This is a genomic window from Methanosarcina flavescens, from assembly GCF_001304615.2.
GTDB classification, from domain to species: domain Archaea; phylum Halobacteriota; class Methanosarcinia; order Methanosarcinales; family Methanosarcinaceae; genus Methanosarcina; species Methanosarcina flavescens.
The window spans coordinates 2,364,530-2,422,200 of the sequence record NZ_CP032683.1; the positions used below are offsets into that span (position 1 = coordinate 2,364,530).

Consider the following 57,671-nt stretch of genomic DNA (forward strand, 5'->3'; position numbering starts at 1 on the left):
CCATTAGTTAAAACTATGCTCTAGAAAATTTAACAGCCTAATGCTAATATTTTTTCAATTCAAGCATCTCACACATAATTTTATTTAAATTATAGATAAACACTTTAGTTTTGAAAAAATTTAATATGTTGCGGTGGGCATTTTGAACAAGAATTTATTGCGCTCGACTATTCTTGCTTTTTCCACTTTTCTATCTGTCCTATGGATATTTTTTATGCACATTAACTGGGACTACATACAAGAGATCAGGCATTCAGACCCTATCTGGCTTGTTAACGGCGTTTGGCCCTGGATACATATTATAATTATAATGTACGTATTACTTTTCCTTATAATAGTGAAGTACGATCTAAAGGGAAAAATATTCCATCTTATTTTTATCGCTTATTTAGTATTAGTCATAGATGCAACGCCATATTTTTTGTCTACTTTATATCGTTTCCCAGACACTATTAACGTAGTACACGCGTCTGTTTTGCTCCCAGAAGTATTATCTGACTCGATTGATTTGTCCTATCCTGAAAGTTTCCCTGGCTCTTACATGTTGTTTCATATAGTTCATTTACTGGCAGGTATAGATTTATTTGCGTTTTCTCGGTTTATTTTCACACCTTTAGTTTTAATATCCATGTTTGTCTTCTGGTATTTATTAACAGAACATCTTTTTGATTCAAGAGTTGCCTTTATTTCAACTGTGGTTGCAATTCCAACACAAATTATCGAAATATCACTTACTCCCAATTCTTTAGCTATAATATTAACATTAATTTGCTTATTCTCATGTGTCTCAGATAAATGGAACACAAAAATTCTATTTTACATAGTTGCGATTGTACTTGTATCAACCCATGCAATACATCCGATTGTATTGCTAGTGATTCTTGCGTTTTTTTATTCTTATATTCGTATAACCAAGTTAAACATACTGGATATAACTTGGAAAAAAATTTGTTTCGTATTTCTCTCTTGGATCACATGGATATTCTCACCATCCTGCGTTATGGGTGCCGGAATAATTGAAACTCTTCATCGTATGCTGTCTTTGGAAAGCAGAAATTGGAGTCATGCCTCCACGTATACAGTTGGTACTGGAAATCTAGCAGCGGATTATGTATGGATACAAAATCTTACTATGTTTAAATATGAGCTGTATGCACTGGTTTTGGCAGTTATAATCGTATGCGATCTTTACTTTATAGGTTTTTATGCCTTCACTACTAACAATATAAATATGTTAAAAGAGCCCAAACTTATTATGAAATATTTTATGCTGCTACTAGGTGTGATTTTCTCAACCATTACTTTAGGTAATTTGATTTTAGGGGGATCAGATACTCAGAATATTATTAGTCGAACATTAAATTATTCACTACTGTTTGTTTCAATATTTATAGCTTCATCATTCAACTCTTTAAATATTCCATCCAAGCCTTTACGTAGAACTATTAAAGGTTTCTTTATTGTTTTTCTATTGATCGCCTTTGCAACATATCCATTTTATTCGTACGGCAGAGATTCCTATATCAATTATCCTACGTCTCAGGAAGTCGGATCTAATTTTTTCAGGGATCACGCGCCTGATGATAATCTAAATGCAGTTTCATCCTACACTAAAGCGGCATATTTCTATCAAATGATTGAAGGTAGAGATGATGAAGAGAGTAATGTGAGGAGATCTACTGTGTATGTTAACGGGTGGTATTCTATGAATTATCAGACTGTAGCCAGTCATGATGTTAGTAATGAGGTGACATCAAGTTTTGGATGAGTTGTAAACTTTTAATCAGTTATTTAAATAAAAGTTTTAATCAGCTATTTAAATAACTTTTAAAATTTTTACCAGAGAGTTAATCCAAAAAGTATTATATTTCAATTCATTATCATTTGAGTAATGATAAAACTGAAAATAGAGCACATCTATGAAATTTTCTCAAGATTTCTGGATAATATAGAGTTTTATTATCATTGCCAGAAGAGTGGATCGACAAACATAGAAAGATAAGCTAATCTAAAACCAATTTATTTCCATAACAATAAAGTTCTCGAAATTTCCCCTAATTAGAAAATTAATCGATTATCCCAAATTCGAGATTTAAAACTTGAGACTTAAAACTCAACTCTGAGTTTTGGGATGTCTTCAATGTTAGTCTCAGATAGACTCATAGAGGATAAATTCTTGTTGATATTCAGAAGTTCCTTATACCGGGAAAGAAAAATGAGAACTAACTTATATGCTCTACTTTGCATGTTTATGGATAAGCTTTGGAATAGTGGGACATTTTAGGTAGGATCTAAGATTTAGGTTGAGATAGAAAGTAAAAGTAAAAAGGTTAGGTAAAAGGTGCTTTGAGTGAACTCATCCATTTTTAATTATTGTTGGCTCGTTATTAATTTCGTCTATAGTAAAGTATTACATGAGAGAATGAGTGATGAGGCCACCCACTTTCTTAAAAATTTATCATATGTAGGATTTGGAACATTAATTGGAATGGTTTTTTTATTTACTTTTAACGTGCTTGTTGGCAGACTTCTTGGTCCATTAGAATATGGAAAGTTCAGTCTAATTCAATCTATCTCAATGTTTTTGTATATTCCAATGCTTATGGGTTATCATAATGCAATGGTAAAATACAACGCTGAAGTAGAAAACTATGATAGACAGAAAACTGTGATCTCAACAACTTATATTTTAGTAATCATTTTTACAATAGTATTTGTGTTTATATATTTAATTACTCCGCAAAAAGTATTAGAATATTTTTCTGTGCCTAGCGAAATGTTCCATCTATCTATTGTTTTTGCTGTACTGTATGTAATTTATACTCTTCTAATAAGTACATTGAATGGATTACATAAGATGAAAATCTTTGCAATGGTTGCCCCAATCCATAGTTCAATACTGCTATTTACATTATTATGCGTAGTTTATACAAACGCACTAACATATAAATCTGCAATATTTTCAATGTTTGTTGCATATCTAATAACAAGTAGCTTTATGTTGATTTATATTAGCAGGTATCTCGTACCTATATTTGATACCTCTTGGGCAAACACATTGACAAAATTTGCCATATACTCAATAATTGGAAGCCTAATATTTATATTATATACTAATATAAATCAAATATTTATCAATATGTATATGAATACTGAAGCCCTGGGGATATACAATGCCTACAGTTTTGCTTCGATAAATACTGCAGCCATATTTTTTAATATTTTTAATAGTGTATTTTTTCCAACTGCATCAAAATGTAATGATATGACTATCATTTTAAAAAGAATTAATAAGATTACACCCTATTTAATTGGATTTGGAATTCCTATTATGGTTTTTATCCAATTTGTTATTTTAAATATATATGGCAGTTCATATACCATAGATATTCTATTAATGATTTCATTTGCTATTTTTAGTATTTTGATCGTTTATTATGGAATATATAATTGGACTTTCTGCTCAAGAGGTATAAATGGTGTTAAATCAGTAAATAAATCCTCAATCCTGATAGCAATCATCAATATAATTTTGGCTATGTATCTTATACCACGTATGGGAATAATTGGAGCCCCAATATCAACTGCTATTGCGTTAATTATAGGAATATATTTTTTATTAAACAAAGGAAAATTTTAAACTATGATAAAATCGAATCCCGTGCTTGAATAATCAATAAAAATCTGTAAAGAGTATGCATTCCATTATGAAAATCTAAACAAACTATGTTTATATCAGTATATCGATAGGAGTGATACTTCCATAGTTAAGTTCTATTTAGCAAGTAATTTCCCATGCTGAAACAGCTTTATCAGACCAATATAAAAATTAATTAACTGAATAATTGAGCAAGGAAAAAAATTAAAGATCTATTGCAAAATATTGTCTGAGTTTTTCATATATGTACTATGTATAAAAATAAATTAATCGATTTCTAATGTGCATTAAAAAGAAGTGAAGTTATGAAATTAATATATTTTTATCCTAAAACAGACAATGCACCTGCAAATTTAGCACGTGAGTTATACTCAGCTATTAAAATTCAAAAAGATTTAGATTTATGTATCAGTCTTTATCCTTGCAACGATCTATATCCAATGGGATCATGCAGCTTAATTGATTTACTTTTTCATTCTAATGATTTTATTGGTGTTCATATGACTACAAGTCCTTTTTTTGCTCCAATAAAACGATTTTTATTGCATCTAATAGCTGTATTAAAAGGAACACCTATTATTTTAAATTATCATGGTGATATTCGAATAGAAACTATGAATCAGCTTAAAAATAAAAACTGGGTCAACTTCCTTAAATATATTCCAAGCTATCTTTTTGTTTCCCGATTCCTGAAAAATGCAGAAAAGGTAATTGTAAATTCATATAATATGAAATCTCTTGTTGAGAGAAAATATAATGTATCAAATGTTTGCGTTATACCCAATGCAATAGATGATTTTTGGTTTTCTAAAAGCAAATCAAAAATACATCTGGAAGGTTGTCCTTCTATTTTCTATCATGGCAGACTTTCTTATGAAAAAGGGGTTGATCTTCTTATTAAAGGTCTTGCAAAGAGTAAAAGATCAGATGCAATTTTATATATTTCAGGCATTGGTGATCAATTAGATTACTTGAAGTCTATTGCTGCAGAAGAAGGAATTAGTGATAACGTAAAGTTTTTAGGTAAAACTACAAACGATGAACTGAAGATGTATCTATCAAGTGTTGATCTGGCAATATATCCTTCTAGATATGAACCTTTTTCCCTTGCTATTTTAGAGGCTTTTGCTACACTAAACGGTATTGTATTCTATTCTAATAAGGCAGGGATAAATGACTTTGTAAATAATATGAATTTTGAGCTGAAATCTTTTGAACCCACTGTTGACGAAATTGCGAATATTATTCGGAGTCACTATTCTGCCGAAGAAGTGGATCACATTGTATCAATGCAAAAGAAATTTGCAAAATTTTTTACATGGGATTCAGTTTCTACTCAATATCTTCAAATATACAATGAGTTGAAAATGAAGTATGAAATTGCAAAAAGAGCATGATCTGCTGCAACAGGGAATAAAATCGGGAATATGTAAATATTATACATTTAATTGTTAATGATATGAGATCTTAATTTGCCAAACAAAGCCTAATTCGGTTTACTTATTTTCAAGTTATAACTACCAGTTTTATATTAAACTTTTATTTGATATCTAAATGAGGCATACTACAATATCCTGCAAATAGTCTCCATTTAATTCAGTAATTAATTTCATTCTAAAACTAATTTTGTTTATTATATGATAAAAATCATAACTAATTTTTCATACCAGTTAGTCAATTGATTATTTAAAATTCATGGCTTAAAGACCTAATTCTACATTTTAGAGTCCTCAGTATTAGTTTTTGGCTAACAATCCAAAAAAAATAATACAGATACAATTAAATATTTTGGAATCTGTTTATTCTGTATGAAAAATATTCAAAACTGTCGATTTTAAACAGTTACGAATATTTTAATTCATAAGGGGGGTTTAGTATAAATTGTACTAGGATACTTTTGTTTTTCCTTACATTGTGTTTGTTGACGCCATTAACAGTGAGCGCTCAAACGTTTCCTGTTAATAACAATCTGGACTGGTGTGGGATTACTTGGTATGTACCTGCAGCAAACTCAAACACATGGGTAGATGACCAGAACAATCTGCACATGAGATTAGAAAAGATCAATGGCAGATGGTGTGGTGCTATTCTTGAAAGCCGTAATACCGTTAAATATGGAAAATTTACATGGGTTATTAGCTCTTCTTCCTTAAATTTGGAGAGAAATACAACTATTGGTTTATTTATATATCACGATGATAGAAACGAGCTTGACATAGAGATAAACCAATGGCCTGGGACTGACCAACATTTATACTTCGTGAATCAACCTGGATCAGTTGAGGATCATCCTGAAAACATTTCTTATGGTGTTTTCTCGTCTAATCCTCATCTGAATGATAAAAACATAGCATATTCGATAGAGTGGACTCCTGATTATGTGTACTATTCTGCCACTGCAGAAGATGGAACCATAATTCTAGACTGGACTTATTCAGATCCTGAAGGTATCCCAGCAATAAACTCTACCATCTGTATGTGTCTGTTACCCCTGGCAGGAAGTTATTATCCTGCAAGTGGGAATGCAGCAGAGATAGTATTGAGTAGTTTTACCTATACTCCATATGATCCTTCCTGGAAAGAGCCTAAACAAAAACCCGTAGCTTCGTTTTCGGCATCTCCAGTCTCAGGAAGTGTACCTTTGAAAGTTGCTTTTACTGATAAAAGTACAGGGACTCCAACCTCCTGGAACTGGAATTTTGGAGATGGGACAAGTTCAACCGAGAAAAATCCAATGCATACATATTCGAAAGCAGGAACTTACACAGTAACGCTTACAGCAACCAATGCTGCAGGCAGTAATACGGCAACGAAATCAAATTACATAACAGTAGCAGGAACAGCCGTGGAAAAACCAGTTATAAACTGCTGGGGCTCACCAAGGATGGGAACTGCGCCTCTGACTGTGTACTTTAAAGACCGTAGCACAGGTTCGCCTACTTCATGGTACTGGGATTTTGGGGATGGAGCTTACTCAACACTCCAGAATCCGAAACACACATATTCAACACCAGGAAAGTATACGGTAAAGTTGACAGTAACCAATGAAGCAGGTAGCACTTCAACAACGAAATACCACTATATAGTGTCAAAGGCACCAAAGGTCTGTAAAGCCAGTTAAAGGGAGAAAATAGCAACAAAAGTGAAAATAAGAAAAAATCGGAAAGACAGGAATCAATGAAAAATATCTCAGGATTTATTCATTTGCCTGCTTTGCAGGCAATTTTTAACTTTCCCAATTTTTAAACGAAGGATTTTATTTTTAAAAATCAATTAACAGCATTTCTTGTAGTATTCTATTTTGTTTTAAAACCTGTACTCTTTGTTTCTATTCTTTACATATCAAACCTTAGAAAACTCTTGCTACCATCATAATATTGCCCTCTGGAAACCATATCTCCTTGCCTGACAGCTTTCCATCCCACATAAACGTTCAATACTTTATAATAATCTTCAATTTTCTATTGTATTGACAGCAGAAGAATTTCTTGGATTTATATTTTAAATTTAGTAAAGTCATTTTTATAAAATCTCATAGAGAATTTATGATTGAAATTGAGGAAAAAAGATGAGAAGATATTTAATTTTGACGAATAAATAATTAAACTTATTAGGGTGATGGGAGAAAGTACAATAAAATTATTTATGAGGAAAAATAGTTCGGAAAGTGAAATTAATTTAAGAAAGCTTAAGTAATCTATCATAATAATTGTTTTAAGAAGGGCTTCTAGAAATATAAAAGAAAAGTAGTATCACTTTATAAAGGGAAAGAGACATGAAACTTAAAAAAGGACTTCTGATCTGTTTAATTTCTTTTATAGCAGCTATAGGTATTGCATCTGCAACTCCAGCAGAATGTCTTAATAATAGTAAACATATAGCTGTATATCTAGAAAACGCACAGACAGTCAGTCATGATCCTTTCTGTACTTCGATGTTTTATGAGTATAACCTGACATATTTGTTTAATGATACGATTTTGTCTCAAGATTTATCAGGTATTGATTTGCTTATAGTCCCTGAAAATCAGATGTCAAATTCAACGGCTGCAATAATAAATGATTATCTGAATAGTGGTGGGAAAGTTTGGTTTCTAAATGATCCAATATTTGATGAGAATGGTAACTTACAAACTGCTAATCGGATAAACATTCTGGGAAATTGGAGTCAATATCCTATTAATCATGCTCAGCGAGTATATTTCAATAATACCGATCCACTTTTATCGGGCTTTCCCTCATCACTCCCGATTCAATCATCGATTGAAAGTTATACCTGGATGAGAGCTTATAGCCCTCGCTCAGGAACAATATCGGGATTTAACTATAATGTTTTAATGCACCTGGGGCATTGGGATGGAAATATGCTTGTTAAATTTGAAAATACAACAACTGGGGCTAAAGCAATTTATTCAAACCCTAATATGTTTATCTCTGGAGGAAAAAATAGCTACTTTGACTCAAATACTGCCTCAGCACTTTTTTACTCATTGAGAGACTGGATTTTGGGTTTCGAATCAAATACATATAGTGTAGCTGTAACATATCCAAAAACAGATAAAATACTCACATTAACTATAGACGATATTCATGGTTCTGATAATGAGATACAAACAACGTCTAATTATTTCAGAATGAAGAAAAATCTTGCATATTCTATTCCAGACACATTTTTTATTATCCCTGATAGTGATACTACAAAGAAAGGACTCAATTATTTTTCTCAGTTTGGAGATACTCATACTATTCATCCACATGGGGTGGATTGGACTGATGTAAACACGGCAAGTAATAGTAATGTTACAATGTTTGAAGATATCATAAATGATGCCACAGGAAAAGAGGATTATGGGTTTTATAGTTTTAGATTTCCAGGAACTACAGGTACAATCCCAGCTTTTCAGATATTTGCAGATCTTGGGTATTCAATAAGCTCAAATTATGGACCTTTTACAGGAATGGGCTCTATTGGAGATGAACTAAGTAACAATATGTTCTTCCCAAAGCAAAAGATACTTTATAACAAAAAAACAAATTTAATAGAACTGGAGACTCCTACTAGATACGATATCAATACTGATACCCCAGCTGATATTTATACAGATAATATTAACAGTTTACAATATTTTAAAAATATTAACTTCCCAGCTAATTATATCATAGGAGGACATATTCAGGGGGTTATGGAAAACCCCGATATGGTTTCCAATATATCCAAAGTTTTTGTCTATATAACTCAAAATTTAGATGATGTATCTTATGAGAGTCTGGAAACCATTGCTAAGTATAATTCGGGAATAAAAAACTCTACAATAATAGCAACTCGTAATGATAATAACACTTCTATTGAAATTACTACTCAACAACCAATCAGTAATTTCACAATAAAATTGATTAACAATAGAAATTTAATAACTGCTGATTATGATGGTGCAGAAATTTATGAAGACAAAATAAGATATAAAAATGGATTTTACTATATTTATCATGATGTTGATCCGGGCACTCATACAATAAACATTACAGACACCGGAGTTCCTGTACATTCATTCTCAATGTCTTCAGATTCTGGGGTAGCTCCATTAACAGTAGCTTTTAATGACACATCTATAATTAAATCAGAAAATTTGAGCTGGGATTTTGAAAACGATGGTATAGTCGACTCTACAGAGAAAAACCCTGTTCATGTTTTTGAAAAGGTAGGAGTATATTCTATAAATATGACTGTTAGTAGTTCCGATGGAAGCTTCAGCTGCATAAAAACTGTTACAGTAAACCCATTCACGTCAGATGTCTTAAATAAACTGTACTGGTTCCTATACAAACATCTTAGTAAATTTCTCCCAACATCAATTTTTACCTGAAATCAATGAGGATATCAAAACTATTTCACATTAGGTGAATCAATTGACTATCTTCAATGCTGGATTTGTGGATGTAATTTAATTTTGGGATCTGCTTATGATTGCGAATAGATAGTGATCTAATTTCCAATATCATGCAACTGGTCAAACTATGGTAGTTCCCATATCCAGATACACAAGGGGAAAATATAGAAAAAAAAATAAATGTTTATAATATGAATGCAGGTTGTAAAATGATATATTTATGTTTTAATAAATCTTAAATTAGTGCATGCAGTATTAAAAAGTAAGTTTGGATTACTCCTATAATCATTAGCCCATATGATATATTTCAGAGCAATGAGGTTTTAAAAATATTCTTATGAAAAATGGGAGAGTGATCTCCAAGCTTATTTGGCCATGATTTCCACTTAGTACCTTGGATGTTTAACGATGAAAAAGCTGGTAGTCGTATTTGGCTTCATATTACTGAATCTTGTTATGCTAATAATTGTCATATTGGTTAATAATTTTAGTTTTACCTGGTTACTACCGGAAGCTCAAGACCCTGTTACAGATGTAAAGACTGGACATCCGAGTAATGTGAGTCATGGCCGCCTGTTGTGGAGTGGAATTAACTGGAGGGTGATATCTCAGTTGGAAAATAACACATGGGTGGACGATCAAGGGCGCTTACATATGAGGTTACAAAAAATTGGTGATACATGGTGTTGTACTACACTTGAAAGCCCTTATACCGTCAAGTATGGGAAATTTATATGGAACATAAGTTCTCCATCCCTGAATTTAGAACGTAATACATCAATAGGGATGTTTACTTATGCGAATGATACTAATGAGATTGATATAGAAATAAATCAATGGCCTGGGCATGATGAACACTTGTGGTTCACCAATCAGCCTGGATCAGTTGAAGATTATCCTTCAAATATATATTATGATGTATATTCTGATTCGCCATATTTAAATGAAACAAATATAACTTATATTATTGAGTGGGAACCTACTTATATAAATTTTTCCGTAGTTAGTAGTGATGGATCAATTATCAGTAACTGGAATTATACAAACGAGAGTGAGATTCCGCATGTAGAATCAACAATTTGTCAATATTTTGGTACTGTAGCTAATTTTACTCCTCAGAATGAGCAACCCAAAGAGATCGTCTTCAACAGTTTCCAGTATATAAGCAGTAAACAATCTTCTAACTATGAATCAGCTGATGATCTCAATCCTGAAAATGAAACGAAATTCTATAAAGGAGTTATTGATAAACTTAATGAATTATAAGCAAATGGAAAAAGTATATACCTGTAGGTTCAATCGTAGAAAATATGTTTATATTAGCAAAGAAAAGTACTTCAGGAGATATTTGAATATAAATTAGGATACTCATTCAAAGTCTCTTTATCTTTTTTCTCAAATTCTACGCTATTTGGGTCTAATGAATAAGGAAAAGACTGCAATTTTTATTTTTTTCTCTGGATATTCTTGTATATTTTTATCCATATGATATTACTTTAAATTTTTAGGATAAGTTTATTTTCCCCTAGGACTTATTGAAATTCCTCCCTAACTCTATATGTAAAATCTGGAATTAGGGCAGAAGAACTGTCTTGGTTCTATATTAATGTAATTATGATTTTCTTAAAAAATTCAATTTCCTTATTTCTCTGATATGCTTTGATCTATCACTTACTACAAGTGAATTAGGCTTTACATCTGTATCTATTATAGATCCTGCACCTATAACCGATCCTGCACCAATTGTTACTCCGCCTAATACTATGACGTTTGCTCCGATCCAGCATCCATCTTCAACAACTATTTTCTTAATCCTATGTTTTCCAACTCTTTTTTTTTCATTTCCTAAGTCGTGAGTGTCAGTCATGAAGAGCGTATTTGGACCTATGCCAACATTATTACCAATAAAGGTTTGTGGCCTTAACTGTACATTATAATTTATATCTACGTTATCTCCGATTTCTATTGGACCAAAAAGCTTACAAAAATTTGAAATACCTACATTTTTTCCAAAAACATATTTTCGAGTTAGCAATTCCGAGAAGTAAACATCTTTCCCGATAGATGGAATTGATTTACATTTTATAAAAGGTAATAATATAAGTCCTCTTAGCTTCCCAAGCGAGACAATAACTGGTGAGTCTACAATTATTATTTTTGTCAGTAATAAAATTAGAGGTGTTATTATCCCATCAATCCCTTTTATAATATAGTATAACATCTCTCTTAATGAAATCATGTTATTTCAACCCTTTTTTAGTCATCATCTTTCTCCGACTATTTCAGATCTGAAAATGGAATATGAGCAACTATTGATATTATTCTGGCAACTTTACATTATATAAACTAACTCTTTTATCTCGCTGGTGTGCTAGTTTTGTTATTGACTAACTATATTATGACCAAAAAAATTATTATTTTTCAGTCCATAAATTTCTTTAATTATGTTTTTCTATCCTTAAACTTATACAACTTTCAAACTTAGAAAATTATAGATTGCAGATAAATATACAAGGTTGAAAAAAGTGTAGCTTCTGATCAAAGAAATCATGGTGAAGACTGGATATCCCATTTATCAATATTTTAATTGATAAACTTCCATCCCAAGCTTCACCTGTTATTACTCTTCGATTTAAGCTATTTACTTACTCAATGTACGTTCTAATTGCTCAGTATTGAGCCTAAAATATTTTTAAGTAATTCGATATCTAGGAATGATGAAGTGCGAATTAATTTTTTAACAAATTGATCTGAACTTCTAACTTTCCATCCTCTGGCAGTTAGGTTATTCGCATGTGCGGCTCCTTTACTTGAAGGCTCAGCATTCCCAGTTATATCTAAATAACCATTTTCGGTATTATACGAATCCATTGTTTGAAGTATTTTATCTACTTCTGTTTGGTTTAGTGAGTTTTGACTAACGTTTAAGTTAATCAAACCAGGATTATTAGATATATCTAAACTTATCAGGTTATTATTATACATATTCACGGTACCTTCTCTACCAGCAGGGAAGCAACCAGAAAGATTAGCAGCAGTATAATTGTTATCAGACGATAGAACACTTTTCAAATTCGTTGAAGTCAGGTGCAGAGTGCCGCTCTGGTTACTGTTCCAGGTGAAAAAGTCTTCTAAAAGTGGGAGCTGATTGTACGGTAATGTGCCGGTCATATGTGGATTATCTCTGATGCATACATGCCATATATTAGCTCCTGTATTGCCCCAATTTATTGTATATGTTGGGCTTTGCTGAACTGCTGCACGAAGATCTTCCAGAGAAGGAGCTTCGGATATATCAAGATATGAAAGATTACAACATTCGAGGCAAAGCCTTTTCAGAGATGGAACGTTATGGAGCGTAATGGTATTCAACGATGTACAATAATAACATTCAATAGTATGCAGCGCCGTGAAGTTACTGAAATCCAGCTCAGTTATCGGATTATAGCTTGAAGCCCATACCTGGAGGTAAGGGGCAACATTTTCTAAACCACTGACAGCTATTACATTCTGTTGTTCTAAATTTTCTATTGTATTGGGACCTGGAGTTACTCCCCCATCTGAACCGTCATAACCAATATTGATCTTAGTTACTGCACTCCAGGGCGTTACTACCAGAGTGTTTACTCTTGTCTCTTTTGAGCCAAATTTTACAGTAGGAGATGCAGAATTGGATGTTGAGCCATCACCAAATACCCACTTAATCTCAGGATTACCTGTGACCGTAATAATCGGTGAAAATGACGAACCAGTAGTAATAAACGTAATATTTGCTTCAGGTGTTGGAGGCTCTTTCTTCATATCTTGATTATAGTTTGAATTGTCTTTGTCTGTGTTTAAACTTATACATCCTAGAGTCGAAGCAACTAGAGCAATAATTAATAAAGTTAAAATTAATGAAGTTAAAAATTTAATTTGAGAAGTTCTGCTGAAGAATCTCATAACAGATTCCCTAACAATATTTGTTGAATTTTTTTCCTAAAACTCTATATTATTTTTGAATTTAAATTAAGTTTTAAAGTATATAAGTTTAATTAATTTGAATTATGGGCTTAAAATTAAAATCTATGTGCTTAAAATTAAGACTTATGTATTCAAAATTAAGACTTATACAATTAAAATTAAGACATTACCAAGGATTCTAATTTCAAAATCACATTCTTTTAACCTATTTCATTGTCTTTCTGGTAAGAAACCTTTTATCAAATAATTACCCATTGACACTTCATTCTTTCTATCCTTTACCGGAGTAAAGCCGATTTTGGATGTACTTTTCGAAAAAAGACCTTCTGAGGAAATAAAGGTAAAAATCGTTTTAATTTATTGTTAAATCTCGTTCTAGCTCTTAATAACAGTAGGATTTAAATATAAGGATTGTATGTTTGATTGTCAAGATCTATAGGACGATAATCAATGTGGGTATATTTTTCCTGATCATTCCACGATTCAAAAACTCCCAACCCTAATTCAGCTGCATAAAACTCAACTAGACCTGTAGCCTGTGAACCAACTTCTCTTCTTATATAATCTATCATAACTGAATCTGTTGCTACAGGATCAACTCCAAAGAAAAGAGTTTCTGGGGGTTTGTTACCAAATGATTTCCATAGCGTGGGCGGAGCGGTATTTACATTGGGGTTCCCCATAATACCGTCACCTATAATTAACCTGGTTTTATTTCGGAAAACCGGGTTATTATTAATGTCTGCCAGGAGTTTTGCAAATGAATCGGCATTGTGTGCTGGAGAGCGCCCGTGTGCATCAGCAGTATAGGAAACACTCCCAAAATTATTCTTCAAACTTAATGTTACTCTTCCAACGGTTTTAAATCCATGTCCTTTTAACTGAGGCATGTTGATTATGTAGGTTGCGTTAACAAATATTTTAGCAGGTTTTATTTTTTCAGCGTAAGCTGTGCTTGTTGATGCATATTCCGAGTTATCCGAAACATAACCCGATAGAAAAATATTAGGTCTTCCCTCAATATATGGTCCGGAATTTTCATTTACATAGTACTTTATTTCTTTATCATAGATTCTCTCTCTAAACTGATCATGAACTGGTCTTGAGGGATCGGTTATCCATATATTTTCGGATGGGACACCAATAGATCTCAATCCTTTTATTACCGAATTTACAATTGCTGCGTAATTAAGCATGCTCGTATCTGAATCATCATCAAAATAAAACCCGTTTGTATAATGCCAGTTATTATTGAAATTCACTTTTATTGCAACCGTTTCTCCACTTTTGTATGGGATTATTTTTCTCCATCCATCTTGAGGGGAAGTTGTCCCAGTCAATTCCATTATTCCGATCTCTACCATCTTGTCTATTTCAGATTGATTCATGTAGTTATTCGGATTTCCCACTCCTTTCCATGTAGTGGAATTTGAATTATGAACCGCTACAACTCTATGAGGAGAAGGGAGATCATAAGCAGCTGGAATTGTTGCATATTGAGTATTAATTCCCAGTTCTTCTTGCTCAGATTCGGATAAAACTTTTCCATGCACTCCAGGCTCAATTGGAGGAATAATCGGGTTATTATAACGCGCAAGTAAAAATAATCCAGCTATTGAAGCTGCGACCAGTACACCTAAAAGTAGTTTACTTAATTTAATATCTTGATTTAAAAAAAGTTTAATCTTCTCGCTGTATAATAGGAGTATCGCAAAGGTACTTATATTTGCAATGGCAGCTTTCTGACAGGGGTAAACAATTCTAGAAGGTTTTGTTCCGGATCTGCACACCAGCCAGAATAAGTTTGCAAAAATTACAAATAATAAACTATTTTTAAATTTATGACTCAAATAACTTATCTTATATTTAAAGGATGTTTTTTTGTGGTTAGTGAATGTGTGAGACTGAGTTTCATTATGAGAATGACAATGATGCTCTTTATCTTCTTCCATCAGTACCTACCTTTACGCCTCAGTTCCAAAATCTTGTGTTAAAACAAATGTGATGTCACTATATAAAGTTTATAATTTTTAATTAAATAATGATGTAACCATACAATAATGCAGATTTATTAACTGGTTCTACTTCTCAAGAGTCCTTTATATTCAGGTTTTACTATGGGACTGAAGCACCTTGAACTGAAAACCAGATAACGAAAATATTCAATGGGAGGTCTTCCTTCCAGTCTTAGCTGTTAGGTATAGAAAATTAGAGGGTAACAGCTCGCTTAAAGCCCTAATCAAAACTTTTTTATATTTTAGCGTATTGTTATTACAGTAGTATATTATCATAGTAGTGATATAACATTACTTCAATGAGTTTACAATACAGCCTGACAGACACTTAAATACTTGGAAGGTATTCTTATGTTGTTGAGCACCATCACGTCTAGCATTATTTCTTCAAGCGCTATTTCATCGAGTGCAATTTCAATGCTTACGACCCCTGGACTTCCTCAGTATGGGGCTACAGTGACTATCGGGCTTATAGTTCTCCTTTCTCTAAAAGAAGTGTTATCTGCTTCTGAAAAATGGAATAAATATCTCAATAATTCTTTTAATCTGGCAATTGTTCCTTTGCTTTTCAGTTTTGTAGCAATTGTATTTTTCAAAGTTTTACAGATCATCTGATCATCTCAAAGGTCATCTGATCGTCTCATAGGTATTTGACTGTTTCACAGGTCAGGTGATTCATAGCTTCTCTAGCTAGAATTCTCTTTTTTATTATGCTTTTTCATACTTTTCATATGTTTTTATATACTTTTTATGCTTTTTATGAGAATAAATATTGAGACACGGCTGCTAATACATGGATCAGAATAAAAAAATTGTAATTAGCATAATAAGAGAATTTTAAGCTTAACTGGCTCCTTAAAATGATTTAAAGGGGCTGTCAGAACGGTGTCCAGCTGCTTAGATAGTGAGGCAGGATTCCGAAAAGAAAAACATTAATGAAACCGTGCATTAGAACAATAAACGGCAGACTTCTTGTTTTGTAAAAGGCAATACCCATTAACAATCCTACAAACCCGGTATAAAGGATTTCATGGAAGGTGCCATATCCAGAGTGCATGAGCCCGAACAGGATACTTGTAATTAACAGAGCTTCTTTCACACTCAAAGCCTGCTCTAGTCTGGTCTGGAGAATTGACCTGAAAATAAGCTCCTCAACTAAACCCACAAAGAAGACCATTATAATAGTTAACTTAAGGAGACTTTCAAAGGAAAGATCAGGGATCAGGTATCCTGTTCGAATGGTCAGATATTCTCCAAGCCCGAGCAAAAAACTCAAGGGCAGTGAGAGAGCAACATAACTCAGGAAATTTTTTGTGGTAATTCCGATCTCTTCTAAAGAATCTTTCTGATGCATTACTATGACAGCTAGTGGAATTGCCAGAGGGCTATAAATAAAAACAAAAGCGTAAAGGGTAGTTTCAAAGAACACAGGCATTGAAAGGTTTATTAGCCTCAGCACAGGGAGAAGCATCAGAGCCTGGTAAATTCTAAGTATTTTAAGATCTTTTATGAGCATGTTGGAAAGAGAAAGCCCAATTAAGATTCCGATATGTATCCAGACCGCTAATCCCATTCTCCCTGAAAAGATAAGAAGTTCGGCAAGTGCTATGAACAGAACAGGAGCTAAGGTAAAGAGCCTGAGCCTTTCGGTTTTAAAAATTTCCTGACTTATCTCGTCAAATCTGGTTAATTCAAACTTTTTATTTGGGAATTCGGCTAATTTTTGCTCCAGCGCAGTAATATGCCGATGCGTTAGGAGAATAAGAATCCCAGTGCATATCCCACCAAACATATAAATAATGTCCACATACCACCCAATTTTCTGGAAAAGGCTGGGATTTTCATAGGGCAGCAAAGTAAATCCGTAGTCTGTTTCATCTTGCAGGATTTCAGTAGAGATTCCATCTGAAACTGGTCCTGTCAGTGCAGAAGAGGGAAGTTCGAAATTACCTGCGGATGCAGTTCCGGGAAAGATTGCCAGTAAAACCAGAGTCAGAATTAATGCAGATATTACAGGACTCAATTTTTCTGATGTTTTATGGAAACTAATCAGTTTTTGCACGGAAAATACTCCTTTTTAAGGCAGGTTCAGGTCTATGTAGGGGTTTTGTGTTTTTAAGTTCCCTGTGTACCCTTTGTTTTGAAGGGGGGCTTTGTCCGGGGCTCGTGCCCCTTACTCTCACTCCATCACAGCAAGATGTAGTTTAGGAAATCCGCATGTGCAAAGGCTGCCAGGTTGAGAATTAGGAGGCTGGCATTTGCAGCCATCCTTCTGCGGTTCATCCCTTAGCTGTTTTCGTTTTCGTTCACGTTTATCCAGAGGTGCAGATCCCTGTAGGGCGTGGTTTTGTCGGTCTCGTTGAAAAGCAGGAACTCAAGCTTCATGTTCTGACCTACCAAGGGTGGGGTAAATGTGACAGTCTCTTCCCAGGTCTCGTTGTGGTCAAGGGTTATATGCTGCAGGTTTTCTGGAAGGGGAAGCAACTGGTTTTCAAGCCTTACTTGCATTGTGTAATTTACAGGCCTGTATTCATGGTTTACAATGCCAACAATCATGGTCCCACTCTGCCCGAGCGTGTAATCTGTAGTGTAATTGTCAGCTATTCCTTGCGGACCAAGCACGTAAAATTCGGTAAAGTGTTCTCCTTCTTTTGGAGTTAAGATTACATACTCCAGGGTTGCGACAGACATGAGAATTGACAGGATAAGGATAATCGTGAGAGCTCTGTCCAGCTTTGACTCCGGTTTCTCAAGGATCTCGTTTTTGAGCGAAAGGGCAGCTGCGCTGAAAGAAATCTCGAAAGCCTCAGTTTCAGGAAGGCTTGCCCGCCTTATATATGCAAGCCAGCACATGATAAATATGAATATGGATAGGCATACAAGCACAGGAAGGAGCCTGATCCCAAAAGGCGTATAATTGAGGACAAGCCCTATCAGGGGCACTATTGCAATGCTTAGCCCAAATGAAAGTGCAGTCCTTTCAATTCCGTCAAGGTCGGATTTTGCGGGAAAAAGTGCAGCAATTAAGGCGTACCCCGGCAGGAAAAGTACAAGAGGCAGCCCAAGTACGTTCCGGAGTATAGTCTCATTTATTCCGGGGGCAAGCACAAATATGTCCGTAAGGAGCACGAGCCCTATGACAATCAAGAGGTCTGAGGGAATTCTTTTTCCAGTCATGCGGGTCCATCCGGCTTATAATCAAAAGATACTGTAGATATATTTTTTTAATGGTAGCAATACTTCTCTCCAATGCATTTTATTCTTTCGCTTTATTTAAGATAGCAAGTATTTTTTCCTTATAAATTTTTTCAGTTTTACCTTTTTCTGCCTTCTCATACTTCTTTTTTACCTTTTTTCGGACTTCTTGATCTTTCTGCTTCCCTCTGCTTTTTTTCTGTTTTTAAGTTTTCTTTTTCCTGATATGTGGCAAACGAGTTGGCTCTATGGTTTTTTCCTGGATCTTTTTCTCGCTTATTTTTTTTCTTTTCTCAGCCAGGAGGTGCGGCAAGTCGCATATTAAGATAGGCGCAGCCATAAGGGCGCAGGGCTGAAAAGAGAGTTTTTGAGCAGGCAAGGCAACCCCGGTAATTGAGCTCAGATTTTTCTCAAGTTCTCTTGATGCTGTTTCTGTTCCCGAGTTTCCGACTCTTTGAGGTTTAAGTTTTCGTTTATTTACTTAGTACTCTATTCAAAGAATAATTTTTCTCAATATCGCAATTAACATTAAAATTATGTATTTGTTCTACCGGGGCTGCTTGATTAATATTGATTTTTTAGTATTATTTTATGATAATGTAAATTCGCTAAATTAATATATACGCTCCTTATTGATCCATTAATATATTGGGATGTCAATATACTAACTTCATATAATTATTATTAGAGCTGTCAGGCATGCTGCTTTGACTTGCACTTTCAGAGCGCATCAGAACCTTGTGATAAGGCTCTAGATGATGCGTTTATTCAATTGGAGTAAAGCTGCCTGGGTATTGGAATTATATCCAACATTTTAAATATTTGTTCTCTAAACTTTTATTTATTTTATACTATACTCATCTATTATAGTATTCCATAACATCCTCAAAATTCCAAGACAATTGAGGGCAATTCATAAAAATTTTAAAAAAGTATTTATACTATAAGTTCATAAGAGGTTGAACAGATGAATAATGAGCTTTCCCCCGATAAAAGCTCTCAGTGCATGGTTCAATGCGAAGAAAAAACATGCAAGGAGGTTACAGTCCCTCAAAACATAACTGTGGTTCTCCCTGCATATAATGAGGAAGTTGCCATTGGAAGCATTGTCCTGCTAACATGCAAGTACGCAGACAACGTGATCGTGGTCGATGACGGCAGTTCAGACCGCACAGCCGACGTTGCCAGGAAAGCGGGCGCTGAGGTCATTGTTCACGAAGTGAATAAGGGAAAAGGAAGGGCTCTTAAAACAGGCTTTACAGCAGCAGTCGCTCTGGGCGCAGACATTATTGTGACCATGGACTCCGACGGCCAGCACAACCCGGCTGATATCCCGAAACTGGTTGAACCCATCCTGAAAGGTGAAGCCGACATGGTCAACGGCAGCCGGTACCTCAATGGTCTGGGCAAGAATACCCCAGCCTACCGCCGCGTGGGTCAGACCATTCTCGACGAAGTAACGAACCTCAACTCCGGCCTCCATATAACCGATTCCCAGAGCGGTTTTCGTGCGTTTGCCGCTTCTACAAAAGGCGTTTTTCGCTTCACTGCCAAAGGCATGGCAATTGAAAGCGAAATGTTAGCCGACGCCGGCCGCCACGGCCTCCGCATAACCGAAGTTGAAATCAGTGTCCGTTACGATGTTGACGGATCGACAGAAAACCCAATAAAACACGGTTTTGGGGTTCTTATGATGGTTCTGAAAGATATCGAATTCAACAGGCCTCTCTACTACCTGACATTACCTGGATCAATTCTTGGAATTATCGGGCTTATTATGGGTGTCATTTTCCTTCGCGAGTTCATCCTGGGAAAAAACCTGTATTTCGGGCCTACCATGCTCATGGTTCTGTGTATTGTTATAGGGAGTTTTATGGCTTTGATGGGTATTATGCTGCATTCGGTATCTACGATTCTGAGGGATGCGCTGAAAGGTTAAAAGAGAAAAGGAGTAAAATTGATTTTTTTTCTTGAAATATTAAGAGTTGGATCTTATAACCATCTCTCTACATATGATTGATGAGTTTAGTAATCCATTTAGGTGAAACGTCTTAAAAACAGATAAGACTATGATATAATGGTTCCGTAGAAATGGTTTCGTAGAAAAACTATCTAAATTAATGTTAAGGGCTAAGGCTAACTGCTGAAAATATAGATCACAAGACCCAGTTCAAACTAATGCAGATTTGTTATTTCATAAGTTTTCTACAAAGCCGATTTTTTTCAATACTGTAACTGGCATCAAAATCATATCTTTGTCTTCTTAATACTGTATTAATAATATTAATCTCTTGATAGGTATTTTATGATAATGTGAATCCGCTGGGTTTATATACCTATTTCTTAATGCTCCATTTTTATGTTGCCATCTAAACGTATTAACTCTATATTATTTGTTGCAATCTCCCTACTAACTGTTTCTACCTGAACACTCAAAATGAGCTAGAATGGAATTGTAATACTTTAGCCACATGCATTTATTCAGATTAAAGCGAAATCGTCCGGGTATTGAAATTGTAACTAACATTTAAAATATTTTTCCTAAAAATTTTTATTTATTTTATATTATATTAATTCATTATAATATTATCACATACATTAATATTTGGAACAGTATTAGCAAAAAATTTAAATAAGTTCTTGTAATATAAGTTCAGAAAAGAGGTTGAACAGATGAATAATGAGCTTAACACCGGTAAAAGTTCTCAGTGCATGATTCAATGCGAGGAAAAAGCATACAAGGAGGTTACAGTCCCTCAGAACATAACTGTGGTTCTTCCTGCTTATAATGAGGAGGTCTCTATCGGAAGCATAGTCCTGCTAACTAGCCAGTATGCAGACAACGTGATCGTGGTCGATGACGGCAGTTCGGACCGCACAGCCGAGGTCGCCGGGAAAGCAGGCGCCGAAGTTGTTCGCCATGAAACGAACCGCGGAAAAGGCGCAGCTCTCAAAACCGGCTTTACAGCCGCAGCCGACCTGGGTGCAGACGTCATTGTGACCATGGACTCCGACGGTCAGCACAACCCCGCCGAGATCCCGCGGCTGGTTGCCCCAATCCTCAAAGGCGAAGCCGACATGGTCAACGGCAGCCGATACCTCAACGGCCTTGACAAGAATACCCCAGCCTACCGCCGCGTCGGGCAGACAATCCTCGACGGAGTAACAAATCTCAACTCCGGCCTCCGGATCACAGATTCCCAGAGCGGCTTCCGAGCCTTCTCAGCCTCAACAAAAGACGTCTTCCGCTTCACTGCCAAAGGCATGGCAATTGAAAGCGAAATGCTAGCCGACGCCGGTCGCCACGGCCTTCGCATAACCGAAGTCGAAATCGGCGTCCGTTACGATGTTGACGGATCAACAGAAAACCCAATAAAACACGGTCTTGGGGTTCTTATGATGGTTCTGAAAGATATCGAATTCAATAGGCCTCTTTACTACCTGACATTACCTGGATCAATTCTTGGAATTATCGGGCTTATTATGGGTGCCATTTTCCTTCACGATTTCACACTGGGAAAAGGCCTGTACTTTGGCCTACCATGCTCATGGTTCTGTGTATTGTTGTGGGGATGTTTATGGCTTTGATGGGTATTATGCTGCATTCGGTATCTACGATTCTGAGGGATGCGCTGAAGGGTTAAATATTTAAAATGGCTTTAATCTCTGAGATTTAATATTTCTTCTAAAGTCTATCTAAGAACTAAACCAACTCTTGAGAAGGTTCGATCTTAATGCCTCGAAAGAAATCTGTAAGCATAGTCATTCTTTCATACAACAACAGGGAAGACTTGGAAGAATGCATCCCTTCTTTAATGTCTCAAACATATCAAGATTTTGAGATTATTGTAGTGGACAATGCATCTATGGACGGCAGTGAAGAATTCATAAGAACCAACTATCCCATGATAAAAGTAGTTCAGACAGGAAAAAACCTTGGATACCCTGCAGGTAATAACGCAGGCTTTGAGGTTGCAGAAGGTGAATATATTGTAGTTGTGAATCCAGATACTGTTGCAGATCCAGAATGGCTTGCTGAACTAATTAAGCCCTTAGAACGCGACCATACAATTGCAGCTACTACTTCAAAAATCCTGATCTATTACCAGAAAGACAGAATAAACACATGTGCAAACACAAGCCACCTTACTGGACTTACCTTTTGTAGAGGACTCAATAAGTCTGTGGATGAATTCAACAACTTCCAGGCAGTAGGTGCAGTCTCAGGTTGTTCCTTTGCAATAAGACGTGATGTTTTAAAGTATATCAACGGATTTGACCCTGACTTTTTCCTTTATATGGAAGATGCGGACCTTTCATGGAGAATACGTTTTGCGGGCGGTAAAATTCTGTATGTTCCTGAGTCCATAATATATCATAAATTCAATCTGTCAATAGCTCCCTGGAAAGAGTTCTACCTTGAAAGAAACCGTTATTTAATTTTATTGAAAAATCTCGATACGAAAACATTGCTATTGCTAACTCCTGCACTTGCAATAACTGAAATTGTAACAATGAGCCATGCTGTTTTAAATGGCCCCAAATACGTAAAAAGCAAATTGATGGCTTATTTATGGATAATAAAGCATATTAGAGCTATTTCAATAAAAAGAGACGAAACCCTTTCTAAAAAAAGAGTCACAGATAAGGAGTTTTTTGGACTGCTAGACTGGAGTATTCCTTTTGAACAGGTTATTGAAAACCCTATAATGAAAAGAACGACTGATATTATTTTCAATTCTTTTTATGCATTGAATATGAAAGTAATAAGAAGAATAGTCTAATTAAAAATCACAAAAACAGGGTTGATTACTGTACTGCTGCTTTACTTTGATTATTTTTTTGAAAGACTACTGGATGGATATAAAAATGAAAATATGTCTTACATGTTCCCATGGCGGTCATCTTACAGAAATTCTCCAACTAATGGATGCGTTCCAGGGTCAAGATATTTTTTTCATAACATATGAAGGAGCCAGAACAAGTGAGCTCCCAAAAAAATATACTCTAAAAAATCTGGGAAAAAATCCTGTAAGATTCTTGCTCAGTATTCCTAAAGTATTCAATATTCTGCTGCGCGAAAAACCAGATATTGTTATTTCAACTGGTTCTGAAATTGCAATCCCTGTCTTTTATACTGCAAAATTGCTTCGGATAAAAACCATGTTTATTGAAAGCCTTTGCAGAGTTGAGGAACCTTCGCTAAGCGGAAAAATAGTCTATCCCGTTTCAGATGTCTTTTTAGTCCAGTGGAAACAGTTACTTTCCAAATTCGGGAAAAAAGCACAGTACTGGGGGAATGTCCTTTGATTTTTGTGACTGTTGGGAGCCATTATCAGGGTTTTGACAGATTAATTAAAAAAGTAGATGAGATTGCAGGAAAAATTGATGAAGATGTAGTAATGCAAATCGGAAATACAAAGTATAAGCCTGTAAATGCAGAGTATTTTGAATTCGCGGAATACTCTAAGGTTCAAAAACTTAATTCAAGTGCTAGAATCGTAATCAGCCATGCAGGTGTTGGATCAATTTTAACCGCATTGGAACAAAAAACTCATCTTATAATTGTTCCCCGCTTAAAAAAATATGGGGAAGTTGTAGATGACCACCAGTTACAAATTGCAAAAGAAATGTCAGATAATTCTAATGTTACGGTTATCTATGATCTAGAAGAACTTGAAGGATCCTTAAAAACAGATTTTTCTTTCACAAAAGACTGTAACAGGAACAAACTTGTTCAATCTCTAAAAAGATACATCTATTCAATTTCTTAACATGCTTATTGGTTTGATTATTTATGAGAATCTGTGTAATTACATCTGCGAAATTCCCACCTGAAGAAGGAATCGGTAATTATATTTATAATATGTCAAAGGAATTTATTCGAAAAGGGCATCAAGTTACTGTCATTACACGAGGGTCTTCCAAAGCTCAAGAAGAAAACTTTGAAGGTATCCGATTATATAGAGCTCCGTTTTTTCCTTTATATCCCCTTCACGTACAAGTTCACGGAGTATTTGTAAATAAATTGTTCGCTTCAATTAAGTCTGATTTTGATGTAGTACATTACCATACTCCTCTACCTCCACCTATTAAAACAAATCTTCCAACAGTTACTACTGTACACACTCCTATGAAAACTGATACTGGAATGGTAGAGCTGGTAAATCCATTTTCTCTAGCAGTAAAGCTGCAAGGAAAGGTAAGCTGTCTGATTGAATCAAGATTGTTTAATATTTCTGATATAATTACATCAGTTGCAAGCTCTGTATCTCAAGAACTAGGCGAATATGGGTTAAATCCAGGTGATGTAGAAGTCATAGGCAACGGTGTAGATGAGAATTTGTTCTGTCCTATCCAGAATAAGACAAATGAGAAATATATTCTATATACAGGCCGGTTAAGTTACAGAAAAGGACTAGTTGATTTTATTGAATGTGGTATTAGTGTTTGTTCACGATATCCAGATGTCAATTTCAAACTTACAGGAAAAGGACCTTTATTTGAGAAATTAAAAGGAATTGTTCACGAGTCCGGCTATCAGGATAGGTTTGAATTTTTGGGTCATGTCGAGAAAAGTAAGTTAATCGAATTATATCAAAATGCAACAATATTCGTGTTGCCATCTCATTATGAAGGTCTCCCCACTACACTGCTTGAAGCAATGTCCTGTGGTCTACCTGTTGTTGCAACTGCAGTAAGCGGGAATCTAGATGTTATAGAATCAGGAAAAAATGGAATTCTTGTTCCTATAAAATCACCTGACAGAATGGCTGAAGCGGTATCTTTTCTTTTGGATAACGAAAAGTTGAGAACAGAACTTGGAATTGCAGCAAGAAAAACAATTGAACAAAAATTTACATGGAGTGCAATCTCTGATAAAATTCTTCGCTGCTATTACTCTATTTGTAAGGAGCCGGTTGCAATATGAAAGTCTGTATCGTATGTTATGGATTAACCGAAAATAATATCCGGCTTCAGCCCTGGAGATACTTCTCTGAAATTGCAATTGGCCTTTCCAAGAAAAACTTTGATGTTACGATTATTACCGATGGTTCTTCAGAGGGACAAAATCTTACTGGCATTCCAATAAGGCATGTAAAAAAGCTGAGGAAATTGCCATTCCAATCTAATACGGAATTGGTCTCTCTAATTAAATCCGAACAACCAGACATAATTTTATGGTCAGTCACGGCTCTTGATTATCTCTATTTGAATATATTTAAACAAATAGGCATCCCTGTAATTGGATTGTTTACTGGACCCATTTACAAACCCTCAGATATAACAAGAATCGGGACTCACGAAATACTTAAAAATATAAAATTCTTATCAGCACACATTCTTTACGCTTCCTTGCCATCTTTTTTTATTCGTGGGCTTGTGAATTCTTTACATTGCAATAAAATATTTGTCATGAGCCGTAAAAATAAAGAGATAATTATAGAGAAGGGCGGGGATATACGCAAGGTTGCTCATGTTCCAGCAGGCATAGAAGAGTCTGATTTTATGAAATCTAATGAATTTAATTCAATTATCAGCAAATATAAGCTTGACAAAAATTCATTTAATATTCTCTACTTTGGGTCTCCTCTGAGCATCAGAGGTACAGATTCCCTTATTAAAGCAGTTTCAAAAGTAAGAACTCAACATCCTTTGATTAAACTTATAATTCTTTCGAGGCGCAGAGACGGTGAATTGAGTCATGAAGAAATGGAGATTCAGGACTTAATTCTAAAACTCGGCTTAGAAAAAAATGTACAGATAATCTCCGGCTTCCTGGATAAAGATGAAGTGAAAGAATTCATTACTTTTTCCAGCTTGATCGCTTTACCCTTTAAAATTGTCCCATCTGACGTGCCAACAAGTATTCTTGAATCTATGGCTATGGGAAAAACTGTCATTTCTACAGCTCTTGACGGTATACCCGAGTTACTTGAAGACGGTAGAGGGTTTATTGTCCAACCAAATAATGACGAAGATCTAGCTGAGAAAATTAGTTTTTTAATTCAAAACCGAGATTTGACAAAGAGAACTGGTAAAAAAGCTGCCTTGTATATGCAAACATACCCGAGATGGCATGACGTGTCAGAACATGTAGTATCTGAGATTAAACAAGTTTTAGGCAGAAGATCAATAAGCAAGGTGGGTTTATGATCCAAAAGCCTATGTTCATATGTATTACAGGGATTGACGGGGTAGGAAAAACAACTCATGTCAATTTAATTCTAGAACACTTGCGTAAAAAAGGCATCAAATGTCAATATAAATGGCTTCGTTTTCATCATTTATTCTCACTGCCATTACTAGCTTTTTGCAGAGTTGCAGGCTATACACGTGTGTCTACTCTTGGGGGTTCTCAAAAGTGCTCATACCATGAGTTCTACAAGTCAAGATTTATCTCGACAATATATCCCTGGATTTTATTTCTGGATACCCTATTATTTACAATCATAAAGGTCTATATCCCAATGCTCTTTGGTACAACTATTGTTTGTGATCGTTTTGTATATGATACGTTAATAGATGTAGCTGTAGCAACTAAAGATCATGAAATATACAGAAAACCTGTTGGTAAATTATTCCTTAAACTAATACCGAAAAATGCACATTTTGTAATGCTGGATCTTGATAAATCTACTATATTTTCTAGAAGACCTGAACTGAAAGACGATCTAACTTTTAACGAGCGTTATGCTTTATATGAGAGTTTATCGTCCCAACTTAATATTCATGTTGAAAAAAACTGTGATAATGTGACCCGAGTAAACTGTTCGATATTAAGTAAACTATTTAGGTGTTAATATGGCAAGAAAAATATATGCGAATATAAACCTAGGACCTTTAACACCAATTTTTAGATTTAAAATTGTGATTATTCTTACAAATTGGTTATTTCAGGGAATATTGTATGCGGATAAAACAGAGAAAATTTTCAAACTATGTCTTGATGCAATTTTTACCTTTATAATATATAAAATTGTTTTAGGCCTAGGCATCCATATTAGTTTACTAGAGGCTTTCTTAATATCGCATACATTTAACTGGATATTTAATGGGCAACTATTTGCATTAGCGAAAAATTTTGGCATTGTGCATAACGATCCTGAAAAAATAATTGATTATGCTTATGGAATTAAAGAGAGAGCTTCAGGAGAAAAAAGCATTAACAGTGTAATTGTGTATGGCAGTCTTGTAAGGAGTGAAATTAAAAAGACTTCAGATCTCGATTTAAGAATTATTAGAAAAAAAGGTTTATTAAACGGATTAAGAGCATCTCTTTTTGGATTTAAAGAACGAAGTAGGGCATTCTTCCATCAATTCCCTCTCGACATGTACGTTGTAGATAGTCCCAAGCATTTATTGAAAATGAGATCAGACGAGGAGCCACTTGTACTTTATGATACTGATAGAGTTTTGAATAAATAGGGGGAATACATCAAAATATTTTATGATGACCTAGATACATATTAAGTTTCCTAAATAATACACAATTCTATAAATTTACTTTTAATTAGTAAAAGTTCAATATTATTTTGAATAATAATAGAATCATAATTTGAAATATAAATCATAGGCAAATTTTAATTTAACAATAAATTATATTAAAAAGAGCGTTTAAGATGGCCAGGTTACATAAAATATGCACTGCAATGTTATTGTTTATATTTTCTCTATTGCCATTTATTCTATATTCAAAAAATAGTATTATAGATCCTTTTTTACTACAACACGTTTCAAATCTAATTTTAAATAGAGATGTTGGTAATGTAGATTTTGTTGGTGCAAATCTTATTTATATAAAAGGATTCGGAGTAATGTTATTAATTTTAGAAAAAATTACAGGAATTAATTTACAAACTCTTCAATTCTGTGTGATTGTAGGTCCAATCTTCTTAATCAGTTATTATACTCTCTCAAGAGAATTTACTAGATCAAATATTCATTCTCTCCTTTTAATGACTACATTAGCCTTCGGATTTGCTACCTCATACTATAGCGTTTGGCCACATGGATGGGGCTTCACTCTTTACATTATTTTTGTCTATTTATATTTAAAACTTATATCCAATAGTGTATTAATAATAAAGGCAAGATACATTATTTTACTATTAATTGTTTTTGCTGCTACTAATTTTTATTCATATACGGCTGAAGTTTGGATGATTATATTTTCAATTATAGTTAATTTTTTAATTTTACTTTATTCGCATGCTTATAATAAAAATTTAAAAAATTATTTGACGCAAAATATATTAATAGTATTCATAACACTCTTTCTTATCTTTAATGATATAGCCTTTAATTCGTATCTACCAAAGATAAAGTTCAATGCAATATATGACTCGGCGCTTTCATTTCTTCATCCATTTTTTAGTTTTTTAGGTAGTGTTGTAACAGAGCAGTACAAATATGCGTACCATCCAGAGTCTCCTAAATTATTGGTTTTAATTAATGCTTTAATATTAGTTCTGTTAGTGTTACCAGTTTTAGTATCCATTTTTTTTGATATTAAGAATTTACTTAATAAAGACTTTAACGTCGACTTTGTCAAAACTTCTATTATTAAATATCCTCTTGTTGTAGTTGGTTTGGCAGATACTATTATATATTCTTTGGTAGGTGTCTTCTTTTTGAGATATATTCTCTTTATGTTTCCAATATTAGCCGTCGCTTCCGTAACTCGTTTTGAAGCAAAAAGCAAACAAAGATTCATAACTTTATTCGTATGTTGTATTTTACTCTTATCTATCTTTTCTTTTTGTTGGAATTGGTCTTTGGACTTAAAGAACACGTCTAAGTCTCAATATAAAGAGTTCAACTATGGGGCGAATTGGATTTATAATAATGGTATCAATACGCAAATTCTATCAGATCATTATACTGTTTCGTTATATCAAATTACATTTGCAGAAATGGGAGATAAATTGGATGGCAGGTACTACTCAGAAGAAGATTTCTACCATTTAGTAGACCCAAATTTTTTGGAACGTAATGATGGTTATTTCAAAAATTACTATGTTATAATTAACCAAGAATTTAAAAACAAAAAAACGTGGGCTGGTGGTTGGAATGACTTTACCCCTATTGTCATTCATGAGCATAATATTGAACGCAATATAAACTTAAATAAAATTTATGATGATAGGATCACTTCTATTTTTAGAAGTTCCTAACAATTTAGTAAGTGGCAAAATCTACATCTAGATTTGTATCATTTGCATACCTCTGTTAATTGTTAACTTTCAAAGATTTATAATAACAACCAATTAATGCTCTATTTATCTTATATTTAAGATCATAAACTAAATGTTTTGTGTATCGTATAATTTATGATCTGTACACAATATTTTGAACCTGTTAATATATAGCTTAAATTATAATACAACACAGGACAATTTTGTAATATATTCAATAAAAGATTCACTTATTTCTTAGTAAATATAGTTAAAGTTAAAAGAACTTGGTAAATGTAGAGATCATCTAAATCATCTTAATACTTATTTCACCCAAACTAACGAGTAGTTTTACGAAGCTAAACAAATTGGTATATTATAGTTCATACTAAAAATAATTTTATTCTAAAATTTTGAGATCTAGTGAGATTTTAATTTTTTTTGAAATTTAGAATCCAATTAATTGTCCTGAGCATAGGATTTACAGAAACAACCTTGAGTTCTAAGACTAGTACTTATAAAAAATTCCTTGGAATAAACCTTTTAAACTATATGAGATAACATTTAAGTTTTTATTCCTTATAAACATAAACAAACAACTAAGTGGTAATTGATATAAAATAAAATATATAGTTGAAGAGAAGTATTCTAGTTTTGTAGCATATTTTTTGTGAAATATCAATCTATTTCTGGCGGAATAATAAATTCTATAAGTTTTTATTTTTTTGATCGAGACAGATTCTTTATGCCAGATTTTAGAGCTTGGTACATAGACTAATTCAAAACCATTTCTATTCGCTTTAACCGAATAATCTATATCTTCCCATAGTAAAAAATAATCCGTAGGAAGCATACCAATTTTTTCAATAACCTCTCGTTTAATTAACATGCACGATCCAGCAACAAAATCAACATTTTTAATTTGATTAAATTGTTCATCATCTATCTTTTTCTGACCTATATGTTTTGGTTGCCCTGTGTACCAATTAATTTTTGCGCCAGCGTAATATATCATATTGTCTGGTTCTGCATAGTAAGTTTTAGGGCCGAGAATTCCGATCTTTTCATTTGAATTTGCAATTTTAACCAATTCACTTAAAAAATGCGGGTCAACTACTGTGTCATTATTTAATATCAAAACATAATCTGCTTTATTATTAATTGCATATTGTATACCTACATTATTGCCCTTTGAATATCCCAAATTTTCCTTATTTACAATCAATTTAATATCAACTAGTTCTTGGAACTCTTCTACTGATCCATCTGTAGATGCATTATCAATCACTATTACTTCATAATTAGGATATGTTATATTCTTTAGAGACTTAAGACAGTCTATTGTATCCTCCTTTCCATTCCAATTCAATACTATAATACTAACTTTTGGATTTTTCTCCAGTTATGATCCCTCCAGCTTTTGACATTATACGCTATCTTTATAAGCTTTATATTTTCGATTGTAAAGTCTTCAAATTTATATAATGAGTGTATCCCACAACTCACTTTGCTCGCACTCGTGCTATTTTTAAATTGCTTTCATAGTCAGAAACCCGGCTCATATCTCAGATTCGAGATTTAGAGAAGGAGTTCTGTTTAAATATTGAATTTGATTACAATGCCTATTGGATTTGATTTTGTACTTAAGGTATGTAAGCCCTAACGATTATTCACCTCACATTCCGCAGATGTATACAGATGTGTTATTTACTTACCAATTTGCTTTATTATCTCATCAAGCTTGAATTCAGTTTTTAACTTATTGCTATATCGAGAAAATAGATGTTATTTTTGCATACATGTGCAGAAAATAGGATTCAACATTATGACCTCATGAATTATGCTCCAGAACTGCTCCGTCTCTTGTTGGAGGCAGATTGTAGTAATCCCGATAAATAGCATACCATAGATGCCAAATCCAATAACCCATGTCTCAGCTACTGTATTGGCTCCGAGGAATGCTCCAATATATGCTCCAGTCACGAGTACCCATCTCACAATCTTCCTGGCAGAACCTGCAACAAGGTGCAGGAGCGCCACTTCATTAAGGAGGTACCAGAGGCTGAAACTGACAACTGCCGTAGCGGCCACGGCTGTGAGTGTGCCAAATAGATATACTGAAAGCAGATTGAGGGCCACTGCTCCGATGAGGGATGCCGCTGCAAGGACAAAGTATGTTCTCTGTTTCCTGTAAACCTTGAAGAAGTTGGCATGGAGGATATTTATCTGTCCGCTAAACCCGATCGTGCATAGAAGGATCGCCATCAGGGGAAGGCTATCGGAATATTGAGGAAGATAGTACTTTATCCCGACAGAAAAAGGGAAATATGCAGCGAGTACTCCTGCCCAGAAGATCACAAGTGCGGATTTGAGTAGGTCGTATGCCTTTGTTCTGGTTTTAGCGCTCGACCCGGAGAGGTAAGGGAAAAAGACCTGCGATACTGCCTGAAGAAAGATCGTAGCGAGGCCGCACATTGTCATAGCAAAAGTGTAGACAGCAAATTGGGTGATAGGGAAAAACGACCCGATGGTCAACCGATCGATTGTTGCGAAGATTAGTGCAGTGAAATTTCCCAGTAAGACGAAAATTCCGATCCCGATATTTTCTTTCCCGTACTGGAGCAGGGACTTCCTATCAGTAGTATGGTAGAACAAGCAGTCACGACTATTAAATATAAACAGAAATACTATAGTAATCCCCGTAGCCATGGTTGCAAGGATTACTGAGAAGTAACTGAAGTACCCGCTAAAGAGTATAAGTAAGACAAATATAATAAACAGTAACCCTCTTCCGATATTGACTGCTGTCACAAGTTTAAAGCGTTTTGCTGCTTGCGCTGTGAAAAGAAAGAATGTTAGTAGATTGACGATGATAGCATTGACCAGCACGGCTAGAGCTATCTCCTTGTAGGATATATCGACAAGTCCAACAATCATTATAAGGATACCGACAGTAACTCCCTGTTCCAAAAGGATAAACCTGAAAGTTGTGGGGATTTCTTCTCTGAAGGCTTCAAAGTCTTTTCCTGCCCACCTGACAAGAATACCGTCGAGGAACCCTAAGTGCAGGATACCTACGTAAGTCGTGTAGAGTAGGAAAAGTTGCCAGTAACCATAATCAGTTGTAGAGAGATACTTTGGAATAATGAGACTCTGGATAAATCCGAAGATCAGGAGGAGGGCTTGTCCGAAAGAATATATAAGAACGTCACTACTGAACGCTTGAAGGTTAAAACCGTTGCTTTCTCCAATTTGTTGTTTCACTTACATGCCCCTGTATGAAAAAGTGGGGATACTTCCTTTTACGGATCGAGCTCTGTTCTATCATCTGTGAATAGTATCTTAGAAAAAGCCCTCTCTATGTGGGCTATTTGATCTTTCCTTCTGAATCATCAGGCTGGCTCTCAACAAACTCTCAAATGTTCCGGCGTCACTCCAGAACCCTTTGAATATCCTGTACTCCATAACCTCCTTATTTACATAGTAATTATTTACGTCTGTTATCTCAAGTTCTCCTCTTCGAGAAGGCTTTAGTGTTTTAATTACATCAAAAACACCAGAGTCATAAATATAAAGTCCTGTAACCGCGAAATTGGATTTTGGTTCTCTTGGCTTTTCTTCGATGTCTACTACTTTCTCACCCTTTAGTTCTGCAACTCCAAACCTGTAAGCGTCAGGCACTTCTTTCAGGAAAATTTTGGCACCGGTTTTGAAACTTTTGACATCTTCTTTTATATTGTCCTGGAAGATATTGTCGCCTAAAATTACAGTTACGCTGTCTCCATCAACAAAATCTTTTGCTAGATAGAGTGCCTGGGCAATTCCTCCAGCCTGTTCCTGGATCTCATAGGTAAAATGTACTCCGTGATCTGCCCCTGAGCCTAAAAGTTCAAGAAAATGTCCTGCGTGCCCTTTGCCTGAGACTATCATTATATCTTTTATTCCGGCACTTATCAGAGTCTCAAGTGGGTAGTAAATCATTGGTTTGTCGTAAACTGGCAAAAGATGCTTGTTTGTAACTTTAGTCAGAGGGTAGAGTCTGCTACCTGTGCCGCCTGCAAGTATTACGCCTTTCATATATTTCTCTCCTTCAAATAGGCTTCAAGTGCTTCTTTCCAGTGCCTCATAGGTTCAGTTTTGGTGTTTGCAAGAACTGAATACTTCGGTCTTTTTGCTTTTCTTGAGAATTCTTCACTTGTACAGGGAAGTACGTTATCAATAATAGAAGAGGCAAATTCGTACCAGGAACAGACCCCGTCATTTGTAATGTGATAAATTCCGGGTTCAAGTTCAATTATCTCCTTTACTCTGGCAGCCAGGTCTATTGTGTAGGTAGGTTTGCCGAACTGGTCGTTGACTACCTTTACAGTATCCATTTCTCTGGATAATCTCAGCATGGTCTCAACGAAATTTTTCCCGTGAGTACCAAAAAGCCAGGAAATTCTAATGATCCTGTAATCGCCCATACATTCAATGATTCTCCTCTCACCAAGAAGCTTTGAACGTCCATAGACATTAATCGGGTTTGGAGTGTCGGATTCTGCATATTCTTTCTTAGAACCATCAAAAATATAGTCAGTACTGAAATGAACCAGTTTAGCTCCAGCAATAGAGCAGGCTTCTGCAATATTTCCAGGCCCATTTCCGTTTACTTCATACGCCAGTTCCTGGTTATCCTCGCAGCCATCTACATCAGTATAGGCAGCAGCATTGATCACTACATCTGGACTGATTTCCCTGATAGCTTTCAGAACATGCTCCCGGCTTGTGATATCGAGGTCTTTGTGAGTAAACTTAACTGCATCAGGAAAAACTTTGCAAAGGTCTGATCCAAGCATCCCGCTGGAACCGATGATCAGCGTTTTAATGGCTCCCACCACCATCGATTTTCTACATACCACCTGACTGTCTGTTCCAGAGCTGCATCAAAATTATATTTGGGTTTCCAGCCCATTTTCTCCAGCTTGCTGCCGTCGAGCGAATATCTGAAATCGTGGCCCTTCCGGTCTTCAACATATTCGATTGAAGATTCGTCTTTGCCGAGCATTTTAAGAAGGCGGTAAGTAATTTCGAGGTTTGTAAGTTCGTTTCCGCCGTCTATGTTGTAGATTTCTCCGCTATTGCCGTTGTGAAGGACAAAATCTACTGCAGAACAATGATCTTCGACATAAATCCAGTCCCGAACATTAAGACCGGTCCCATAGACAGGTACCTTTTTCCCTTCCATCAACCTGCTGATGAAAAAAGGAATTAGTTTCTCAGGGTACTGATATGGCCCGAAGTTGTTCGTACATCGGGTTATGCAAACGGGCAGACCATAGGTTGTATAGTAGGACATTGCAAGGAGATCTGAGCCTGCTTTGCTTGAAGAATAGGGGCTTGAAGGATTCAGGTTATCGGTCTCGGTAAAGGAACCCTCCACTGTGCTTCCATACACCTCATCAGTTGAAACATGAATGAACTTTTTTATATTATTTGCAAGTGCGCTCTGGAGAAGGGTATTTGTCCCAAGCACATTTGTTCTGACGAAAACCGAACCATCCTCTATTGACCGGTCAACATGGCTTTCGGCTGCGAAATGGACAACCTGATCTGCTTCCTTCATTACTTCATTGACGATAAGAGGGTCGCAGATATCGCCTTTGACAAAAGAATAATTCGGATTATTTTCAACATCTTTTAGGTTGGTTAGGTTTCCTGCATATGTCAGTTTATCAAGATTTACAATTTGATAATCTGGATATTTTTCCAGCATATAATGTATGAAATTGCTGCCTATAAATCCGCAGCCGCCAGTAACCAACAGTTTCAATTTAGTCACCTTTTTGTCACGTGCATTTATTATATCTGTTTTTATCCTATGGTTGGTTATAGAACTTAGTTGAAAACTTTAAATATTAAAAATTCATTTTAGCATTTCCAAATTCTGGCAGGAGTTTGTCTTTCTCTGAAAGTTTTATGTCTTTCTCAGGGACTTTCCAGTCAATTCTTAAGGAAGAATCATTGTAAATTATGCCAGCTTCAGCTTCAGGGTGATAGTATTCATCACATTTGTACGTAAAAACTGCAGTTTCGCTTAGGACGGAAAAACCGTGAGCAAAGCCTTTTGGGATTAAAAATTGTCTTTTGTTCTCTGCGGAAAGTTCTACCCCTACCCATTCTCCAAAAGTAGGTGAATTTTTTCTCAGGTCTACGGCAACGTCATAAACTTTTCCTTTGAGAACTCTCACAAGTTTTGCCTGGCTGTAAGGGGCTAACTGGTAGTGAAGTCCCCGGATAACTCCATACGAAGATTTGGATTCATTGTCCTGAACGAAGTTATACTGTTTTCCCGTTAACACCTCCAGCTTTTTCTTATTGTAACTCTCAAAAAAATAGCCGCGGTCGTCTGTGAATATCTTTGGTTCTATTATCACGAGATCTTCTATTTTGGTTTTTATCAGATTCATCTCGTTTGCCTCTTCATTAATTCTCAGGCCGATTGTCGTGACTCTTTGATTATATTAATTTTTTATTGAATTACATTTTGTAATTATTTAAAGTATTTGGTTTGTGTTTATATCTTATTAATCTTATTTTTCCCCAGAACGGGTTTAATTATATTTCTTATTTTATAATCTCAAAAAAGAAATTGTAGTTCTAAATCACATATAATTCTCAAATATTTTTAAATAGTTTGGTAGAGATCTTATATACTCATCTAGAACCTGCTAAACTGAGTGAGAAATGTGAAACCATTAATTTTTGGGGAAACCACCCGTGTTCCAGATGTAAGAACTCTTTATGACATGAGAGAAGTCATTGCAGACAAGCAATGGCTTAAGACGGCTGAGAATTTCGAGCTATATTATATGTACAGGGAGCTTGCCCGAAGTAAAGAGGAGCTTGAACTTATGCAGGAGTTCGGACTGCGCTATGATATTACTGTCATTCCGCCAGCAAAGCTTGGGAAGGAGTACATCAAGACTGCAGGACACTATCATCCAAAGATCCCGAAGGCGGACATCTCTTATTCAGAGATTTATCAGGTGCTGGAAGGGTCTGCAGTATATATTCTCCAGAAGGCAGGAGGGGGCTTAAAAATTGCAGATGTAATCGCTGTTGAAGCTCAAAAAGGAGATATTGTTTTTATCCCTCCTGATTACGGACATATCACGATTAACAGGTCGGAAAAAGTTTTAAAAATGGCAAACTGGGTCAGTAGGGATTTTTCCTCGCTCTACGAGCCTGTCCGGCAGTTTGGAGGAGGGGCTTATTTTCTGCTTGAGGAAGGGTTTGTCAGGAATCCAAATTATTGTTTTGTGCCGGAAATCAGGAGGCTTGAACCAAAAGGAGCTGAACTGCTCGGGCTTTCGAAAGGAGAAGACATGTATGAGCTGGTAGAAAATTTGCAGGCTCTCAGGTTCCTCAAAGAGCCAGAATCTTTGACCTGTATGTTTGAAACCGCCTACTGCTGACTGGGAGTAAGCTCTATGGCTTTTAACCCTTTAGAATAAAAAATTCTATAGTTCCTTCCTTTTCTAATTTATATAAGTTTGTTCACATTTTTAGAAACGTTTTTATATTTTGAAATTTCTTATCAAGGATTAGCCCATCTATTTATACTTTGGGTATAACTAACTGTATGGAGGTTAGTTTACGTTTAAATATATATTCCAGTTTTATAATACGGGCAATTCAACAAAAAATAGTTTGAAAAGTAGTCTGGCTGTTCGACTTAATAACTTAAAAAAAATGGAGTTTAATCCTCTATACTGGTTTGTGCTACCAGGTTTTGTTTTCTGTTCAGGTGGGTTATACACAGGCTTCTATTTGTTACAGAATTATTACCTTGGTGGAAGACTTCCCTTCGGACCGACGGTTCTGATGGTCCTGCTAAGTATTCTGGGAATGGGGATGACCTTTACCGGAATTTTACTTCATGCAATCTCGGGTTTATTCAAGCACTTACAAGAAAACCGCCAACTTCAAAATAATTTTTCCGAACACCAGAACTTTAATTAATTGCTCCTTTCAATAACGGTTTTCTATTTCCAGTTCTCCTTCTCAATAATAATTTTTTTGCAAAGCAGTCTGGGCAAAAGTATTGATAGAAAAATAACTGTCAGTGGAAAATCGGATAATAAAATGAAGAAATAAAAAAGAAGACCGAAGAGAAGGCAGTTATGTAAACAAACCCTTCTTCTCAAGTCTTTAACTCTTTTATGCTATTATTTACTGCTGATCAAAATCGGTCTTGTAAATTTTTCCAGAGACCTGAACTACTGTCAGGTTTTGAGTTCAGCTCTTTTTCAGAATCCTGGTCAGGCTCTGTCTGGGAAGTTCCTGCTGCAAATATGGTCAGTTCTTTTTGATCAATGCTAACAATGCCTTTGCCCGGTTCATAAGCGCCTGTAAATAGCAGGTAGTCTCCAGGCAGGAGATCGTAGGTCATCAGGGAAAGGGTACTCTGGTTTTCCTCGCCTATGCTTATTGTGCCGTTGCCTTCCCCAATCAGGGTCTGGATATTATTTGAGAGCTCATCTCTATTGAGTTTGGACTCATAGTTTGTGGAGTTGATACCCAGATCCCTGGCAATGCCGATTTCGTTAATGAAAACATCGGTCCCGGCTCTTGTTCCATTGGTGCTGAGGTTTATATCAGCTCTATAAGCTTCTTTCTTTATAAGTGCAGCACCGTATGTGAAGTTCCCATCGACAGGCGCACCTTTGAGGCTCAGGTTAACCTCAAGATCTTCACCTTTTTCAAGTGTGTCTGCTGCATCCATTTCTAGTTCGTAGTCAAGAACTTCAAAGCAGGTTGCGGAGAGGATCACTTTTTTCATCTTGGATTTTTTTTCCTTCTCAGTTTTTTCTCCTTTCTTGTATTTCTCTCCTTTCTCAAATTTGTCCTTTTTGTTCTTATCATCAGCAAGCGTTATGAGGATGCCGTAGCACCCTGGCTCAAGGGAATCAAAAGTAAGGGGCTCAGCTAGGTCTCCGTTTTTATCTAGGGTTGCACTTATTGGGGTAGAGAAATTCGTGCCTTTGTTAAAAGCTTCTTCCAGGCTCATTGTTTTATTATCCGCAAGATCAATAAGGATCTCTCCAGTGGAACGTACATTAAATCCCTTAATAAGGTAAATCTCCACATCCTGCTTCTTGAAATCTGAAGAGCCGTTAAAGCTCATTATTACGCTCTGGTCTTCAGTGTAAAAAGGATGTGTGGAATATGGATACGTAAATGTCAGTTCAGTATTGTTTCCTTTCTTTAATTTTGGATTTGACTGTTTTATTTTAATTTTTGCTCCCTCTCCATCCAGCTTCTTTACTCCATAATAAGTAAAATTAAGAGGCTGTGGGAGCTGGATTTCTTTTCCTCCGCTAAGCGTAATCCAGCCGCCTTCAGTAGGGCTCTCACTGTGGTCTGCTAAAACGACGCTTTCTCCTTTCTTCTCAATACTTACAATTCCGGATTCTTTTTCCGAAAATGCTGTTGACACGGAAATAAGTGAGAAAATGCAGATCAAAACCACCAGGCTCAATATCCATTTTCTACAATTTATTTCACTCATTCCTGTTTTCTTATTCAATCATCACACCCCTTATATAAACATTCAATATTTTACCTCAATTTTATTACTACTTTTTTTCTTTTGTTTAATATTCATTTTATTAGTCATTAAGTTTCCACTCATTAATTTTTTTAATCAGATCTTATTAGATTATTAATTACGTTATATCCTCTATTTTAAAAATATTTTAATAAAAATATTTTTATAACCTGTCAAAATACTTATAATTAATTTCAGATAAGTTAATTTAAACTCCATATGCTTTTTTATGATTTTCTCCTCCTCAAATAAGCCACGAACAAGATTAATACGGCTAGAATTCCTGCTACCCACATCTTTTCCGATTTGAAATCCTTCTCAGCGTCCCCTTCGATGTTTCCTGCTGCTGGCTGTAATTCTACCTGTTTTGCAATGCTCCCAACATTTACCTCAAAACTGCCTGACGGCATAGACTTAGAATCATATGTGTAGCTGAAGCTCCCTTCAGAATCTACCTCCATTTCCTGAAAAGCCGTGATTTTTAGTTTGACACTTGGAGCATCCGACTTCCCATCAATCCTGATCTTATAGGTTCCAGGAGGGACACCTGCCTGGGAAACAGTAGCAACTCCGTCCTTTGCTTCTGCAGTTTTAGTAATCCACAGAAGCATTTTTACTCTCACATTCAGGTCATCTACCCCTGTTGCCTGCACGGTAAATCTATTATCAAAACCGGAGGGAATTCTCACATCTTCAAGCAAATACTCATATCTGCCGTCCACAACCTGTACTTCTTTTTCAAAAGTTATCAGCACGTCGGTACTCTCTCCCTCAAAACCGGTTCCTCTTATTTCCATTACATCCCCAACAACTGGATTCGCAGGAATAAGTTCCCAGCTGCCTGAAGCAACTGCTCCATGAGATAAAATAATGCACAGGAGCATAGAAAGCAAAAGCAGAAATCCCAAATTCCCTTTATTCCTGGAAGGTAGGATAGATGTAAAAACTGGACTTACTAAATTAAATCTCTTAGAAGACAATTTGTTTAATCTCTCCTCTTGGATTTTTCGTCTGTAACAATCTAATCTTCATCAGACTAAATATTGAAAGAAGCTCGTACTTATGAAACGAATAATTATAAAAACTGCAGACAGATATAGAAATAGATACATAAAACTGGCTTATGTATTTTACTTTTTTCGTGTATTTTTTAGCCTTCTGCGCTGTCAGAGGCAAAAAATCTCTCTGTATGTGGTTTTAGCATTCAGTAATAGGAGAAAGGATTGTAACTCTCTACATCCTTTCTCTCGATTTTTTTCCCAAATTTTTCTTTGTTGTAAAGGCTGAATGAGGATTCTCCTGCCTGCTTTCTTGAGCTTATTTCTCTGCCTTACTTCCTTTTCCTCAATACAGCAAGCCCTATAAGGAGTGTTCCTGTAAAGCCTAGTAGGAAGGATGGGATCTTTGGTGGATTTCTTATGACATGAGCAATTGCTTTTGTCTGAATGTGAGGCTTGATTTCTTCAGATATGAACGTATCTGGAATTCCGAAAACGGAACTGAGTCCCATAAAAGGAGAGTATTGACTTTTCATTGAAGAAATATTGCCAAGATAGGTTTCCGAAAGGGAACTCAGGCTCGCGCCGGGTGAGTCTTTGGATGAGATTCTCAGTTCTTTCTGTGCCAGGCCTGCGAGTCCCCTGCCTTTCTCGTGGGCTCCTGCAAAGAGGATATAGTCTCCTGGAGGGAGATCCATGCCTGTCAGGGAAAGTGTGCTCTGGTCTTCCTCGCCTATGCTTATTGTGCCGTTTTCTTTTCCTATAAAATTCTGGATCTCGTTCTTAAGCCCGTCTTTTCCGGCTCCTGACTCGTTTCCTGTCAGGCCGGCTTCCAGGTTCCTTATAATATCAACTCCGTTTACCACAGGTCTTGCCAATACTGCTGCCCGTGATGGGGTATTCTCATTTTCGCATGTATCTGCTCTTAAAAGTACAGCCCAATATGTGTAACCTGTCCTGGCAGGTGCATTCCTCAGGTTCAGGTTGACCTCAAGATTTTCGCCTTCCTCGATGGTATACGGAACTTTAGCTTCCATTCTGTACTCCAGAACATCAAAGTAATTTGCTAAAAGAATCTCTTTTTCCTGGTCAGGTTTATTAGTCTCGTTTCCTGCAAGAGTTATAAGAACCCGGTAGTTCCCGGCAGAAAGAGGACCAAGGGTCAGGGGAGGCAGATCCCCGTCACCGTTCAGAACTGCAGGGATTTGCACATAAAATTCAGTATTGTTACTGAGAATTTCCTCTAGGCTATCTTCGTTACCATCCGTGCCATTTAAAATGGTTTTTCCAGGAAAACCAGGATCGTATGCCTTAACAAGATATATATTCACATTCTCATGTCTGAGGGTCTCAGACCCTTGATAGCTTATCTTCACGCTCTCATTTACGGTATAAAACGAACGAAGAGGACAGTGGTATGACAGTATGAATTTCAGTTTATTCCAGCTACTTCTCTTCTGTTCTATCTCAGGTATTACAGTTTCATTTCCTGTGCCATTCCCCGTATTGTTTGCCAGATAACATATTTTTATTTCAGGTTTCACTTCCTTATTTCCCAGATTTCCTGTCCAGTTACATTGTATTGTTTTTACCTCAGGTATCAATTTCTTACTTTCAGGGATCTTTGTGCAATTGCATACCCTTGTTTCCGGTCTCTTCTCTACTCCGGCAGCTTTTGGGCTTTCTGCTCTGTTGCATACTCTTACATCTGGGTCGGTTCTTCTTGGGGCACTATTTTTATTATCCGTTCTATTCTCTACTTTCTCTTTTAATTTCAGGTTTGCTCCGCCGTCTTCCGAGCTGGTTATGTTATTTCCTGCCTCCTGTTTCTGCTCAGGAACCTTTACTATATTTTCCTGTCGTTTGGCCCCACTGTGCCTTCCAGTATCCTGACTCTCTTCTGTGCCTTCCTGCTTGTCTATATCGCTATTTATTCCTGTCTCATATTCTATTTCCTCTTCCACACTTTCTGAGGTATTTTCTTCTCCTGTCTTCTGCTCAGGATTCGCTCCTTCTCCTAGCGGATCTTCTATCCCTTTTTCAACTTCTGTGCCTGGTACAGGCTTGTGCCCGGTATTTTTCCGGTTTTCCGTGTTGTTATACTGTCCTGTTTGTAGATCTGGACCTCTTTTCCTGGTTTCCTGAGTTTCCTCACTGTTATTCTTTCCTGTTTGTGGACCTGGATCTTTTTTCCCGATTTCCTGAATTTCTGTACTGTTATTCTTTCCTGTTTGCGGACCTGAATTTTTTTTCCTGGTTTTCTGGTTATCCGTGTTATTCTCTTCTACAATTTCCGGTTCCTGGTCATCATCCCTACTTTGTCCATATTGAGTCCCGTTATCTGCTCCGGTTCTTGATTCAGGGTTTCCAGCTTCGTTTTCTCCGTTATCTGCCCCGTTATTTAATCCTTTATCTGGATCCTGCCCCTTGTCCACACCTTCCTGATCACCTGCGCTGCCACTTGCTTCTTCTTGTGGCTCCGGTTCATTTTCCGGGCTCTCTGGAATTATTGCATTATTATTTTGTATGTCACTATTAGCCTTGGTTCCCGGCTCAAACGCTTCTATTTCATTCTCTTCCCCTTCTGACCCATTACCCGATTCTACGGTTGATTCCTGGCCCGGTCCCGCACTTTTCTTGCTGTCCGTATCGCCGATTTCCTCTGTTTCATTTTCCGGACTCATTCCAGCATTTTCTGAACTGTCTGAGCTGTCATTCTCAATAATTACCTGCTCTGGACTCTGTCCGATACTTGTCCCATTTCCTGTGTTATCTTCTTCTCCTGCGGCTGGTATTGAGATTATTGAAAAAATAAGAACTAAAATAACCCATGCAGATTTCCATTTTCTGCTGTATGATTCGCTATATCTCTCTGTTTTTTTCTTCAATCACTACACCCCTGATTATCCTCTTTCCTGCCTGACCGGGATTCTCATAGATTTTAATAATTTTGATGTTATTTTTGTCTACAAGTCTGATTCTTATCATAGTTTTTCTCTTTAAGTAAAGCAAAAGTAATAATATCCAGGTTAAAGTCCGTCTATCTATATCTCCTGGAGTCTCATTACTGAAAAATCTTCTTTTTTTATTCCGTTTTTCCTTTTAAGAATTTTTCTCCGGATTGGGCTTGCCTTCTAAAGGAATTTTACTTTTTAAGCTAGGCTTTCTACAGGCTGCAGGTCTTCAGTTTATAATCCCAGTTTGTGGGCAGGAGTAAATAAATGCAGATTTCTAAAAATAGTTCTCTCGTGCTATTATTTTTAGGTAGTAATATTTTTTATTATAGCAGCAAGTTAAGAGATTGATTATTTTGTGAACTCTCCAAATAACCAGATTTAGATAGCCCAAGTTTGAAGTTAAATAGTTCAAGTTCGAAGTATAAAAAGAAGCCTGAAAAGAATTCTGAACAGGATCTAAACTAAGAATTCTGAAAGGTCTAAAAATATAGTCAGGGTTTAATATTAATCTGAATATCCAGAATAATGCTCCGATTAACAGAATCTATCTGGTTTCAAATATTCCTGTAGCTGGCTATGTATAATATAATACACTTATGTGTAACTTACAGATAGGTATATAATACATTTAGATGGGTGCATAATACGTTAAGGTGGGTATACAATACATTTAGGTGTATAATACGTTTAGATGAGCATATTAATACATTTAGTATGTATATATCACATTTACAGGTGGGCTATAACATACTATAATATATCACGGGTCGGTTGATATCACACTTGTAAGCTTGCCTAAGCTCCTGCTGGTCCGTAAGTAGAGCAGTAGAACTGGTATTTTTTTCAATTGAGATCTCATCACTCAAAGTTTTTATCGAAGAAATACGAGTTCGGTCTTTTTAATTTATTTGATTATTTCTTCCCTGAAGTTGATTCTTCTTTTGCAATTATCTTCTCGCCTGCAAAGGCTTTATATATTAGATATGCCCTTTAAAGGCAAAGTACGTCCAAGATGGAAATTTCAGACATTTAGTGTTTGAAATTATCTAATCAGATCAATGTGATGCTTAATGCTTCTTCCCGAAAGTTTTCGGGAAATAGGATTTTCTGCCGTGCTTTACGGGAGATTTCCTGCATTGAAGATAAATCCAGTGAGAAAAGTCGGATCAACATGAGTGTCAAAGGGCCAATGCTTTGAAACGCCCGCTTTTGGCGTCGAACCGACGTCTAGAATCGCACGAAACTGTTCAAGTTTTCGATGAGTCGCGGTTGCAGTTACTGAATACTGAAGTTTCAAATCAGGGAACTGAATTCAAAATCAGGTTACCGAATACTGAAGTTTCAAATCAGGCTACGAATGTTTCAAATCAAGGCCGGATGCCTGGATTTGGGTCTGCCAGGATCGAAAAATCGGTCCTTTAAGAGTATGCTCCTGCTAGACAAGCTGGGAAGAGGATCGGATATTTGCAGATGCCTGAAGGAATTAGGGTACCGGGAGCTATAAGGCTCTGGTCTGCTCGAGGCATATCTGCCAGGCAGGTCTGAAAGACGTCCCTCCCCCACCTGGTAGCGTTCGGGGAATCCAGTGCATTTTTCTTTTGCCACTCATATTGAGCCGACCGGAGGGGCTGGTATTTCAACTGAAATTTACGGAGTAGAAATATGGCAAGCATACACCGACCAAAACGAGGTTCCCTCGCATTCAGTCCGCGCAAAAGGGCAAAGAGCCACATTCCACGGTTCAGAGCCTGGCCGGAGGCTACAGGTGAACCAAGGCTACAGAGTTTTGCAGGGTACAAGGTGGGCATGACCCACGTGATCATGGTTGATGACACAAAGAACAGCCTTACCCAGGGCATGGAAGTCTCCGTGCCTGTAACTGTCATCGAAACTCCTGCAATAAGGGTCGCAGCCATCCGGGCTTATGCAGAAGACAGCACCGGAGAAAAGGCAGTCGCTGAGGTATGGGCAGCAGACCTCGACCCTGAACTCAAGCGCAGGATCCCTGTACCAGCAGCTGGAAACATGGCTGAAAACCTTGAGAACATCGGAAAAATGATCGAGGAAGGCAAGGTAAGCGATATCAGAGCAATTACTTACACCCTGCCAAAGAACCTTACCGGGGTTCCCAAAAAGACACCTGACGTCATGGAATCCGGAATCAGTGCCAGAGATCTCAACACCAAATTCGAGTACGCAAAGTCAATCCTCGGCACCCTTGTAAGCGTCACTGACGTTTTCAAAACCGGGACACTTGTCGACACAGCTGCTATCACCACTGGTAAAGGTACTCAGGGTCCTGTCAAACGCTGGGGCATTCAGCTTATGAAAAACAAGCACTCCAGACAGGGCAGCCTCAGGCAGGTCGGTACCCTTGGTCCATGGCATCCTGCCCGGGTCTCGTGGAGAGTTCCTCAGATGGGTCAGATGGGGTACCACCAGAGAACCGAATTCAACAAGCGTATTCTCAAGATCGGATCAGATGGGGAAGAAGTTACTCCTGAAGGCGGTTTCATAAATTACGGTCTTGTCCGTGGAGACTATGTGCTCATTAAAGGCAGTGTACCCGGACCATCAAAGAGGCTTATCAGACTCAGAGACCCAATCAGGGCAAAGAAAGCCGACCTTGGCGAACCGAACATACTTCACATAAGCAGGGAATCCAAGCAGGGGTGAACAAAATGGCTACAGCAAAAACAATAGACCTTACAGGAAAGGTTATCAGGGAAATTGAGCTGCCTGATGTGTTTGATGTGGACTACCGCCCTGATCTGATCAAAAAGGCAGTACTTGCGGCACAGGCAAACAGGCTTCAGCCCTACGGTCCCCGTCTCTATGCAGGAATGGACACCTCTGCAAGATCCTGGGGTTCAGGACGTGGAGTTGCCCAGGTACCAAGGCTTGCAAACAGCAGCAGAGCTGCAAGAGTTCCGCAAGCAAGAGGTGGAAGAAGAGCCCACCCACCAAAGCCTGAGGCTGACAGGAGCGAGAAAGTCAATACCAAGGAACGCCGCTATGCAATCCGCTCTGCAATCGCAGCAACTAGAGACCCAACCCTCGTAAGCCTTAGAGGTCACATCTTTGATGCCGAGCTTCCGATCGTTGCGGAAAATGCTCTCGAAGACCTTGATAAGACAAAGCAGGTAATAGAATTCCTGCAGGCTATCGGAGTCTACGACGATGTGCTCAGGGCAAAATACGGAAGGCATATCCGTGCAGGCCGCGGAAAGCTCAGAGGCAGGAAATACAAGCATAAAAAGAGTATACTTATTGTTGCAGGGGAAGATGGCCCTATCCTGAAGGCTGCAAGAAACCTTTCAGGAGTAGACGTTACAACTGTGGACTCACTGAATGCCGAGCTGCTCGCACCTGGCACACATGCAGGGCGCCTTACTATCTGGACAGAATCCGCAATTGAGAAACTGGAGGGTGCATTCCAATGAGTTCAATTAACTATCCTTTTGTTACTGAAAAAGCGATGATGCTGCTTGATGAAAATAAGCTTCAGTTTATCGTGGATCCCAGGTCAAACAAAAAGCAGATCGCAGAAGACGTTGAGAAATTGTACGGGTTCAAAGTAAAATCCGTGCGGACAATGACTACCATGAAGGGTACGAAAAAAGCAGTCCTGACATTCGAAGATCCCGAATCGGCACACGAGATTGCAACCCGGATAGGACTTATGTGAGGTGTGAGGTATGGGTAAAAGATTAATATCACAGAACAGGGGTAGAGGCACTCCAACCTACAGAGCTCCTTCTCACAAGTACAAGGCAGAACTGAAGCATCCTCGTGTTGATGAAAATACATCGATCCAGGGAAAAGTCATTGATATCGAGCATGACCCTGCTCGCTCAGCTCCGATTGCAAAAGTCCTCTTTGAAAACGGAGAAGAGCTTCTCCTGCTGGCCTCCGAAGGGGTAGCATTAGGGGACACAATCAAGTGTGGAGACGATGCCGATGTTAAGCCTGGAAACATAGTTCCTATCGGAAATGTGCCTGAAGGTTTCTTTATCTGCAACATCGAGTCAAAGCCAAATGATGGCGGTAAATTCGTGCGCTCGTCAGGAGTATACGCAACTGTCGTAACTCATGAGCCTAACAGGACTGCAGTGGCAATGCCCTCAGGTACTATTAAGTGGCTTAATCCAAAGTGCAGAGCAGTTGTCGGTATTGTTGCAGGCGGTGGCAGGGTTGACAAACCATGGCTTAAGGCTGGAAAGAAATACTACAAACTGAAAACAAGAGCTGCAAAGTATCCCAGGGTTTCAGGTATTGCCATGAACCCGCGCGACCACCCGTTCGGTGGAGGTGCCTGGAAGCACCCGGGCAAGCCCACAACGGTTAGCAGAAATGCCCCGCCCGGAAGAAAGGTCGGACTGATTGCAGCCAGAAGAACCGGAATGAAGCGCTGATGAGGGGTATTCGTTATGGCTAAAAAATCATCATCAAAATTACCAAAGAGAAAGGGTGAATATACTTACCGCGGGAAAACCATCTCAGAACTTCAGGAAATGAGTCTTGAAGAGTTTGCAGAACTCCTGCCCTCAAGAGAACGCAGGAGCATCAAACGCGGGTTCACGGACGGACAGAAAAAAGTCCTGCATGAGTTCAAGGAAGGAAAGAAGATCAGAACTCATCACAGAGACATGATTATCCTTCCGGAAATGATTGGACAGACTATTGAAATCCACAATGGGAAAACCTTCGTAAGTGTGGATCTACAGCCTGAAATGATCGGGCACCGCTTTGGGGAATTCGCACCCACAAGATCAAGAGTTACACATGGTAGTGCCGGTGTGGGGGCAACCCGTTCAAGCAAGTTCGTGCCGCTGAAATGAGGTGAGAGGGAATGGCAAGAATTGATTATTCAGTTAAGGGAGATCCTGAGACCACCTCTAAGGCTATGGGTTCTGAACTCCATATTTCTCCTAAAAAGTCCCGTGAAATCTGCTGCAAAATTAAGGGCATGAAGGTCACCGAAGCAAGAAAGTTTTTAGAAGATGTAATTGCTTTAAAACAGGCTGTACCCTTCAAGAGGCACCATGACGGAGCAGGACACAGAAAAGGTAAGATGGCTGCAGGCAGGTACCCTGTAAATGCTTCCAAAGAGATCCTTAAGGTCCTAAAGAATGCAGAAAGCAATGCCGAATATAAGGGTCTTGAGCCCGCAAATATGTTCATTTCTCACGCAGCAATCCAACGCGGAAGGACAATTCACGGGTTCCTGCCAAGGGCTAGAGGAAGGGCCACTCCTAAAGACACAAACACTGTAAATATCGAGATGATTCTTTCCGAGGTGCGCTAAATGGCAATAGAGAGAAAATTCGTCAATGATGGGTATGTTAAAGCCTCCATGGACGAGTACTTCGCAGAGCAGCTGAACAGAGCTGGATACGGCGGTATGGAGCTTAACAGGACCCCAATGGGCACCCAGATTATTATTTACTCCGAAAAGCCTGGAATGGTAATCGGGAAAGCCGGGAAGGTCATCAGAAAGCTTACCAGGGATGTAGCAGCCAAGTATAACCTTGAAAATCCGCAGATTGACGCTCAGGAAGTCAAGAAACCTGAACTTAACGCTCAGATGATGGCATCCAGGCTTGCAGCTTCAATTGAGAGAGGCTGGTACTTCAGAAAAGCCGGGCACAACACCCTCAGGGCGGTCATGAATGCAGGTGCACTCGGTTGTGAGGTTGTTATCTCTGGAAAACTTACAGGTGCCAGGTCAAGAGTCGAGAAATTCGTTGATGGGTACATAAAACACTCTGGAAATCCCGTAGAACAGGTTGTTGACGAAGGGTTTGCAGTAGCGATCAAAAAGCTCGGAACCCTTGGCTGCAAAGTCAGGATCATTCAGCCGGGCGTTGTTCTGCCTGACTCCTACAAAGTTAGGGAAATAGGTGAACTTGTTGAGCCGGTTGAAAAGCCTGCCGAGAAGCCGGCAGAGGAACCTGCTGAAGCTCCTAAGAAGGAAGGCGCGGCAAAACCTCGTCCTGCAGCTGCACCTGCAAAACCTGTAGAGGCAGCCGAAGTCGCAGAGCCTGAAGAAGCCGAGGAAGAACCTCAGGCTGAGACCGCCGAAGAGGAAGAAGCTGAAGTCATTCAGGTCGAAGGTTCCGAAGAACTCAGAAGACAGGTCAATGGAGTCTGGCAGCACAAGCACGAAGGCTATGACTACTGGCACCCCATGGCACGGGTTCACAAGGAGGCTAAGGAATAATGGCAATTCTCAGAACCAGTGAAATCCGGACTATGACTACTGAGGAACGGGCTGATGAACTTGAGACTCTGAAAAATGAACTGGTCAGGGAACGCGCCCTTACCTCCGCAGGCGGAGCTCCTGAAAACCCGGGACGGATCGGAGAAATCAGGAGAACAATTGCCCGGATAAAGACAATTCAGCACGAACTAAATGAAATCTAAAGTGGAAATTTTACCTTCGACCCTTATCTACCATGAACTGATAGGGCTCGAAATTCTGGTGATTCGTTCCACTAATCCAGCATTGACAGGAATCCGCGGCAGGGTAATTGACGAGACAAAAAATATGTTAATCGTAGAAAACTCGAAGTCGCGGGAACTGAAGATTCCAAAGGCGGATTCGGAATTTCTCTTCCGGATCCCTGCCAAGCTCTCAGAAAAAGGCCGCAGATCCGATACATTCGTTAAAATTCAGGGAAACCTGCTGCTCTCACAACCCGAAAATCGGATCAAGAACATTAAAAAGTTACGCAAATGGGGCTAAACTCATGGCAAGAGATATTGGATTAAACATACCGGCGCCATCGGAAGAATGTGATGATTCATACTGTCCCTTCCACGGCACGCTCCCAGTAAGGGGTCAAATACTTGTGGGAACCGTGGTCAGCAACAAGATGGACAATACGGTAGTTATTGAAAGGCAACACATGAAAATGGTGCCAAAATACCAGAGATACGAGAAGAGACGCTCGAAGGTTCACGCACACAACCCGCCTTGCATTTCAGCAAAAGTCGGGGATATCGTCACGGTTGCGGAATGCAGGCGTATAAGCAAAACCAAGTCCTTTGTGGTAGTTAAAGCGGAGGTGCCCAAATGAAAGGCATACGTTCTAACATCCCAAGGGCTCTTAATGCAGGCGCCAATGTTCCCTGTGTAGACAACACTGGAGCCAAGGTAGTTGAGATCATCTCTGTCAAGAAGTACAGAGGGGTCAAGAACAGAATGCCCTGCGCAGGAATTGGAGATATGTGTGTCGTCTCGGTGAAGAAAGGCACCCCCGAAATGAGGAAGCAGATTGTCCTCGCAGTAGTGGTTCGCCAGAAGCAGGAATTCCGCCGTCCGGATGGGCTGCGTGTATCCTTTGAGGACAATGCCATGGTAATCACAGACGAAGAAGGGGTTCCTAAAGGCACGGACATAAAAGGTCCTGTAGCAAGAGAAGTAGCTGAAAGATACCCAAAGATCGGGACCACGGCATCTATTATTATCTGAGGTGGCGAGCATGGTATCCAAACAGCCAAGGAAGCAGAGAAAAGCAAGATATAACGCACCTCTGCACATTAAGCAGAAACTCATGGGTGCAAGGCTCAGTGAATCGCTCTCCAAGGAATACGGCACAAGAAGCGCCGCAGTCATCGCGGGAGATACCGTGAAGGTCATGCGCGGAGACTTTAAGGGTACTGAAGGAAAGGTTCAGACCGTTTCTCTTCAGGACGGCACTATTACTGTGGATGGGGTTATCTCTACCAAGGTGGATGGCACCGAAGTCCCAAGACCTATCTACCCCTCCAATGTTATGATCATAAAACTGGAACTGAAGGACGGGCGCAGAGCATCAAGCATTAAGAAGTGAGGCAGGTGATTTTGTGACACACCAGAAAAGACTATCAATTCCAAAAAGCTGGAAGGCCGGGAAAAAAGGTTATAAGTGGGTCTCCACCACCCGCCCGGGGCCTCACAGCAAGGTACGCAGTCTTCCGCTAGGAATCATTATTCGCGATATTCTCAAGCTCGTAGATAACAGTAGAGAAGGTAAGAGAATTCTTTCGGAAGGTAATGTTCTTGTGGACGGCATTCCCAGGAAAGACCTAAGGTTCCCTGTAGGGCTTTTTGATGTAATTACACTCCCGCTCATAAACGAAGCATACAGAATGCTCCAGGATGAAAAGGGGCGTCTTACCCTTCATAAACTGAGCGAGACAAACGTTAACAAGCTGTGCAAGATTAACAACAAGACTACCCTCAAAGGAGGAAAGGTGCAGCTTAACCTGAATGACGGGACCAATATTCTTGGCTCTAACGAATACAGCACAAAGGACTCTCTGATTCTTTCCGTGCCTGACAAGCAGGTAGTAAAGCACCTTAAGTTCAAGGTCGGCAACCTGGCAATGGTGGTAGGCGGACAGCACTCCGGGGAGATCGGAACAATTAAGGAAATCAAGGAAGTTAAGAGTTCTAGGCACAATACAGTCACGATTTCCGGGGAAACCGATTTCGAGACGATTGAAGATTACGTGTTTGTAATTGGCGAAGACAAACCTGAGATCAGGCTCGGTGGTGAGGCAATTGAGTAATTCTATGCGCGCTCCGGCTGTTGAGAAGGTAATTGTCCACATGGGTGTTGGAGAAAGTGGCCAGCATCTTGTAAATGCCGAGGAGATCCTCAGGACAATCACAGGACAGGAAGTTGTCAGGTGCTTTGCCAAAAGGACTCTTCCGGCTTTCTCGATTAAAAAGAACGAACCCATAGGCTGCAAGGTGACCCTGAGAGGCCAGAAAGCCCAGCAGTTCCTTGAGACAGCTCTAGGCATCGTTGGCAAAACCCTTGTCAGGTCCCAGTTTGATTCCCTTGGAAACGTCTCTTTCGGAATTGAAGAACACACGGATTTTCCGGGCATGAAATATGACCCGAATATCGGGGTTTTCGGAATGGATGTAACAGTTGTGATCAAACGCCCTGGAGAAAGAATCTGCAAGAGACGGATCGCAAAAAGGAAGATCCCGACTAACCACAGGGTTACAGTTGAGGATGCAGTTGCTTTCCTTAGCGAGAACTATGGCGTGGAGGTCATGTAAATGGCAGAGACTATAGACAAGTCCGGAAGAGGAGTAAATGTGTGCAAGCGCTGCGGAAGAAAGCAGGGTCTTGTCCGCAAATACGATATCTACCTCTGCAGGCACTGTTTCAGGGAGATTGCCCACGAGATGGGTTTTGAGAAGTATTCGTAAGGTGATAAAATGGTATTACTTGATCCTCTTGCAAATGCCCTTTCTACAATTAAAAACGCCGAAGATGTCGGGAAGAGCGCCTGTGTCATCAGGCCTGCCTCCAAAAACATCGGCAATGTGCTGAAGGTTATGCAAGATCTCGGATACATTGGAGAATTCGAGTTTATCGATGACGGAAAAGCCGGAATCTACAATGTTACCCTTGTGGGAAGAATCAACAAATGCGGTGCAATCAAGCCGCGGTATTCCGTGGGAACTGGCAGCTTTGAACGCTGGGAAAAGCAGTTCCTGCCGGCAAAGAACTTTGGCGCCCTTATAGTTACCACTTCAAGCGGGGTTATGTCCCAGTACGAAGCCCGTGAGAAGAAGATTGGTGGGCAGCTTCTTGCTTATGTGTACTGAGCTGGAGGAAACAGGAAATGGTTAAGGAAATTGCAAGAACAATAGAGATTCCTGAAGGAATTTCCGTCTCTTTCTCTCAGGATGTGTTTACAGTGAGGGGCCCCCTGGGAACTGTCGAAAGAAAGCTCTGGTACCCAGGGATCAAGATCGACGTCAGAGAAGGCGAAGTAGTGGTGGATGCAGTATCCTCCAGGAAAGAACAGAAAGCCATGGTAGGCACCTTTACTTCCCACATCAAAAACCTGATCAAAGGCGTAAATGAAGGATTTGAGTGCAAAATGTCTATTGTGTACTCTCACTTCCCTATGCAGGTAAAAGTTGATGGTAAGTCCTTCATAATCGGAAACTTCCTTGGAGAAAAGAAGCCGAGAGTTGCAAAAATCCTTGGCGAGACAAAGGTTAAGGTAACCGGAAATGAGGTAACTATCACCGGGATCAACAAGGAAGACGTCGGGCAGACTGCCGCAAACATCGAACAGAAGACCAAGATCAGGAGATTCGACCCGAGGATTTTCCAGGATGGAATCTATATCGTGCAGAAAGCCTGAGGTGGGTTATGATGGCAGAAGAATTCAAATCAGAAGGTACTCTTGATATGGACTCTGAGTCCAGGCGTTTATTCAATGTGAGAAAGGTTCTGAAGGGAAAGAAACCCCAGTTTAAGAGAGCGGCCTATCATAAATTCAAAAGACTTGACAGCAACTGGAGGCATCCGAGAGGTATTCAAGGCAAACAGCGCAGAAAATATATCTCTAAAGGTGCGCTCGCCCAGGTAGGATATGGAAGCCCGGTTGCAGTAAAAGGTCTGCACCCGTCCGGTTATTCGGATGTGCTTATTTCCAGTGCTGATGAACTTGAGCTTATTGATCCTTCTTATGAGGCTATCAGGATAGCTTCTACGGTAGGCGCAAGAAAAAAAGCTATTATTATCACAAAAGCCGAAGAACTCGGAATCAAGATATTGAACCCTGGAAGGAGTGAATAAAAATGTCAGATTTGGCCAATCAGAGAAGGTTAGCCTCCAAAATCCTCGAATGCGGTCTTGACAGAGTATGGCTTAATCCCGATGCCTCCAAAGAGATCGCGTCGGCAATTACCAGGGAAGATATCCGCGGGCTCATCGAGAAAGGCACTATTAAGGCAAAACCGGTAAAAGGAGTCAGCAGAGGCCGAGCCAGAGCTCTTGCCGCCAAGCGTAAGTATGGACACCGCAAGGGTCATGGTTCAAGAAAAGGTACGAAAGGAGCCCGTACCCCAAAGAAGGAATTGTGGATCAAAAAGATCCGGGCTCTTAGAAGAAGGCTCAAGGAATTGCGTGCAGATGGCACACTTGATAAGTCCACGTACTGCAGACTTTACAGGAAAGCAAAAGGCGGCGAATATAGAAGCGTTGCCCACCTGAATTCCCACCTTGGGTCCGAAAAAACGTTAAAGAAATAAACTGGAGGAGCTAAATATGGCAACAGGACCAAGATATAAGGTTCCTTTTAGAAGAAGAAGAGAAGGTCGCACTAATTATCACCTGCGGCTCAAGTTACTGCTCTCAAAGCAGGACCGTGTGGTTGTCAGGAAGAGTGCAAGAAACATTCAGATCCAGTTAATAGCTCCAACCCCCGACGGGGATATAACTTATTCCTCAGCCGTTTCGAGTGAGCTTGCCAGGTACGGTTACGCAGGAGCTACCGGAAATACCACGGCTGCATATCTTACAGGGCTCCTTTTCGGACTGAAGAGTTTGAAAAAGGGATATGAGGGAGGCATTCTGGATATAGGACTTCAGGCTTCCTCTGCAGGCTCCAGGGTCTATGCTGCGCTTAAAGGCATAATAGACTCGGGTTTTGAGGTTCCCTGCAGCCCTGAGGTTTTCCCTTCGGATGAGAGAATTCGGGGAGAGCACATTGCTGAATACAGAGAAGAGAGCTCAGACCTGCCAGAGCAGTTTGAAGCAACCAAAGAGAAAATCTTTGCTGAATTTAGTTAAGGTGATTAAATGGCATTCGATGAAGATTGGGTTCCGAAAACCAGGCTTGGAAGATTAGTCACAGAAGGACAGGTTGCTTCTATGGAAGAAGCAATTAAATCAGGCCTGCCTATCAGGGAACCCCAGATAATTGATATGCTGCTTCCTGACCTGGAAGATGAGGTGCTCGATATTAACATGGTCCAGAGGATGACTGACTCAGGACGCCGTGTGAAATTCAGAGCAACCGTAATTGTAGGGAACAGAAACGGCTACGTAGGACTCGGGCAGGCAAAAGACGTGCAGGTAGGGCCCGCAATCCGCAAGGCAATTGATGCTGCAAAGCTCGATATTACCTACATCCGCAGAGGCTGCGGATCCTGGGAATGTGCCTGCGGACTACCTCATACAGTTCCTTATGAAGTCACAGGAAAGTCAGGCAGTGTAAGCGTAACTCTTATTCCGGCTCCAAGAGGCCTTGGAATAGCTGCAGGGAATACTGCAACCAAGGTGCTGGAAAAAGCCGGTATCAAAGATGTATGGACCAAGACCTTCGGAACTACGCGGACTACCCTCAACTTCGCAAAGGCAACCTTCGAAGCCCTTAACCAGGTCAATGTCATGAGTCTGCCAGTATACTGTAAGGAGGAAGCCTGAGATGTATGCAGTTGTAAGGTTGAGAGGCCCGGTTAACGTCCGGTATACCATTGAGGATACCATGAAGATGCTTCGCCTGCACAAAGTTAACCACTGTGTGCTTGTGCCCGAGACTCCTCACTACAAGGGTATGATTCAGAAGGTTAAGGACTACGTCGCCTATGGGAAGGTTGACGCAAAAACCTTCGCAGGGATCCTCGAAAACCGTGGAAGACTCGAAGGCAACACCCGCCTAACCGAGGAATATATACGAGAAAACACAGCCTATGATTCTATTCAGGCATTTGCAGACGCTGTAATTGCAGGAGAAACTACCCTTAAGGCCGTTCCCAAACTGAAGCCTGTTTTCAGGCTTCATCCTCCAAGGAAAGGGCATGCTGGGATTAAAAGGACCGTACAGCAGGGCGGCACGCTCGGAAACCACGGCGAGAATATCAATGCGCTCCTGCACAAAATGAGATAAGGTGGTTTGAATGGATACAAAGAAGTTCAGGGGGTCCAGGACTTGTGGAGGCGGGACTCACAAAAACAGGCGTGGAGCTGGAAACCGCGGAGGCCGTGGGAAATCCGGTGGCGGTAAACACCACTTTGTAAGAGCTATCTTACGGGGATACAGCTACGGAAAGCATGGTTTTAAGCGCCCTGCTGAAATTTCCAGAGATGTCTCCATAGTAAATGTGGGAGAACTTGACGAGCTTGCTCCTTATCTTGTTGAGGAAGGGTTTGCAGAAGTCAGGGACGGAGCATACCACATTAACCTTGAGAACCTCGGAATTGAGAAAGTGCTCGGAAGCGGACGTGTTACGAAGAACCTTGTGGTTACTTCGGAAGAATTCTCCGCATCTGCTCGCGAAAAAATTGAGAACGCCGGCGGAAGTTGCATAGATGCGGAATAAGTAGTGTCACTCTGACATTACTTATTTTAATTCTTTTGGTAACTTTTTCATATTAGATGTACTATACTACCAATATCTTACGGTAAAACGTGATCTAACATTTTAAAAATTATAAATAAATTATATTTTGAATGGTGTAATCGATGACTCTCAGGGATACGTTAGAACCGTTTTTTAACAAGTTACCTGCAGTAGCAAGTCCGGAAAAACATGTCCATTTTAAGGATAAGCTCTGGTGGACTCTGGGAGTCCTTATGCTGTACTTTGCTCTGGCAAATGTACCGCTCTTTGGGATGTCCCAGGATTCGGTTGACCTTTTTGAATCTTACCGTGCCTTCTTTGCAGGTGCGTCTGGATCCCTTATTCTTCTAGGTATCGGGCCCATTGTCACGGCTTCGATCGTCCTGCAGCTTCTTGTTGGAGCAGATATTATTAAATTGGACCTGTCGGACCCCAGAGACCAGGCATTCTTCCAGGGGGCTCAGAAGTTTCTTGTGTTTGTCATGATCCTGCTGGAGGCTCTGCCGCAGCTACTTGGTGGGTATATCCAGCCTGATCCAGGGCTTGCTTCTGTTCTTGGTGTAGGCCTGGGAGTAATCACCTTCCTGCTCCTCGTCCAGATCTTTATTGGAGGTGCACTGATCCTGTTCATGGATGAGGTGGTTTCTAAGTGGGGTATCGGGTCAGGAGTCGGGCTTTTCATTGTTGCGGGAATCTCCCAGCAGATTGTTACAGGAATATTCAACTGGCAACCTGATGAAACAGGGCTCCCCATAGGGCTGATTCCTAAATGGGTTTACATCGCCCAGAATGTTGGAACAGATTATCTCTTCTCAGGTGAAGGCGTGATGTTCATGCTGATCAGAGGAGGAATTCTGGCACTTCTGAGCACGGTTGCTATTTTCTTGCTTGTGGTATATGTTGAGAGTACGAGAATTGAAATCCCTCTCGCGCACAGCGCAGTAAGAGGAGCAAGGGGTCGCTTCCCTGTCAAGCTTATATATGCCTCAGTGCTGCCAATGATCCTTGTCCGCGCTCTTCAGGCTAATATCCAGATGGTAGGGATTATTCTCTCAAGCCGGGGAATTAATTTCCTTGGT

The 57,671-nt window shown here is 38.6% G+C and carries 55 protein-coding genes and 1 pseudogene (1 of these 56 cut by a window edge); 40 read left to right on the forward strand and 16 right to left on the reverse strand.

The annotated features are described in order from the left end of the window. The first annotated feature begins 337 nt into the window (after nt 1-337). From AOB57_RS10335 to AOB57_RS10360, 6 genes and pseudogenes are all read left to right on the forward strand, one after another. On the forward strand, nt 338-1,768 hold the full coding sequence (locus AOB57_RS10335; RefSeq protein WP_167829599.1) for a hypothetical protein: 1,431 nt from the start codon (nt 338-340) through the stop codon (nt 1,766-1,768). A 654-nt stretch (nt 1,769-2,422) separates the two neighbouring features. Beyond that, nucleotides 2,423-3,640 (forward strand): oligosaccharide flippase family protein, encoded by a 1,218-nt coding sequence (locus AOB57_RS10340; RefSeq protein ID WP_148704536.1) that lies wholly within the window; start codon nt 2,423-2,425, stop codon nt 3,638-3,640. A 323-nt stretch (nt 3,641-3,963) separates the two neighbouring features. Next, nucleotides 3,964-5,055, forward strand: coding sequence for a glycosyltransferase family 4 protein (locus AOB57_RS10345; protein WP_054299466.1), 1,092 nt, complete (start codon nt 3,964-3,966; stop codon nt 5,053-5,055). 1,196 nt (nt 5,056-6,251) lie between these two features. After that, nucleotides 6,252-6,779 (forward strand): annotated as a pseudogene (locus AOB57_RS14585) (PKD domain-containing protein); the annotation flags it as partial. 654 nt (nt 6,780-7,433) lie between these two features. Further along, nucleotides 7,434-9,521: a PKD domain-containing protein gene (locus AOB57_RS10355; RefSeq protein WP_048167043.1), complete on the forward strand. Its 2,088-nt coding sequence runs from the start codon at nt 7,434-7,436 to the stop codon at nt 9,519-9,521. A 432-nt stretch (nt 9,522-9,953) separates the two neighbouring features. After that, entirely contained in the window at nt 9,954-10,811 is an 858-nt protein-coding gene (locus AOB57_RS10360; RefSeq protein ID WP_048167042.1) for a LamG domain-containing protein, read from the forward strand. 346 nt (nt 10,812-11,157) lie between these two features. On the opposite strand, the gene AOB57_RS10365 is transcribed toward AOB57_RS10360, so the two are convergent. The 6 genes from AOB57_RS10365 to AOB57_RS10390 form a co-directional block, all read right to left on the reverse strand. Beyond that, nucleotides 11,158-11,784 (reverse strand): acyltransferase, encoded by a 627-nt coding sequence (locus AOB57_RS10365; protein ID WP_052721841.1) that lies wholly within the window; start codon nt 11,782-11,784, stop codon nt 11,158-11,160. Between the two features lie 422 nt (nt 11,785-12,206). Further along, on the reverse strand, nt 12,207-13,487 hold the full coding sequence (locus AOB57_RS10370; RefSeq protein ID WP_226999471.1) for a hypothetical protein: 1,281 nt from the start codon (nt 13,485-13,487) through the stop codon (nt 12,207-12,209). A gap of 419 nt (nt 13,488-13,906) precedes the next feature. Further along, nucleotides 13,907-15,460, reverse strand: a complete 1,554-nt coding sequence (locus AOB57_RS10375) for a DUF362 domain-containing protein (RefSeq protein ID WP_048167040.1) — start codon at nt 15,458-15,460, stop codon at nt 13,907-13,909. A 503-nt stretch (nt 15,461-15,963) separates the two neighbouring features. Beyond that, nucleotides 15,964-16,134 carry a hypothetical protein gene (locus AOB57_RS10380; RefSeq protein ID WP_156149729.1) on the reverse strand — a complete coding sequence of 57 codons (171 nt, stop codon included), beginning with the start codon at nt 16,132-16,134 and terminating at the stop codon, nt 15,964-15,966. Between the two features lie 266 nt (nt 16,135-16,400). Continuing rightward, a complete protein-coding gene (locus tag AOB57_RS10385; RefSeq protein WP_226999472.1) occupies nt 16,401-17,546 on the reverse strand; it encodes a CPBP family intramembrane glutamic endopeptidase in 1,146 nt (381 codons plus the stop codon). 263 nt (nt 17,547-17,809) lie between these two features. Then, nucleotides 17,810-18,700: a DUF1616 domain-containing protein gene (locus AOB57_RS10390; protein WP_048167038.1), complete on the reverse strand. Its 891-nt coding sequence runs from the start codon at nt 18,698-18,700 to the stop codon at nt 17,810-17,812. A 985-nt stretch (nt 18,701-19,685) separates the two neighbouring features. On the opposite strand from AOB57_RS10390, the gene AOB57_RS10395 reads away from it, so the two are divergent. The 9 genes from AOB57_RS10395 to AOB57_RS10440 all read left to right on the forward strand — a co-directional run bounded on the left by AOB57_RS10395 (nt 19,686) and on the right by AOB57_RS10440 (nt 29,895). Further along, nucleotides 19,686-20,657 (forward strand): glycosyltransferase family 2 protein, encoded by a 972-nt coding sequence (locus tag AOB57_RS10395; RefSeq protein WP_054299464.1) that lies wholly within the window; start codon nt 19,686-19,688, stop codon nt 20,655-20,657. A 734-nt stretch (nt 20,658-21,391) separates the two neighbouring features. After that, nucleotides 21,392-22,306, forward strand: a complete 915-nt coding sequence (locus AOB57_RS10400; RefSeq protein ID WP_319592643.1) for a glycosyltransferase family 2 protein — start codon at nt 21,392-21,394, stop codon at nt 22,304-22,306. Between the two features lie 146 nt (nt 22,307-22,452). After that, nucleotides 22,453-23,502, forward strand: a complete 1,050-nt coding sequence (locus AOB57_RS10405; RefSeq protein WP_054299463.1) for a glycosyltransferase family 2 protein — start codon at nt 22,453-22,455, stop codon at nt 23,500-23,502. An 85-nt stretch (nt 23,503-23,587) separates the two neighbouring features. After that, the gene (gene pssD, locus AOB57_RS10410; protein WP_054299520.1) at nt 23,588-24,028 is read left to right on the forward strand and encodes a PssD/Cps14F family polysaccharide biosynthesis glycosyltransferase; all 441 of its coding nucleotides are present in this window, start codon (nt 23,588-23,590) and stop codon (nt 24,026-24,028) included. A 5-nt stretch (nt 24,029-24,033) separates the two neighbouring features. Beyond that, complete coding sequence (pssE, locus tag AOB57_RS10415) at nt 24,034-24,492, forward strand: PssE/Cps14G family polysaccharide biosynthesis glycosyltransferase (protein WP_226999695.1); 459 nt, start codon at nt 24,034-24,036, stop codon at nt 24,490-24,492. A 23-nt stretch (nt 24,493-24,515) separates the two neighbouring features. Continuing rightward, the gene (locus AOB57_RS10420; protein WP_054299461.1) at nt 24,516-25,649 is read left to right on the forward strand and encodes a glycosyltransferase family 4 protein; all 1,134 of its coding nucleotides are present in this window, start codon (nt 24,516-24,518) and stop codon (nt 25,647-25,649) included. Further along, on the forward strand, nt 25,646-26,875 hold the full coding sequence (locus AOB57_RS10425) for a glycosyltransferase family 4 protein (RefSeq protein ID WP_054299460.1): 1,230 nt from the start codon (nt 25,646-25,648) through the stop codon (nt 26,873-26,875). The genes AOB57_RS10420 and AOB57_RS10425 overlap by 4 nt, the downstream gene beginning before the upstream one ends. A 648-nt stretch (nt 26,876-27,523) precedes the next feature. Next, the gene (locus tag AOB57_RS10435; protein ID WP_054299458.1) at nt 27,524-28,147 is read left to right on the forward strand and encodes a hypothetical protein; all 624 of its coding nucleotides are present in this window, start codon (nt 27,524-27,526) and stop codon (nt 28,145-28,147) included. A 194-nt stretch (nt 28,148-28,341) separates the two neighbouring features. Continuing rightward, nucleotides 28,342-29,895, forward strand: coding sequence for a hypothetical protein (locus AOB57_RS10440; protein WP_054299457.1), 1,554 nt, complete (start codon nt 28,342-28,344; stop codon nt 29,893-29,895). 508 nt (nt 29,896-30,403) lie between these two features. On the opposite strand, the gene AOB57_RS10445 is transcribed toward AOB57_RS10440, so the two are convergent. The 6 genes from AOB57_RS10445 to rfbC all read right to left on the reverse strand — a co-directional run bounded on the left by AOB57_RS10445 (nt 30,404) and on the right by rfbC (nt 36,344). Continuing rightward, a complete protein-coding gene (locus AOB57_RS10445; protein ID WP_082384280.1) occupies nt 30,404-31,297 on the reverse strand; it encodes a glycosyltransferase family 2 protein in 894 nt (297 codons plus the stop codon). A 383-nt stretch (nt 31,298-31,680) separates the two neighbouring features. Next, on the reverse strand, nt 31,681-33,159 hold the full coding sequence (locus AOB57_RS10450) for an MATE family efflux transporter (protein WP_054299455.1): 1,479 nt from the start codon (nt 33,157-33,159) through the stop codon (nt 31,681-31,683). Between the two features lie 78 nt (nt 33,160-33,237). After that, nucleotides 33,238-33,972 carry a sugar phosphate nucleotidyltransferase gene (locus AOB57_RS10455; RefSeq protein ID WP_054299454.1) on the reverse strand — a complete coding sequence of 245 codons (735 nt, stop codon included), beginning with the start codon at nt 33,970-33,972 and terminating at the stop codon, nt 33,238-33,240. Beyond that, the gene (gene rfbD, locus AOB57_RS10460) at nt 33,969-34,778 is read right to left on the reverse strand and encodes a dTDP-4-dehydrorhamnose reductase (RefSeq protein ID WP_054299453.1); all 810 of its coding nucleotides are present in this window, start codon (nt 34,776-34,778) and stop codon (nt 33,969-33,971) included. Before rfbD ends, AOB57_RS10455 begins: the two co-directional genes overlap by 4 nt. Beyond that, complete coding sequence (gene rfbB, locus AOB57_RS10465) at nt 34,751-35,707, reverse strand: dTDP-glucose 4,6-dehydratase (protein ID WP_054299452.1); 957 nt, start codon at nt 35,705-35,707, stop codon at nt 34,751-34,753. Before rfbB ends, rfbD begins: the two co-directional genes overlap by 28 nt. Nucleotides 35,708-35,792: 85 nt before the next feature. Further along, a complete protein-coding gene (gene rfbC, locus AOB57_RS10470) occupies nt 35,793-36,344 on the reverse strand; it encodes a dTDP-4-dehydrorhamnose 3,5-epimerase (RefSeq protein WP_048167026.1) in 552 nt (183 codons plus the stop codon). A 279-nt stretch (nt 36,345-36,623) separates the two neighbouring features. Between rfbC and AOB57_RS10475 the strand changes: the two genes are divergently transcribed. After that, the gene (locus AOB57_RS10475; RefSeq protein WP_048167025.1) at nt 36,624-37,352 is read left to right on the forward strand and encodes a glucose-6-phosphate isomerase family protein; all 729 of its coding nucleotides are present in this window, start codon (nt 36,624-36,626) and stop codon (nt 37,350-37,352) included. Nucleotides 37,353-38,119: 767 nt separating this feature from the next. Here the strand turns inward: AOB57_RS10475 and AOB57_RS10480 are convergent. The 4 genes from AOB57_RS10480 to AOB57_RS14865 all read right to left on the reverse strand — a co-directional run bounded on the left by AOB57_RS10480 (nt 38,120) and on the right by AOB57_RS14865 (nt 43,473). Next, complete coding sequence (locus tag AOB57_RS10480; protein WP_082086784.1) at nt 38,120-39,466, reverse strand: TIGR04279 domain-containing protein; 1,347 nt, start codon at nt 39,464-39,466, stop codon at nt 38,120-38,122. A 248-nt stretch (nt 39,467-39,714) separates the two neighbouring features. Beyond that, nucleotides 39,715-40,371, reverse strand: a complete 657-nt coding sequence (locus AOB57_RS10485) for a hypothetical protein (protein WP_054299519.1) — start codon at nt 40,369-40,371, stop codon at nt 39,715-39,717. A gap of 446 nt (nt 40,372-40,817) precedes the next feature. Continuing rightward, a complete protein-coding gene (locus tag AOB57_RS10490; RefSeq protein ID WP_054299451.1) occupies nt 40,818-43,373 on the reverse strand; it encodes a TIGR04279 domain-containing protein in 2,556 nt (851 codons plus the stop codon). Continuing rightward, entirely contained in the window at nt 43,348-43,473 is a 126-nt protein-coding gene (locus AOB57_RS14865) for a hypothetical protein (RefSeq protein WP_264371694.1), read from the reverse strand. The genes AOB57_RS10490 and AOB57_RS14865 overlap by 26 nt, the downstream gene beginning before the upstream one ends. A gap of 1,631 nt (nt 43,474-45,104) precedes the next feature. Here AOB57_RS14865 and rpl3p point away from each other — a divergent pair. From rpl3p to secY, 24 genes are all read left to right on the forward strand, one after another. Further along, nucleotides 45,105-46,118 (forward strand): 50S ribosomal protein L3, encoded by a 1,014-nt coding sequence (gene rpl3p / locus AOB57_RS10495; protein ID WP_054299449.1) that lies wholly within the window; start codon nt 45,105-45,107, stop codon nt 46,116-46,118. Nucleotides 46,119-46,123: 5 nt separating this feature from the next. After that, nucleotides 46,124-46,885 (forward strand): 50S ribosomal protein L4, encoded by a 762-nt coding sequence (gene rpl4p, locus AOB57_RS10500; protein WP_054299448.1) that lies wholly within the window; start codon nt 46,124-46,126, stop codon nt 46,883-46,885. Further along, on the forward strand, nt 46,882-47,130 hold the full coding sequence (locus AOB57_RS10505; protein ID WP_054299447.1) for a 50S ribosomal protein L23: 249 nt from the start codon (nt 46,882-46,884) through the stop codon (nt 47,128-47,130). The genes rpl4p and AOB57_RS10505 overlap by 4 nt, the downstream gene beginning before the upstream one ends. Nucleotides 47,131-47,140: 10 nt before the next feature. Continuing rightward, a complete protein-coding gene (locus tag AOB57_RS10510) occupies nt 47,141-47,857 on the forward strand; it encodes a 50S ribosomal protein L2 (protein ID WP_054299446.1) in 717 nt (238 codons plus the stop codon). A gap of 15 nt (nt 47,858-47,872) precedes the next feature. After that, complete coding sequence (locus tag AOB57_RS10515; protein WP_054299445.1) at nt 47,873-48,283, forward strand: 30S ribosomal protein S19; 411 nt, start codon at nt 47,873-47,875, stop codon at nt 48,281-48,283. Between the two features lie 11 nt (nt 48,284-48,294). Then, entirely contained in the window at nt 48,295-48,750 is a 456-nt protein-coding gene (locus AOB57_RS10520; protein ID WP_054299444.1) for a 50S ribosomal protein L22, read from the forward strand. Further along, nucleotides 48,751-49,665: a 30S ribosomal protein S3 gene (locus AOB57_RS10525; protein ID WP_054299443.1), complete on the forward strand. Its 915-nt coding sequence runs from the start codon at nt 48,751-48,753 to the stop codon at nt 49,663-49,665. Beyond that, nucleotides 49,665-49,868, forward strand: coding sequence for a 50S ribosomal protein L29 (rpmC, locus tag AOB57_RS10530; RefSeq protein ID WP_054299442.1), 204 nt, complete (start codon nt 49,665-49,667; stop codon nt 49,866-49,868). The genes AOB57_RS10525 and rpmC overlap by 1 nt, the downstream gene beginning before the upstream one ends. Next, nucleotides 49,858-50,190, forward strand: a complete 333-nt coding sequence (gene rnp1, locus AOB57_RS10535) for a ribonuclease P protein component 1 (protein WP_054299441.1) — start codon at nt 49,858-49,860, stop codon at nt 50,188-50,190. The genes rpmC and rnp1 overlap by 11 nt, the downstream gene beginning before the upstream one ends. Nucleotides 50,191-50,194: 4 nt before the next feature. Beyond that, nucleotides 50,195-50,524, forward strand: a complete 330-nt coding sequence (locus tag AOB57_RS10540; protein ID WP_054299440.1) for a 30S ribosomal protein S17 — start codon at nt 50,195-50,197, stop codon at nt 50,522-50,524. After that, entirely contained in the window at nt 50,521-50,919 is a 399-nt protein-coding gene (gene rpl14p / locus AOB57_RS10545; RefSeq protein WP_054299439.1) for a 50S ribosomal protein L14, read from the forward strand. The genes AOB57_RS10540 and rpl14p overlap by 4 nt, the downstream gene beginning before the upstream one ends. 10 nt (nt 50,920-50,929) lie before the next feature. After that, on the forward strand, nt 50,930-51,280 hold the full coding sequence (gene rplX / locus AOB57_RS10550) for a 50S ribosomal protein L24 (RefSeq protein WP_054299438.1): 351 nt from the start codon (nt 50,930-50,932) through the stop codon (nt 51,278-51,280). A 13-nt stretch (nt 51,281-51,293) separates the two neighbouring features. Next, nucleotides 51,294-52,001: a 30S ribosomal protein S4e gene (locus AOB57_RS10555; protein ID WP_054299437.1), complete on the forward strand. Its 708-nt coding sequence runs from the start codon at nt 51,294-51,296 to the stop codon at nt 51,999-52,001. Nucleotides 52,002-52,005: 4 nt separating this feature from the next. Next, nucleotides 52,006-52,503, forward strand: a complete 498-nt coding sequence (locus AOB57_RS10560) for a 50S ribosomal protein L5 (RefSeq protein WP_054299436.1) — start codon at nt 52,006-52,008, stop codon at nt 52,501-52,503. Next, a complete protein-coding gene (locus AOB57_RS10565) occupies nt 52,504-52,656 on the forward strand; it encodes a 30S ribosomal protein S14 (protein WP_054299435.1) in 153 nt (50 codons plus the stop codon). A gap of 9 nt (nt 52,657-52,665) precedes the next feature. Then, on the forward strand, nt 52,666-53,058 hold the full coding sequence (locus AOB57_RS10570; RefSeq protein ID WP_054299434.1) for a 30S ribosomal protein S8: 393 nt from the start codon (nt 52,666-52,668) through the stop codon (nt 53,056-53,058). A 17-nt stretch (nt 53,059-53,075) separates the two neighbouring features. Beyond that, the gene (gene rpl6p / locus AOB57_RS10575) at nt 53,076-53,606 is read left to right on the forward strand and encodes a 50S ribosomal protein L6 (protein ID WP_054299433.1); all 531 of its coding nucleotides are present in this window, start codon (nt 53,076-53,078) and stop codon (nt 53,604-53,606) included. Nucleotides 53,607-53,617: 11 nt separating this feature from the next. After that, nucleotides 53,618-54,043 (forward strand): 50S ribosomal protein L32e, encoded by a 426-nt coding sequence (locus AOB57_RS10580; protein WP_054299518.1) that lies wholly within the window; start codon nt 53,618-53,620, stop codon nt 54,041-54,043. Nucleotides 54,044-54,045: 2 nt separating this feature from the next. Next, complete coding sequence (locus AOB57_RS10585) at nt 54,046-54,498, forward strand: 50S ribosomal protein L19e (protein WP_054299432.1); 453 nt, start codon at nt 54,046-54,048, stop codon at nt 54,496-54,498. Between the two features lie 16 nt (nt 54,499-54,514). Then, a complete protein-coding gene (locus tag AOB57_RS10590; RefSeq protein WP_054299431.1) occupies nt 54,515-55,039 on the forward strand; it encodes a 50S ribosomal protein L18 in 525 nt (174 codons plus the stop codon). A 9-nt stretch (nt 55,040-55,048) separates the two neighbouring features. After that, nucleotides 55,049-55,675 (forward strand): 30S ribosomal protein S5, encoded by a 627-nt coding sequence (locus AOB57_RS10595; protein WP_054299430.1) that lies wholly within the window; start codon nt 55,049-55,051, stop codon nt 55,673-55,675. A 1-nt stretch (nt 55,676) separates the two neighbouring features. Further along, nucleotides 55,677-56,138, forward strand: a complete 462-nt coding sequence (locus AOB57_RS10600; protein ID WP_054299429.1) for a 50S ribosomal protein L30 — start codon at nt 55,677-55,679, stop codon at nt 56,136-56,138. A gap of 10 nt (nt 56,139-56,148) precedes the next feature. Continuing rightward, nucleotides 56,149-56,571, forward strand: coding sequence for an uL15m family ribosomal protein (locus AOB57_RS10605; protein WP_054299428.1), 423 nt, complete (start codon nt 56,149-56,151; stop codon nt 56,569-56,571). Nucleotides 56,572-56,714: 143 nt separating this feature from the next. After that, on the forward strand, nt 56,715-57,671 hold the 5' portion of the coding sequence (secY, locus tag AOB57_RS10610; protein WP_054299427.1) for a preprotein translocase subunit SecY. The gene runs 522 nt beyond the window's last position; 957 of the gene's 1,479 nt are visible here — the first part of the coding sequence; it begins with the start codon at nt 56,715-56,717; its stop codon lies off the right edge, out of view.

Coding starts and splice junctions, on each gene's coding strand:
- rplX (WP_054299438.1), top strand. CDS start 50,930: ATGGTATCCAAACAGCCAAGGAAGCAGAGAAAAGCAAGATATAACGCA.
- AOB57_RS10365 (WP_052721841.1), bottom strand. CDS start 11,784: ATGATTTCATTAAGAGAGATGTTATACTATATTATAAAAGGGATTGAT.
- AOB57_RS10420 (WP_054299461.1), top strand. CDS start 24,516: ATGAGAATCTGTGTAATTACATCTGCGAAATTCCCACCTGAAGAAGGA.
- AOB57_RS10510 (WP_054299446.1), top strand. CDS start 47,141: ATGGGTAAAAGATTAATATCACAGAACAGGGGTAGAGGCACTCCAACC.
- rpl14p (WP_054299439.1), top strand. CDS start 50,521: ATGAAAGGCATACGTTCTAACATCCCAAGGGCTCTTAATGCAGGCGCC.
- AOB57_RS10570 (WP_054299434.1), top strand. CDS start 52,666: ATGGTATTACTTGATCCTCTTGCAAATGCCCTTTCTACAATTAAAAAC.
- rpl6p (WP_054299433.1), top strand. CDS start 53,076: ATGGTTAAGGAAATTGCAAGAACAATAGAGATTCCTGAAGGAATTTCC.
- AOB57_RS10380 (WP_156149729.1), bottom strand. CDS start 16,134: ATGATCTGTAAAACTTTGAAAAATACAATTGCTACAAAACTGAAAAGC.
- AOB57_RS10525 (WP_054299443.1), top strand. CDS start 48,751: ATGGCAATAGAGAGAAAATTCGTCAATGATGGGTATGTTAAAGCCTCC.
- AOB57_RS10600 (WP_054299429.1), top strand. CDS start 55,677: ATGTATGCAGTTGTAAGGTTGAGAGGCCCGGTTAACGTCCGGTATACC.
- AOB57_RS10360 (WP_048167042.1), top strand. CDS start 9,954: ATGAAAAAGCTGGTAGTCGTATTTGGCTTCATATTACTGAATCTTGTT.
- rpmC (WP_054299442.1), top strand. CDS start 49,665: ATGGCAATTCTCAGAACCAGTGAAATCCGGACTATGACTACTGAGGAA.
- AOB57_RS10485 (WP_054299519.1), bottom strand. CDS start 40,371: ATGCTCCTGTGCATTATTTTATCTCATGGAGCAGTTGCTTCAGGCAGC.
- AOB57_RS10590 (WP_054299431.1), top strand. CDS start 54,515: ATGGCAACAGGACCAAGATATAAGGTTCCTTTTAGAAGAAGAAGAGAA.
- rfbC (WP_048167026.1), bottom strand. CDS start 36,344: ATGAATCTGATAAAAACCAAAATAGAAGATCTCGTGATAATAGAACCA.
- AOB57_RS10370 (WP_226999471.1), bottom strand. CDS start 13,487: ATGAGATTCTTCAGCAGAACTTCTCAAATTAAATTTTTAACTTCATTA.
- AOB57_RS10400 (WP_319592643.1), top strand. CDS start 21,392: ATGAATAATGAGCTTAACACCGGTAAAAGTTCTCAGTGCATGATTCAA.
- AOB57_RS10580 (WP_054299518.1), top strand. CDS start 53,618: ATGGCAGAAGAATTCAAATCAGAAGGTACTCTTGATATGGACTCTGAG.
- AOB57_RS10585 (WP_054299432.1), top strand. CDS start 54,046: ATGTCAGATTTGGCCAATCAGAGAAGGTTAGCCTCCAAAATCCTCGAA.
- AOB57_RS10375 (WP_048167040.1), bottom strand. CDS start 15,460: ATGGAAGAAGATAAAGAGCATCATTGTCATTCTCATAATGAAACTCAG.
- AOB57_RS10435 (WP_054299458.1), top strand. CDS start 27,524: ATGGCAAGAAAAATATATGCGAATATAAACCTAGGACCTTTAACACCA.
- rpl3p (WP_054299449.1), top strand. CDS start 45,105: ATGGCAAGCATACACCGACCAAAACGAGGTTCCCTCGCATTCAGTCCG.
- AOB57_RS10605 (WP_054299428.1), top strand. CDS start 56,149: ATGGATACAAAGAAGTTCAGGGGGTCCAGGACTTGTGGAGGCGGGACT.
- pssD (WP_054299520.1), top strand. CDS start 23,588: ATGAAAATATGTCTTACATGTTCCCATGGCGGTCATCTTACAGAAATT.
- AOB57_RS10515 (WP_054299445.1), top strand. CDS start 47,873: ATGGCTAAAAAATCATCATCAAAATTACCAAAGAGAAAGGGTGAATAT.
- AOB57_RS10395 (WP_054299464.1), top strand. CDS start 19,686: ATGAATAATGAGCTTTCCCCCGATAAAAGCTCTCAGTGCATGGTTCAA.
- AOB57_RS10455 (WP_054299454.1), bottom strand. CDS start 33,972: ATGAAAGGCGTAATACTTGCAGGCGGCACAGGTAGCAGACTCTACCCT.
- AOB57_RS14865 (WP_264371694.1), bottom strand. CDS start 43,473: ATGATAAGAATCAGACTTGTAGACAAAAATAACATCAAAATTATTAAA.
- rfbD (WP_054299453.1), bottom strand. CDS start 34,778: ATGGTGGTGGGAGCCATTAAAACGCTGATCATCGGTTCCAGCGGGATG.
- AOB57_RS10345 (WP_054299466.1), top strand. CDS start 3,964: ATGAAATTAATATATTTTTATCCTAAAACAGACAATGCACCTGCAAAT.
- rpl4p (WP_054299448.1), top strand. CDS start 46,124: ATGGCTACAGCAAAAACAATAGACCTTACAGGAAAGGTTATCAGGGAA.
- AOB57_RS10560 (WP_054299436.1), top strand. CDS start 52,006: ATGCGCGCTCCGGCTGTTGAGAAGGTAATTGTCCACATGGGTGTTGGA.
- AOB57_RS10565 (WP_054299435.1), top strand. CDS start 52,504: ATGGCAGAGACTATAGACAAGTCCGGAAGAGGAGTAAATGTGTGCAAG.
- AOB57_RS10425 (WP_054299460.1), top strand. CDS start 25,646: ATGAAAGTCTGTATCGTATGTTATGGATTAACCGAAAATAATATCCGG.
- AOB57_RS10340 (WP_148704536.1), top strand. CDS start 2,423: ATGAGTGATGAGGCCACCCACTTTCTTAAAAATTTATCATATGTAGGA.
- AOB57_RS10595 (WP_054299430.1), top strand. CDS start 55,049: ATGGCATTCGATGAAGATTGGGTTCCGAAAACCAGGCTTGGAAGATTA.
- AOB57_RS10505 (WP_054299447.1), top strand. CDS start 46,882: ATGAGTTCAATTAACTATCCTTTTGTTACTGAAAAAGCGATGATGCTG.
- AOB57_RS10540 (WP_054299440.1), top strand. CDS start 50,195: ATGGCAAGAGATATTGGATTAAACATACCGGCGCCATCGGAAGAATGT.
- AOB57_RS10355 (WP_048167043.1), top strand. CDS start 7,434: ATGAAACTTAAAAAAGGACTTCTGATCTGTTTAATTTCTTTTATAGCA.
- AOB57_RS10440 (WP_054299457.1), top strand. CDS start 28,342: ATGGCCAGGTTACATAAAATATGCACTGCAATGTTATTGTTTATATTT.
- AOB57_RS10520 (WP_054299444.1), top strand. CDS start 48,295: ATGGCAAGAATTGATTATTCAGTTAAGGGAGATCCTGAGACCACCTCT.
- AOB57_RS10405 (WP_054299463.1), top strand. CDS start 22,453: ATGCCTCGAAAGAAATCTGTAAGCATAGTCATTCTTTCATACAACAAC.
- rnp1 (WP_054299441.1), top strand. CDS start 49,858: ATGAAATCTAAAGTGGAAATTTTACCTTCGACCCTTATCTACCATGAA.
- AOB57_RS10390 (WP_048167038.1), bottom strand. CDS start 18,700: ATGACTGGAAAAAGAATTCCCTCAGACCTCTTGATTGTCATAGGGCTC.